58 protein-coding genes (2 of these 58 only partly in view) are annotated in these 55,902 nt (G+C 69.1%); 37 read left to right on the top strand and 21 right to left on the bottom strand.

Annotation, left to right across the window (positions count from 1 at the left end):
* Positions 1-1,134: the 5' portion of an ADP-forming succinate--CoA ligase subunit beta gene (sucC, locus tag V8201_RS11415; RefSeq protein WP_037535228.1), read on the bottom strand. 66 nt of this gene lie to the left of the window's left edge; only the first 1,134 of its 1,200 coding nucleotides appear in the window; the start codon lies at positions 1,132-1,134; its stop codon lies off the left edge, out of view.
* Between the two features lie 214 nt (positions 1,135-1,348).
* Between sucC and V8201_RS11410 the strand changes: the two genes are divergently transcribed.
* On the top strand, positions 1,349-1,684 hold the full coding sequence (locus V8201_RS11410; protein WP_037535229.1) for a PilZ domain-containing protein: 336 nt from the start codon (positions 1,349-1,351) through the stop codon (positions 1,682-1,684).
* 16 nt (positions 1,685-1,700) lie between these two features.
* Here the strand turns inward: V8201_RS11410 and V8201_RS11405 are convergent, their stop codons facing one another.
* A complete protein-coding gene (locus V8201_RS11405) occupies positions 1,701-1,844 on the bottom strand; it encodes a hypothetical protein (RefSeq protein WP_336545357.1) in 144 nt (47 codons plus the stop codon).
* Positions 1,845-1,859: 15 nt separating this feature from the next.
* Complete coding sequence (locus V8201_RS11400; protein WP_336545356.1) at positions 1,860-2,795, bottom strand: ribose-phosphate pyrophosphokinase; 936 nt, start codon at positions 2,793-2,795, stop codon at positions 1,860-1,862.
* 122 nt (positions 2,796-2,917) lie between these two features.
* Between V8201_RS11400 and gltX the strand changes: the two genes are divergently transcribed.
* The 7 genes from gltX to ribH all read left to right on the top strand — a co-directional run bounded on the left by gltX (position 2,918) and on the right by ribH (position 8,629).
* Positions 2,918-4,252, top strand: coding sequence for a glutamate--tRNA ligase (gene gltX, locus V8201_RS11395; protein ID WP_336545355.1), 1,335 nt, complete (start codon positions 2,918-2,920; stop codon positions 4,250-4,252).
* A 119-nt stretch (positions 4,253-4,371) separates the two neighbouring features.
* Entirely contained in the window at positions 4,372-5,043 is a 672-nt protein-coding gene (locus tag V8201_RS11390) for an energy transducer TonB (RefSeq protein ID WP_037535232.1), read from the top strand.
* Positions 5,044-5,098: 55 nt separating this feature from the next.
* Complete coding sequence (locus V8201_RS11385) at positions 5,099-5,446, top strand: hypothetical protein (RefSeq protein WP_037535233.1); 348 nt, start codon at positions 5,099-5,101, stop codon at positions 5,444-5,446.
* Between the two features lie 26 nt (positions 5,447-5,472).
* On the top strand, positions 5,473-6,489 hold the full coding sequence (ribD, locus tag V8201_RS11380) for a bifunctional diaminohydroxyphosphoribosylaminopyrimidine deaminase/5-amino-6-(5-phosphoribosylamino)uracil reductase RibD (protein WP_373276478.1): 1,017 nt from the start codon (positions 5,473-5,475) through the stop codon (positions 6,487-6,489).
* Complete coding sequence (locus V8201_RS11375; RefSeq protein WP_037535235.1) at positions 6,474-7,079, top strand: riboflavin synthase; 606 nt, start codon at positions 6,474-6,476, stop codon at positions 7,077-7,079. The genes ribD and V8201_RS11375 overlap by 16 nt, the downstream gene beginning before the upstream one ends.
* A complete protein-coding gene (ribB, locus tag V8201_RS11370; protein ID WP_336545354.1) occupies positions 7,069-8,208 on the top strand; it encodes a 3,4-dihydroxy-2-butanone-4-phosphate synthase in 1,140 nt (379 codons plus the stop codon). The genes V8201_RS11375 and ribB overlap by 11 nt, the downstream gene beginning before the upstream one ends.
* A gap of 1 nt (position 8,209) precedes the next feature.
* Positions 8,210-8,629 carry a 6,7-dimethyl-8-ribityllumazine synthase gene (gene ribH, locus V8201_RS11365; RefSeq protein WP_037535237.1) on the top strand — a complete coding sequence of 140 codons (420 nt, stop codon included), beginning with the start codon at positions 8,210-8,212 and terminating at the stop codon, positions 8,627-8,629.
* A 381-nt stretch (positions 8,630-9,010) separates the two neighbouring features.
* Here ribH and V8201_RS11360 read toward each other — a convergent pair whose 3' ends face one another.
* The 3 genes from V8201_RS11360 to V8201_RS11350 all read right to left on the bottom strand — a co-directional run bounded on the left by V8201_RS11360 (position 9,011) and on the right by V8201_RS11350 (position 11,068).
* Positions 9,011-10,378 carry an ammonium transporter gene (locus tag V8201_RS11360; protein ID WP_037535334.1) on the bottom strand — a complete coding sequence of 456 codons (1,368 nt, stop codon included), beginning with the start codon at positions 10,376-10,378 and terminating at the stop codon, positions 9,011-9,013.
* Between the two features lie 11 nt (positions 10,379-10,389).
* Positions 10,390-10,728: a P-II family nitrogen regulator gene (locus V8201_RS11355; RefSeq protein ID WP_037535238.1), complete on the bottom strand. Its 339-nt coding sequence runs from the start codon at positions 10,726-10,728 to the stop codon at positions 10,390-10,392.
* Positions 10,729-10,861: 133 nt separating this feature from the next.
* Positions 10,862-11,068, bottom strand: coding sequence for a putative signal transducing protein (locus tag V8201_RS11350; RefSeq protein ID WP_037535239.1), 207 nt, complete (start codon positions 11,066-11,068; stop codon positions 10,862-10,864).
* A 75-nt stretch (positions 11,069-11,143) separates the two neighbouring features.
* Between V8201_RS11350 and V8201_RS11345 the strand changes: the two genes are divergently transcribed.
* Entirely contained in the window at positions 11,144-11,380 is a 237-nt protein-coding gene (locus V8201_RS11345; RefSeq protein WP_336545353.1) for a type II toxin-antitoxin system CcdA family antitoxin, read from the top strand.
* 50 nt (positions 11,381-11,430) lie between these two features.
* Positions 11,431-11,676: a CcdB family protein gene (locus V8201_RS11340; protein ID WP_081793113.1), complete on the top strand. Its 246-nt coding sequence runs from the start codon at positions 11,431-11,433 to the stop codon at positions 11,674-11,676.
* On the opposite strand, the gene tldD is transcribed toward V8201_RS11340, so the two are convergent.
* Positions 11,673-13,100 (bottom strand): metalloprotease TldD, encoded by a 1,428-nt coding sequence (tldD, locus tag V8201_RS11335; RefSeq protein ID WP_037535240.1) that lies wholly within the window; start codon positions 13,098-13,100, stop codon positions 11,673-11,675. The two genes, V8201_RS11340 and tldD, sit on opposite strands and share 4 nt — an antisense overlap.
* A gap of 18 nt (positions 13,101-13,118) precedes the next feature.
* A complete protein-coding gene (locus tag V8201_RS11330; RefSeq protein ID WP_037535241.1) occupies positions 13,119-13,352 on the bottom strand; it encodes a zinc-finger domain-containing protein in 234 nt (77 codons plus the stop codon).
* Between the two features lie 98 nt (positions 13,353-13,450).
* Between V8201_RS11330 and V8201_RS11325 the strand changes: the two genes are divergently transcribed.
* Positions 13,451-14,374: an ABC transporter ATP-binding protein gene (locus V8201_RS11325; RefSeq protein ID WP_037535242.1), complete on the top strand. Its 924-nt coding sequence runs from the start codon at positions 13,451-13,453 to the stop codon at positions 14,372-14,374.
* Positions 14,371-15,963, top strand: coding sequence for an L-aspartate oxidase (gene nadB / locus V8201_RS11320; protein ID WP_336545352.1), 1,593 nt, complete (start codon positions 14,371-14,373; stop codon positions 15,961-15,963). The genes V8201_RS11325 and nadB overlap by 4 nt, the downstream gene beginning before the upstream one ends.
* A 174-nt stretch (positions 15,964-16,137) precedes the next feature.
* Here nadB and V8201_RS11315 read toward each other — a convergent pair whose 3' ends face one another.
* Positions 16,138-17,922, bottom strand: a complete 1,785-nt coding sequence (locus tag V8201_RS11315; RefSeq protein ID WP_336545351.1) for a thiamine pyrophosphate-requiring protein — start codon at positions 17,920-17,922, stop codon at positions 16,138-16,140.
* A gap of 211 nt (positions 17,923-18,133) precedes the next feature.
* Between V8201_RS11315 and V8201_RS11310 the strand changes: the two genes are divergently transcribed.
* The 3 genes from V8201_RS11310 (at position 18,134) to V8201_RS11300 (ending at position 23,931) form a co-directional block, all read left to right on the top strand.
* Positions 18,134-19,207, top strand: coding sequence for a serine hydrolase (locus V8201_RS11310; RefSeq protein WP_037535245.1), 1,074 nt, complete (start codon positions 18,134-18,136; stop codon positions 19,205-19,207).
* A gap of 319 nt (positions 19,208-19,526) precedes the next feature.
* Positions 19,527-22,283, top strand: coding sequence for a DNA polymerase I (gene polA / locus V8201_RS11305; protein WP_336545350.1), 2,757 nt, complete (start codon positions 19,527-19,529; stop codon positions 22,281-22,283).
* A 106-nt stretch (positions 22,284-22,389) separates the two neighbouring features.
* Positions 22,390-23,931: a lipopolysaccharide biosynthesis protein gene (locus tag V8201_RS11300; protein WP_200870438.1), complete on the top strand. Its 1,542-nt coding sequence runs from the start codon at positions 22,390-22,392 to the stop codon at positions 23,929-23,931.
* Positions 23,932-24,392: 461 nt separating this feature from the next.
* Here V8201_RS11300 and purH read toward each other — a convergent pair whose 3' ends face one another.
* The 4 genes from purH to V8201_RS11280 form a co-directional block, all read right to left on the bottom strand.
* Positions 24,393-25,955 carry a bifunctional phosphoribosylaminoimidazolecarboxamide formyltransferase/IMP cyclohydrolase gene (gene purH, locus V8201_RS11295; protein WP_336545349.1) on the bottom strand — a complete coding sequence of 521 codons (1,563 nt, stop codon included), beginning with the start codon at positions 25,953-25,955 and terminating at the stop codon, positions 24,393-24,395.
* A 480-nt stretch (positions 25,956-26,435) separates the two neighbouring features.
* The gene (locus tag V8201_RS11290; RefSeq protein WP_037535250.1) at positions 26,436-28,172 is read right to left on the bottom strand and encodes a heparinase II/III family protein; all 1,737 of its coding nucleotides are present in this window, start codon (positions 28,170-28,172) and stop codon (positions 26,436-26,438) included.
* Entirely contained in the window at positions 28,169-28,840 is a 672-nt protein-coding gene (gene rpe, locus V8201_RS11285) for a ribulose-phosphate 3-epimerase (RefSeq protein WP_037535251.1), read from the bottom strand. Before rpe ends, V8201_RS11290 begins: the two co-directional genes overlap by 4 nt.
* 74 nt (positions 28,841-28,914) lie before the next feature.
* A complete protein-coding gene (locus V8201_RS11280; RefSeq protein WP_336545348.1) occupies positions 28,915-30,219 on the bottom strand; it encodes an RsmB/NOP family class I SAM-dependent RNA methyltransferase in 1,305 nt (434 codons plus the stop codon).
* A gap of 60 nt (positions 30,220-30,279) precedes the next feature.
* On the opposite strand from V8201_RS11280, the gene V8201_RS11275 reads away from it, so the two are divergent.
* From V8201_RS11275 to V8201_RS11265, 3 genes are all read left to right on the top strand, one after another.
* Positions 30,280-30,441, top strand: a complete 162-nt coding sequence (locus V8201_RS11275) for a DUF1674 domain-containing protein (RefSeq protein WP_081793114.1) — start codon at positions 30,280-30,282, stop codon at positions 30,439-30,441.
* Positions 30,442-30,557: 116 nt separating this feature from the next.
* Positions 30,558-32,402, top strand: a complete 1,845-nt coding sequence (locus tag V8201_RS11270; RefSeq protein WP_336545347.1) for an AsmA family protein — start codon at positions 30,558-30,560, stop codon at positions 32,400-32,402.
* A gap of 129 nt (positions 32,403-32,531) precedes the next feature.
* A complete protein-coding gene (locus V8201_RS11265) occupies positions 32,532-33,209 on the top strand; it encodes a helix-hairpin-helix domain-containing protein (RefSeq protein ID WP_336545346.1) in 678 nt (225 codons plus the stop codon).
* Between the two features lie 6 nt (positions 33,210-33,215).
* Here the strand turns inward: V8201_RS11265 and V8201_RS11260 are convergent, their stop codons facing one another.
* Genes V8201_RS11260 through V8201_RS11250 form a run of 3 tightly spaced genes read right to left on the bottom strand, consistent with a single transcriptional unit; the run spans position 33,216 to position 36,243 of the window.
* A complete protein-coding gene (locus V8201_RS11260) occupies positions 33,216-33,611 on the bottom strand; it encodes an acyl-CoA thioesterase (protein WP_271299702.1) in 396 nt (131 codons plus the stop codon).
* On the bottom strand, positions 33,608-34,177 hold the full coding sequence (locus V8201_RS11255) for a DedA family protein (protein WP_336545394.1): 570 nt from the start codon (positions 34,175-34,177) through the stop codon (positions 33,608-33,610). The genes V8201_RS11260 and V8201_RS11255 overlap by 4 nt, the downstream gene beginning before the upstream one ends.
* A complete protein-coding gene (locus V8201_RS11250; protein ID WP_336545345.1) occupies positions 34,174-36,243 on the bottom strand; it encodes a S9 family peptidase in 2,070 nt (689 codons plus the stop codon). Before V8201_RS11250 ends, V8201_RS11255 begins: the two co-directional genes overlap by 4 nt.
* Positions 36,244-36,323: 80 nt before the next feature.
* On the opposite strand from V8201_RS11250, the gene V8201_RS11245 reads away from it, so the two are divergent.
* Positions 36,324-36,944: a DUF2238 domain-containing protein gene (locus V8201_RS11245; protein ID WP_336545344.1), complete on the top strand. Its 621-nt coding sequence runs from the start codon at positions 36,324-36,326 to the stop codon at positions 36,942-36,944.
* Positions 36,945-36,991: 47 nt separating this feature from the next.
* On the top strand, positions 36,992-37,924 hold the full coding sequence (locus tag V8201_RS11240) for a DUF808 domain-containing protein (protein ID WP_336545343.1): 933 nt from the start codon (positions 36,992-36,994) through the stop codon (positions 37,922-37,924).
* Between the two features lie 136 nt (positions 37,925-38,060).
* Here the strand turns inward: V8201_RS11240 and V8201_RS11235 are convergent, their stop codons facing one another.
* On the bottom strand, positions 38,061-39,527 hold the full coding sequence (locus V8201_RS11235; RefSeq protein WP_271299706.1) for an ATP-binding protein: 1,467 nt from the start codon (positions 39,525-39,527) through the stop codon (positions 38,061-38,063).
* A 141-nt stretch (positions 39,528-39,668) separates the two neighbouring features.
* Here V8201_RS11235 and V8201_RS11230 point away from each other — a divergent pair, with 141 nt between their 5' ends.
* The 11 genes from V8201_RS11230 (at position 39,669) to V8201_RS11180 (ending at position 46,238) form a co-directional block, all read left to right on the top strand.
* Positions 39,669-40,208, top strand: coding sequence for a DUF1003 domain-containing protein (locus tag V8201_RS11230; protein ID WP_037535337.1), 540 nt, complete (start codon positions 39,669-39,671; stop codon positions 40,206-40,208).
* A 30-nt stretch (positions 40,209-40,238) separates the two neighbouring features.
* Positions 40,239-40,982 (top strand): YebC/PmpR family DNA-binding transcriptional regulator, encoded by a 744-nt coding sequence (locus V8201_RS11225; RefSeq protein WP_037535258.1) that lies wholly within the window; start codon positions 40,239-40,241, stop codon positions 40,980-40,982.
* Positions 40,983-41,370: 388 nt separating this feature from the next.
* Positions 41,371-41,877 (top strand): crossover junction endodeoxyribonuclease RuvC, encoded by a 507-nt coding sequence (gene ruvC / locus V8201_RS11220; protein WP_037535259.1) that lies wholly within the window; start codon positions 41,371-41,373, stop codon positions 41,875-41,877.
* Entirely contained in the window at positions 41,874-42,485 is a 612-nt protein-coding gene (gene ruvA, locus V8201_RS11215) for a Holliday junction branch migration protein RuvA (RefSeq protein WP_037535260.1), read from the top strand. The genes ruvC and ruvA overlap by 4 nt, the downstream gene beginning before the upstream one ends.
* A gap of 37 nt (positions 42,486-42,522) precedes the next feature.
* Entirely contained in the window at positions 42,523-42,765 is a 243-nt protein-coding gene (locus V8201_RS11210; protein WP_037535261.1) for a type II toxin-antitoxin system ParD family antitoxin, read from the top strand.
* Complete coding sequence (locus tag V8201_RS11205) at positions 42,762-43,064, top strand: type II toxin-antitoxin system RelE/ParE family toxin (protein WP_336545342.1); 303 nt, start codon at positions 42,762-42,764, stop codon at positions 43,062-43,064. The genes V8201_RS11210 and V8201_RS11205 overlap by 4 nt, the downstream gene beginning before the upstream one ends.
* The gene (gene ruvB, locus V8201_RS11200) at positions 43,061-44,086 is read left to right on the top strand and encodes a Holliday junction branch migration DNA helicase RuvB (protein ID WP_037535263.1); all 1,026 of its coding nucleotides are present in this window, start codon (positions 43,061-43,063) and stop codon (positions 44,084-44,086) included. Before V8201_RS11205 ends, ruvB begins: the two co-directional genes overlap by 4 nt.
* A 42-nt stretch (positions 44,087-44,128) precedes the next feature.
* Complete coding sequence (locus V8201_RS11195; RefSeq protein ID WP_037535264.1) at positions 44,129-44,440, top strand: YggT family protein; 312 nt, start codon at positions 44,129-44,131, stop codon at positions 44,438-44,440.
* Between the two features lie 15 nt (positions 44,441-44,455).
* On the top strand, positions 44,456-44,758 hold the full coding sequence (locus tag V8201_RS11190; protein ID WP_336545341.1) for a DUF167 domain-containing protein: 303 nt from the start codon (positions 44,456-44,458) through the stop codon (positions 44,756-44,758).
* Positions 44,755-45,621 (top strand): bifunctional methylenetetrahydrofolate dehydrogenase/methenyltetrahydrofolate cyclohydrolase FolD, encoded by an 867-nt coding sequence (gene folD, locus V8201_RS11185; RefSeq protein ID WP_336545340.1) that lies wholly within the window; start codon positions 44,755-44,757, stop codon positions 45,619-45,621. The genes V8201_RS11190 and folD overlap by 4 nt, the downstream gene beginning before the upstream one ends.
* Entirely contained in the window at positions 45,618-46,238 is a 621-nt protein-coding gene (locus tag V8201_RS11180) for a MarC family protein (protein ID WP_037535267.1), read from the top strand. The genes folD and V8201_RS11180 overlap by 4 nt, the downstream gene beginning before the upstream one ends.
* Before the next feature lie 146 nt (positions 46,239-46,384).
* Here the strand turns inward: V8201_RS11180 and V8201_RS11175 are convergent, their stop codons facing one another.
* Entirely contained in the window at positions 46,385-48,187 is a 1,803-nt protein-coding gene (locus tag V8201_RS11175; RefSeq protein ID WP_336545339.1) for an AcrB/AcrD/AcrF family protein, read from the bottom strand.
* Between the two features lie 59 nt (positions 48,188-48,246).
* Here V8201_RS11175 and V8201_RS11170 point away from each other — a divergent pair, with 59 nt between their 5' ends.
* Both V8201_RS11170 and V8201_RS11165 read left to right on the top strand, forming a co-directional pair.
* Complete coding sequence (locus V8201_RS11170) at positions 48,247-48,678, top strand: GtrA family protein (RefSeq protein ID WP_081793117.1); 432 nt, start codon at positions 48,247-48,249, stop codon at positions 48,676-48,678.
* 18 nt (positions 48,679-48,696) lie between these two features.
* A complete protein-coding gene (locus tag V8201_RS11165; protein WP_336545338.1) occupies positions 48,697-49,428 on the top strand; it encodes a class I SAM-dependent methyltransferase in 732 nt (243 codons plus the stop codon).
* A 7-nt stretch (positions 49,429-49,435) separates the two neighbouring features.
* On the opposite strand, the gene V8201_RS11160 is transcribed toward V8201_RS11165, so the two are convergent.
* Positions 49,436-50,455 (bottom strand): glycosyltransferase family 2 protein, encoded by a 1,020-nt coding sequence (locus tag V8201_RS11160; protein ID WP_037535270.1) that lies wholly within the window; start codon positions 50,453-50,455, stop codon positions 49,436-49,438.
* Between the two features lie 62 nt (positions 50,456-50,517).
* Positions 50,518-51,972 carry a pyruvate kinase gene (gene pyk, locus V8201_RS11155; RefSeq protein ID WP_037535271.1) on the bottom strand — a complete coding sequence of 485 codons (1,455 nt, stop codon included), beginning with the start codon at positions 51,970-51,972 and terminating at the stop codon, positions 50,518-50,520.
* 74 nt (positions 51,973-52,046) lie between these two features.
* Between pyk and V8201_RS11150 the strand changes: the two genes are divergently transcribed.
* On the top strand, positions 52,047-52,367 hold the full coding sequence (locus V8201_RS11150; protein ID WP_336545337.1) for a DUF1244 domain-containing protein: 321 nt from the start codon (positions 52,047-52,049) through the stop codon (positions 52,365-52,367).
* A gap of 106 nt (positions 52,368-52,473) precedes the next feature.
* Positions 52,474-52,740 (top strand): DUF2312 domain-containing protein, encoded by a 267-nt coding sequence (locus V8201_RS11145; protein ID WP_051583514.1) that lies wholly within the window; start codon positions 52,474-52,476, stop codon positions 52,738-52,740.
* Between the two features lie 404 nt (positions 52,741-53,144).
* On the opposite strand, the gene V8201_RS11140 is transcribed toward V8201_RS11145, so the two are convergent.
* Positions 53,145-53,816 carry a queuosine precursor transporter gene (locus V8201_RS11140; protein ID WP_336545336.1) on the bottom strand — a complete coding sequence of 224 codons (672 nt, stop codon included), beginning with the start codon at positions 53,814-53,816 and terminating at the stop codon, positions 53,145-53,147.
* A gap of 97 nt (positions 53,817-53,913) precedes the next feature.
* On the opposite strand from V8201_RS11140, the gene V8201_RS11135 reads away from it, so the two are divergent.
* The gene (locus V8201_RS11135) at positions 53,914-55,629 is read left to right on the top strand and encodes a PHA/PHB synthase family protein (protein ID WP_336545335.1); all 1,716 of its coding nucleotides are present in this window, start codon (positions 53,914-53,916) and stop codon (positions 55,627-55,629) included.
* 90 nt (positions 55,630-55,719) lie between these two features.
* Positions 55,720-55,902, top strand: partial view of a phasin family protein gene (locus V8201_RS11130; protein ID WP_235199782.1) — the start only. Its footprint extends 468 nt past the window's final position; the window shows 183 of its 651 coding nt (coding positions 1-183); the start codon lies at positions 55,720-55,722; its stop codon lies off the right edge, out of view.

Here is a 55,902-nt window from a genome sequence, read left to right as displayed (position 1 = left end):
GATCGCCAGGCCCGAATTGGCGAGGATGTCCTTGCCGGCCTGCACGTTGGTGCCTTCGAGGCGGACGACGAGCGGCACCTGCAGGTTCACTTCCTTGGCAGCGGCGACGATGCCCTCGGCGATGATGTCGCACTTCATGATGCCGCCGAAGATGTTGACCAGGATGCCCTTCACCGCCGGATCGGCGAGGATGATCTTGAACGCCGCGGTCACCTTCTCCTTGTTGGCGCCGCCGCCGACGTCGAGGAAGTTGGCCGGGAACATGCCGTTGAGCTTGATGATGTCCATCGTCGCCATGGCGAGGCCGGCGCCGTTGACCATGCAGCCGATGTCGCCGTCAAGCTTGATGTAGGCGAGGTCGTACTTCGACGCCTCGAGCTCCATCGCGTCTTCCTCGGTGGTGTCGCGCAGCTCCATCAGGTCCTTGTGACGGAACATCGCATTGCCGTCGAAGCCGACCTTGGCGTCGAGCACCATCAGCTTGCCGTCCTCGGTGACGGCGAGCGGGTTGATCTCGATCTGCTCGGCATCGGTGCCGAGGAAGGCGTCGTACAGCTTCGCCGCGACGTTCGCCGCCTGCTTGGCGAGGTCGCCGGTCAGTTCGAGCGCGGCGGCGACGGCGCGGCCGTGATGCGGCATGAAGCCGGTCGCGGCGTCGATGTCGATCGAATGGATCTTCTCGGGCGTGTCGTGCGCGACGGTCTCGATGTCCATGCCGCCCTCGGTCGAGGCGACCATCGAGACGCGGCCGGTGGCGCGATTGACGAGCAGCGCGAGGTAGAATTCCTTGGCGATGTCGACGCCGTCGGTCACGTACAGGCGGTTGACCTGCTTACCGGCCTCACCGGTCTGCACCGTCACCAGCGTGTTGCCGAGCATCTCGCTCGCCGCGGCGCGGACTTCGTCGGCGGTCTTGGCGAGGCGGACGCCGCCCTTGGCGTCGGGACCGAGTTCCTTGAACTTGCCCTTGCCACGGCCACCAGCGTGGATCTGCGCCTTGACGACATAGAGCGGCCCGGGAAGCTTGCCCGCCGCTTCAACGGCTTCGTCGACGCTGAGCGCGGCGAAACCGGCGGGAACGGGGACGCCGAACTTGGCGAGCAGTTCCTTGGCTTGATATTCGTGGATGTTCATGGCCTGCCTCGCGTTATGCTATGAAGAGGAGATTGCTGCGGCCTTTTGCACAGCCGGCGCGATGAATCCACCCCGGATCGACATCGGAGCGGGACGGTTATTGCAAACGCATCGCAATATCTTCATGGCGATGGGGTGGTGTGCGGGGGGGGGGCGTGCCCGGCCCGTCGCAGCGTTGGCAGAAAAGTAACCAATCCCTGCGAGGGTCGTCGGCATGGAACAGCCGTCTTTCACGCCGCCCTATGATGCGGTCGAACCGACCGAGGAAGCGCGGCAGGCGCTGCGCAAGTCGGTCAAGATGCGCGCGCACCTGCGCGACCGCGGCCAGACCCGGTTCGAGATCGAGGTGACCGACCTGTCGCTGTCCGGCTTCCGCGCCGAAACCAGCTTCACGCTCTGGCCGGGTACCGTCGTGTGGCTGACGCTGCCGGGACTCGCCGGGCTCGAGGCGGTGGTCGCGTGGCGCGACAAGTTCAAATACGGCTGCGCCTTCGCCAAGCCGCTGCATCCCGCCGTCTTCGATCATATCGTCGCGCTGTCGCAGCGTTAGGCGCGCGCCCTCCGGCTCAATCGGCGCGGTCGGGATCGTCCGCCTCGGCGACCGGAACGCCCGGCTCCGCATCGCCCAGCAACGCGCGCCGGATCTCTTCCAGAATCGCCGCCGTCTCCTGCTCATCGGGGATCCCGTCGGGATCGTCGATCGCACGCATGTCCATGGCTCAACCTCAATCGAACAAAGATGACACGCTGGTTTCGTCGGCGATCCGCTTGATCGCCTCGCCGAGCAGCGGCGCGATCGGCAGATGGCGAATCCGGTCGGCCTTGCCGATCGATTCGTGATTGCCGATCGAGTCGGTGATCACCAGCTCGCGCAACGCCGATCCCTCGACCCGTGCGACCGCGCCGCCCGACAGCACGCCGTGCGTGACATAGGCGACGACATCCTTCGCCCCCGCCTCGCGCAGCGCCGCCGCGGCGTTGCACAGCGTCCCCGCCGAATCGACGATGTCGTCGATCAGGATGCAGAAGCGGCCCTCGACATCGCCGATGATGTTCATCACCTCCGATTCGCCGGCGCGCTCGCGACGCTTGTCGACGATCGCCAGCGGTGCATTGTCGAGTCGCTTGGCGAGTTGCCGGGCGCGCACCACGCCGCCGACGTCGGGCGAGACGACCATCAGGTTCTTGCCCTTGAAGCGCGCGTTGATATCGGCGCTCATCACCGGCGCGGCATAGAGATTGTCGGTCGGGATATCGAAAAAGCCCTGGATCTGACCGGCATGCAGGTCGACCGACAGCACGCGGTCGGCGCCGGCGACGGTAATCAGATTGGCGACCAGCTTGGCCGAGATCGGCGTGCGCGGACCCGGTTTCCGGTCCTGCCGCGCATAGCCCATATAGGGGATCACCGCGGTGATCCGCCGCGCCGACGCGCGCTTGAGCGCGTCGATCATAATGAGCAATTCCATCAGGTTGTCGTTGGCCGGAAAGCCGGTCGACTGGAGCACGAAGACGTCCTCGCCGCGCACGTTCTCCTGGATCTCGACGAAGATCTCCTCGTCGGCGAAGCGGCGGACCAGCGCATCGGTCAACGGGATCTCGAGATAGGCCGCGACCGCGCGGGCAAGCGGCAGGTTCGAATTGCCGGTCATCAATTTCATTGCTCTGCTCCCGCGGCCGTTGCGTGACGCGCCTTAGAGCCGCCGTCACAAAACCGAAAGCCGGGAAGACGCACGGCGGGGGACGCTTGTCGCACCGCGGGCGACTGACTAGGCCTGCCGCGATGACCGTCACCACCCGTTTCGCCCCCTCGCCCACCGGCCTGCTGCACGTCGGCAACATCCGGGCGGCGCTGCACAATTGGCTGTTCGCGCGGCAGCAGTCGGGGCGGTTCGTGCTGCGCATCGACGATACCGACGCGGAGCGTTCGGAGGAACGGTACGTCGCGGCGATCCGCGCCGATCTCGCCTGGCTCGGGCTGACGCCCGATGCCGAGGTACGTCAGTCCGAGCGATTCGCGCTCTACCAGCAACGGTTCGACGCGCTCGTCGCCGCGGGGCGGATCTACCCCGCCTACGAGACGGCGCAGGAGCTCGACCTCAAGCGCAAGATCCTGCTCGGCCGCGGCCTGCCGCCGGTCTACGACCGCGCCGCGCTGACGATGGGCGACGCCGCGCGCGCCGCGCTGGAGGCGGAGGGCGTGCGGCCGCACTGGCGCTTCAAGCTCGATCATGACGCGCCGATCGCCTGGGACGATCTGATCCGCGGGCCGCAGAGCTTCGATCCGCGCACGATGAGCGATCCCGTCGTCCGCCGCGCCGACGGCTCGTGGCTCTATATGCTGCCCTCGGCGATCGACGATGCCGACCTCGGCATCAGCCATGTCGTCCGCGGCGAGGATCACGTCTCCAACACCGCGCTGCAATTGCAGATGTTCGCGGCGATGGACGCGGCGCCGCCGCGCTTCGCGCATGCCGCGCTGCTCACCGGCGCGGAAGGCAAATTGTCGAAGCGCCTCGGCTCGCTCGGCGTCGATCATTTCCGCGCCGAAGGGATCGAGCCGCAGGCGGTGGTCGCCCTGCTCGCGCGGATCGGCACCAGCGATCCGGTCGAGCCCGTCGCCGACCCGGCGCCGCTGATCGCCGCCTTCGACTTCGCCCGCTTCGGCCGCGCGCCGGCGCGGTTCGACGAGGGCGAGCTGGCGCAGCTCAACGCGCGGATCGTCCATCACCTGCCCTATGCGGCGGTCGCCGATCGACTGCCGACGGGCGTGGGCGAGGCGGAATGGCAGGCGGTGCGGCCCAATCTGACCCGCGTCGCCGAAGCCGCGGACTGGTGGCAGGTGATCGAGGGGCCGATCGACGCGCCCGCGCAGGACGAGGCGACGCAAGCCTATCTCGCCGAGGCGGCCGCGGTCGCCGCGACGATCGACTGGTCGGGCGACGCCTGGCACGCGCTGACCAACGCGCTGAAGACGAGCAGCGGGCGCAAGGGCAAGGCCTTGTTCCTGCCGCTGCGCCAGGCGCTGACCGGGCGCGATCATGGCCCCGACATGGCGGCGCTGCTGCCGCTGATCGGCCGCGAGGCGGCGCTGGCGCGGCTGACCGCCGGACGCTGATCCCGTCGATGATCGAGCGTCCCGGCGATTCCGTCCCAGCCGCTTGACGTAGTGACGATACAACGTACCATCATCATACCTGCAGGAGAATGTTCGAGTCGCACCAGAGGAGACGGATCATGTACGCTGATCGCTACGCCCGCCCGACCCGCTTCAATCCCGGCGGCCTTACCGCCGCCGTCGCGATCAACGTGGCGCTCGTCGCCGCGCTGATGTTCGCCGGACCCAAGATCCTGCCCAATGGGCCTGAACATGTCCTGATCACCGACAATATCCCGATCGATCCGCCGCCGCCCGAACCACCGCTGCCGCAGCCGCCCGCGCCGGCCGCCCGGGCGCCGGTGGAACGGATCGTTGCGCCGATCCCGCCGATCACCGTGCCAACCGAAGCCACCTTCACCACCAGCACCACCGAATCGCCGCCGGTCGCCGGCCCGCTCATCGGCACCGACCCCGGCCCCGCCACGCCCGCCGCCGATCCCGCGCCGCCGCTGCCGCCGCTGGTCGGTCCGCAGATCGATCCGCGCTATGCCGCGCAGTTCCAGCCGGTCTATCCCGCCGCCGAACGCCGCGCCAATCACGACGGCCGGGTGACGGTGCGCGTGCTGGTCGGCACCGACGGCCGGGTCAAGCAGATCGAGCGAGTCAACGCGACCAGCGACGCCTTCTGGCAGGCGACGATGGAGCGGGCGACGCGGGCGTGGCGCTTCACCCCGGCGACGCGCGGCGGCGTGCCGGTCGAGGCGTGGCGATCGCTGACGCTGACCTTCCGCATGGAGGATGCCGACTGAGGCACGACGGCGGGAAGGGCTGGCTTCGCGGCGACGCGTTTCCTATCTTCCCGCCATGCAGTTCTTTCGCCGCTTCTCGCCGCTCCACGCCTTTCGCGACCTGCGCTTCTTCCTGTCGCAGCGCGAACCGCGCGACCTGGGGTTCCTGGTGGCGGCGATGGCGATCACCGGCTTCTTCGTCTACGCCTTCATGCGCAACGATATCCCGCCCGAGCCCTATCAGCCCAACATCATCTACTTCAAGAATTACGCCGCCAACCGCACCGACGCGCAGATCAAGGCGCAGCAGGCGCTCGACAAGGTCGATCAGGACAAGAGAATCGCCGCGCAAAAGGCGCGCGAGGAAAAATTGCGCAGCCAGTTCAAGTCGGTCGACGACGCGATGACCAAGTGGGGGCTGTAACCGCCACATCGGACGACCGGCGCTGGATGGCGGCGGCGCTCGCGCTGGCCGAGCGGACGCGCGGGCGCACCGCGCCCAACCCCAATGTCGGCTGCGTCCTCGTCGCGGCCGGGCGCGTCGTCGGGCGCGGCTGGACGCAGCCCGGCGGCCGACCGCATGCCGAGGCGATGGCGCTCGCCGCGGCGGGGCCGGCGGCGCGCGGCGGTTGCGCCTATGTCACGCTCGAACCCTGCGCGCATGTCTCGCCGCGCGGTCCCGCCTGTGCCGACCTGCTGATCGCCGCCGGGGTGGCGCGCGTCGTGATTGCCCTGCGCGACCCCGATCCGCGGACCGACGGCAGCGGCATCGCCCGGCTGCGCGCCGCCGGCATCACCGTCGTCACCGATGTCGCCGGCGACGCGGCACGGCGGAGCATGGCCGGCTTTCTCACCCGCCGCGAACGGTCGCGCCCGTCGGTGACGCTCAAGCTCGCCACCTCCCTCGACGGACAAATCGCCCTGCCCGACGGCAGCAGCCGCTGGATCACCGGCGCGGCGGCGCGCGCGCACGTCCACCTCGAACGCAGCCGCCACGATGCGATCCTCGTCGGCCGCGGAACGTGGGAGGCGGACGCGCCGCGCCTCGACGTGCGGCTGCCGGGGCTGTCCGATCGCAGCCCGATGCGGGTGGTCCTGTCGACCCGCCCTCCCCCTTCCGCGTCTGCGGCGCTCCCGTCCTCTCTCATTGGGAGAGGGAATGACCCACAGGGGGCGCGCGACCCGCTGTGGATCGACTCGCCCGCGGGTATCGCCACCCTCCCCGCCGACCATGTCTTCGTCGAGGGCGGTGCGGCGACCGCCGCCGCCTTCCTGCGCGCCGACCTCGTCGACCGGCTGCTGCTCTATCGCGCGCCGATCCTGATCGGCGCGGGCAAGGCGGCGATCGGCGACTTCGGCCTCGGGGATCTCGCCGCGGCGCACGGGCGCTGGCGGCTGCTCGATGCGCGCGACCTTGGCACCGACCGTCTCGAGGTCTACGAGCGCACCCCATGTTCACCGGCATAGTCTCCGACATCGGCACCATCGAAGCGGTCGAGGCGCGCGGCGATACGCGCATCCGCATCGCCACCGCCTATGACACCGCCGGGATCGATCTCGGCGCGTCGATCGCCTGTTCGGGCGTGTGCCTGACCGTGATCGACACAGGCCCCGGCTGGTTCGCGGTCCAGGTGTCGGGCGAGACGATCGCCCGCACCGCCCGCGACCAGTGGACGCAGGGCCGCCGCCTCAACCTCGAACGCGCGATGAAGCTCGGCGACGAACTCGGCGGGCATATCGTCACCGGCCATGTCGACGGCATCGCCGATACGATCGCGATCACGCCCGAGGGCGATTCGCACCGCGTCGTCTTCGCTCTGCCCGCGGCGCTCGCCCCCTTCGTCGCCACCAAGGGTTCGATCACGATCGACGGCGTCTCGCTCACCGTCAACGGCGTCGAGGATGACGGCGCGACGACGCGATTCTGGGTCAATATCATTCCGCATACGCAGGCGGTCACCACGCTCGGCGGCCTTGCCGAGGGGCAGGCGGTCAATATCGAGATCGACGTGCTCGCCCGCTATCTGCAACGCATGGAGCATTATCGTGGCCGCTAAAGCCGAACTCGGACGCCTTCGCCACGCGTTCCTGTCGTCGCCCGAGGAGATCATCGACGAGGCGCGCAACGGCCGCATGTTCATCCTCGTCGACGACGAGGATCGCGAGAACGAGGGCGACCTCGTCGTGCCGGCACAGATGGCGACGCCCGAGAAGATCAACTTCATGGCCAAGCACGGCCGCGGCCTGATCTGCCTCGCGCTGACCAAGCAGCGCGTCGACGAACTCGGCCTGACGCTGATGAGCCGCAATAACGGCACGCGCTACGAGACCGCCTTCACCACCTCGATCGAGGCGCGCGACGGCGTGACGACCGGCATCTCCGCCGCCGACCGCGCCCGCACCATCGCCGTGGCGATCGATTCGTCGAAGAGCCGCGACGAGATCGTCACCCCCGGCCACGTCTTCCCACTGGTCGCGCGCGACGGCGGCGTGCTGGTGCGCACCGGCCATACCGAGGCGGCGGTCGACGTGTCGCGGCTCGCCGGCCTCAACCCCTCGGGCGTGATCTGCGAGATCATGAACGAAGACGGGACGATGGCGCGGTTGGACGACCTCGTCACCTTCGCGCAATTCCACAACCTCAAGATCGGCACGATCCGCGACCTGATCGCCTATCGCCGCCGCTACGACCATCTCGTCGAGAAGCGCGCCGAGGCGCGGTTCACCAGCGAATGGGGCGGCGAATGGACCGCGCTCACCTTCTGGAACAAGGCGACGGGCACCGAACAGATCGCGCTGGTCAAGGGCAAGGTCGATCCCGCCAAGCCGACCCTCGTGCGGATGCACGCGCTCTCCCCCTTTGCCGACATCTTCGGCGAGGGCGGCGGCCGCGCCGGGCTGCTGCGCCGGTCGATGGAGATCATTGCGGAGGAAGGCGCCGGCGTGATCGTCGTCATCAACCGCCCGCGCGCCGACCAGTTCACCGTCGCGCTCCAGGCGCGCGCCGGCACGCTGCCGGCTGCGGACATGGAGGAATTGCGCGACTATGGCGTCGGCGCGATGATCCTGACCGAGCTCGGCGTCGAAGAGATGGTGCTGCTCACCAACACCCACCACACGCTCATCGGGCTCGACGGCTACGGCCTGTCGATCGTCGGCGAACGTGCCATCGAATCGGACGACTGACATGGCGCATATCCTCATCGTCGAAGCGCGCTTCTACGATCATCTCAACGACATGCTGCTCGCCGGCGCGCGTGCGGCGATCGAGGCGGCAGGGCATAGCCACGAGACGGTGACGGTCCCCGGCGCGCTCGAAGTGCCGGGCGCGATCGCGCTCGCCTCCGACACCGACCGGTTCGACGCCTTCGTCGCGCTCGGCGTCGTGATCCGCGGCGAGACCTATCATTTCGAGATCGTCTCCAACGAAAGCGCGCGCGGCATCATGGCGCTGACGCTCGACGGACTGGCGATCGGCAACGGCATCCTCACCACCGAGACCGAGGCGCAGGCGATCGTCCGCGCCGACCCCGCCCAGCTCGACAAGGGCGCAGGCGCGGCGCAGGCGGCGCTGACGATGCTGGCGCTGCGCGACCGGCTGGGGTGATCGCTTAGGGTCGGGCAAAGGCGCGGGGGGGGTGCGCCTGCCGTGCGGGTTTCTTTCGCGGGCGGGCGAGATGCGGATGCCCGCCCTCCGACAAGCTCAGGACTAACGAAAGGGAGAGCGGGAGGCGAACCCCTTCCGCTTGCGGCTCACTGGCGAGCGATCTCCCCCGCCCCATCCGTTCGTGCTGAGCCTGTCGAAGCACATCTCTCCCCACGTCGCCGGCCGGCTCAAGCCTCGCCATAGCCCGAACCCCTCCGCGTCCTTCGCGCCTCCGCGCGAGCGCCACAAAAAAGACCCGGTACGTCGCCGCACCGGGTCAGGGTCGTCCGCAGGAGGAACGTCGTGGGGAGCGGAGGTCTGCGGCCCCCGCGCCCGATAGGATCAATTATAGGCGCGTTCGCCATGCTCGCCGAGGTCGAGGCCTTCCTGCTCGACTTCGGGAGCGACGCGCAGCCCGGTCACCGCCTTGGCGATCAGGATCGCGATCACCGTGCCGATCGACGCCCAGATCACGGTGGTCACCACCGCCTCGATCTGGACGAGCAGCTTGGCGCCCATCGCATAATCCGCCGCGCCGGGTCCGCCGAGCGACGGCGCATAGACGATGCCGGTGCCGATCGCGCCGATCATGCCGCCGACGCCATGGACGCCGAAGGCATCGAGCGCATCGTCATAGCCGAGCCGCGGCTTGAGCACCGACACCGCGAAGAAGCAGACCACCGAGGCGACCGCGCCGAGCACGATCGCGCCGAACGGCCCCGAATTGCCCGCCGCCGGCGTCACCGCGACGAGGCCGGCGATGATGCCCGAGCAAAAGCCCAGCGCCGAACCCTTGTGGCCGCGGGCGCGCTCGACCAGCATCCAGAACAGGCCGCCCGATGCGGTGGCGACGAAGGTGTTGAGCATCGCCAGCGCCGCCGAGCCATTGGCTTCCAGCGCCGAGCCGGCGTTGAAGCCGAACCAGCCGACCCACAGCAGGCCGGTGCCGACGCCGGTCAGGGTCAGCGAATGCGGCGGCATCGGCGTGGTCGGATAGCCCATCCGCTTGCCGAGCATGATCGACGCGACCAGCGCCGAGACGCCGGCGTTGATGTGCACCACCGTTCCGCCGGCGAAATCGAGCGCGCCCAGCTTGAAGAACACGCCCGACGACGCCCAGACCATGTGTGCGATCGGAAAATAGACGATCGTCAGCCACACCGCGCCGAACACCATCACCGCGGAAAACTTCATCCGCTCGACCACCGATCCCAGCACCAGCGCGACGGTGATCGCGGCGAAGGTCATCTGGAAGCAGATGAAGACATATTCGGGGATCTCGACCCCGGCGGTGAACGTCGCCGCCTGCGACGCCGAGGTGACGCCGCTCAGGAACGCCTTGTCGAAGCTGCCGATGAAGTTGGTGAGAAAGCCGCCGCCCGCCAGATCCGGACCGAAGGCGAGGGTGTAGCCGTACATCACCCACAACAGCATCGCGAGGCAGGCGACCGCGCCGATCTGCGTCATCGTCGACAGCATGTTCTTGGCGCGGGTGAGGCCGCCGTAGAACAGCGCGAGGCCGGGCAGGATCATCATCATGACGAGGACCGTCGAGGTCATCATCCAGGCGGTATCGCCCTTGTTGACGGTCGCCGCGGTCTTGGCGGCGGCGGGGGCCTGCAGCGCGGCATCCTGCGCCCAGGCGGGCAGTGCGGCGAACGCAAGGGCGGTCAGCCCCGCGGCGCCGGCGATCTTCACAGCGTGTTTCATCTCCATCCCCCTCACAGCGCCGAATCGTCGGTTTCGCCGGTGCGGATGCGCACCGCCTGACCGACGTCGAGCACGAAGATCTTGCCGTCGCCGATCGCGCCGGTGTTCGCCGAAGCCTGCACCGCCTCGACCACCCGGTCGGCGAGGTCGGCCGCGCAGACCACCTCGATCTTGATCTTGGGCACCATGTTGGTGCTGTATTCGGCACCGCGGTAGATTTCGGTCTGGCCCTTCTGCCGGCCGAACCCCTTGACCTCGGTCACCGTCATCCCCGCGACCCCCAACGAGGTGAGCGCTTCCCTCACCTCGTCGAGCTTGAACGGTTTGATGATCGCAATGATCAGCTTCATCCCTGCCCCCTCGATTGTCCGAAGCAGGCATCGCAACGATCATGCCATTTCCATGATCGTTGCTTTCCAAACGATTTATGTTTGTCGGAGCAGCCTATCGCGACAGATTATTGTGCAGCTGCGAACATCTGCCTCAAATTTGGGCAGCATCGACGATCGTCTGCGCGGCCGTCAGATCGTCCCCATCCACCATCACCCGCACGGGAATGAGGAGATAGCTGCCATCGGCGATGCTCGCCCCGCCGTCAAAGGCGATCGCGTCGATCCCTTCGGCATCGAGTCGCCCGACGATGATGTTGGCAAGGTTACGATCGTAACGACCCAGTTCGACGAGGCTCATCGACTTCTCCTTCTCGTTGGCCGACTTGGCAGCGGCGCGTTGACCCGGGGGCGGGGGCGACCTTATCGTTCCATTATGGCCCAGACGCTCGAATTGCCTGCAAAGAGCACGCGCGACATGAGCGCCAGAGAAATCCGCGCAGAGGCTGCGCGCTTCGGTATTTCGCCGAATGACGATATCGAGGTCTTGCGTGCGGCCTTGAAGACTGAGCTCGAACGACGGTGGCAAGAGGAAAATCGGGATACGATCGCAGCCTGGAACCTGTGGATTGAAATAAACGGCCTGCCGCTTGAAAGATATCGCTGCTGGTAAGCGATGCAATACGACGTCTACACCCTCCCTGACGGGCGACGGTCGTCAGCCTGCAATCCGATCTACTGTTCGGTTATCCGATAACGTTAGTCGCCCCACTCCTTCGGGAAGATCGAATGCCAGTCGACCGCTCACGGATGCACCCGGCATTTCAATTTCGCAATGAAGTGCTCATGCTTGCGCCACAGTTGACGACCGCGGTGCCGTCCCGTTTGCTGCAGAAGGCCATAACATCGCTCAGCAACCGTGATATCGCGATCAAAGACGCGAGCGACATGGTCATCAGCGGCGTCTAGGTCGCCGTCCCGCCCACCGTCAGCCCGTCGATCAGCAGCGTCGGCTGCCCGACGCCCGCCGGCACGCTCTGCCCGCCCTTGCCGCAGACGCCGATGCCCTCGTCGAGCGCGAAGTCGTTGCCGATGCCGGCGACCTTGGTCAGCACGGTCGGGCCGTCGCCGATCAGCGTCGCGCCCTTGATTGGCGCGCCGATCCGGCCGTTCTCGATTCGATAGGCCTCGGTGCACGAGAAGACGAACTTGCCCGAGACGATGTCGACCTGCCCGCCGCCGAAGCTCTTGGCAAAGATGCCGCTCTTCACCCGCGACAGCAGTTCGGCGGGATCGTCGGTGCCGCCCTTCATGAAGGTGTTGGTCATCCGCGGCATCGGCGCGTGCGCGAAGCTTTCGCGGCGGCCGTTGCCGGTCGGCGCGACGCCCATCAGCCGCGCGTTGAGCCGGTCCTGCATATAGCCTTTGAGGATGCCGTCCTCGATCAGCACGGTCTCCGACGTCGGCGTGCCCTCGTCGTCAATCGACAGCGACCCGCGCCGGTCGGCGATCGAGCCGTCGTCGACCACCGTCACGCCGGGGGCGGCGACGCGCTCGCCGATCCGGCCGGAGAAGGCACTCGTACCCTTGCGGTTGAAGTCGCCCTCCAGACCGTGGCCGATCGCTTCGTGCAGCACGATGCCCGGCCAGCCCGGCCCGAGCAGCACGGTCATCTCGCCCGCCGGCGCCGCGACCGAATCGAGGTTGACGAGGGCGTGCGCCAGCGCCTCGTCGATGCCGCGGTTCCACACCGCCGGGTCAAACAGCCGATCGTAGAGGTAGCGGCCGCCGGTGCCATAGGTGCCGGTCTCGCGACGCCCGTTCTGCTCGACGACGATCTGGATGTTGAGCCGCACCAGCGGCCGCACGTCGGTGGCGACGAAGCCGTCGGGGCGGACGATCTCGACCACGCTCCACGTCCCCGACAGGCCGACCGAGACCTGCGCGACCCGCGGATCGCGCGCCCGCGCGGCGGCGTCGATCGTCTGGCACAGGTTCACCTTGTCGGCGAAGGGCACCAGGTCGAGCGGGTCGGCATCGGTATAGAGATGACGGTTGTTGCCCTGCGGCGGCGGCGCCTTGGCGCTGGTCGTCGGGTCGATCAGCGCCATCGTCTCGCCGGCGCGGCGGATCGCCGCCTCGGACAGCTCGTTGGCATGGGCGAAGGCGGTCATCTCACCCGACACCGCGCGCAGGCCGAAGCCGGCGTTGGTGTCGTAGCTCGCCGTCTTCAGCCGGCCGTCGTCGAAGCCGAACGCCTCGGCCTTGCGATATTGCAGGAACAGCTCGCCGTCATCGGCGCGACCGAGCGCGTCCGCGGTGAGGCGAAGCGCGGCGTCGGGCGAGAGCTGGTCGCGATAGAGGAACGAGCGGGGATCGGCGGCTACTGTCATGCCCCCGATATAGGGCGCCTAAACGCTGGCGCCATCCGGATGATCGGGCAATTTCGACTGGTCGGCGCCATCCGCCGGGCCGCCGATCAGCACGAAGCGCCGGTCGCAATAGCCGCAGTCGACATAGCCTTCCTCGTCGATCTGCAGGAAGACGCGCGGATGCCCCAGCGCGGCACCGCCGGGAATGTCGGTAGCGCCGTCGCAGGCGACACGGCGTTGCGAGACGCGGATGGTTTCGGGCGGCGGGATCATGGTCGCGCCGGATAGCAAGACGGAGGGCGCCCTTCAATCCTTCCCGCGCGCGGAGGATTGTGTTGCGTGTTTCTGCGGGCGGCCTATGCCCCTCGCGCATGACCGAGGCCGCGATCCGCATCCAGAACCTCTGCAAGACCTATCAGGGCGGCAAGCGCGCGCTCGACGGGGTCAGCTTCGACGTCCCGCGGGGCACGATCTTCGGCCTGCTCGGGCCCAATGGCGCGGGCAAGTCGACGCTGATCAACATCCTCGCCGGCCTCGTCAACAAGACGGACGGCAGCGCCGAGATCTGGGGATTCGACATCGACGCGCATCCGCGCAACGCCAAGGCGTCGATCGGCATCGTCAATCAGGAGATCCTGTTCGACCCCTTCTTCACGCCGATCGAGACGCTGGAGATCCAGGCCGGGCTGTACGGCGTTCCCAAGGCGGCGCGGCGCAGCCTCGACCTGTTGCGCGCGGTGCATCTGGAAGACAAGGCCAATGCCTATGCGCGCACGCTGTCGGGCGGCATGAAGCGGCGGCTGATGGTCGCCAAGGCGATGGTCCATTCGCCGCCGGTGCTGGTGCTCGACGAGCCGACCGCGGGCGTCGACATCGAATTGCGCCAGCAGCTCTGGGCCTATGTCCGCCAGCTCAACGACGCCGGCGTGACGGTGGTGCTGACGACGCATTATCTCGAAGAGGCCGAGGAATTGTGCGACCGGATCGCGATCATCAACCACGGCCGGCTGATCGCCAACGAACCGACGCGTGAGCTGGTCGGCAAGGCACAGGAAAAGGTGGTGGCGGTGACGGTCGACCGCGATGTCGCGGCGCTCCCCGACAACGGCTGCTTCGGCAAGATCGTCCTCAAGGGCACGCGCACGCTCGAGATCACCTATGCCAAGGACCGGGTCAACGCCGGCGAGGTGCTCGCCGCGGTACAGCGCGACGGCTATGGCATCGTCGACGTCTCGACCAAGGAGCCCGATCTCGAGGACGTGTTCCTCAGCCTGACCCGCGCGACCAACGCGTGAGCGACGCCGCGCGACAGTCCGACGTCCTCATCGTCGGTTCGGGCGCGGCGGGGCTGACCGCGGCGCTCAATCTCGCCGAGCGGTTCCGCGTCACCGTCCTCGCCAAGGGCGCACTCAACGAGGGGTCGACCGCCTGGGCGCAGGGCGGGATCGCCGCGGTGCTCGAACCCGGCGACACGTTCGAGCATCATGTCGAGGATACGATGGTCGCCGGCGCCGGCCTCAACGACCGCGACATCGTCGAATGCGTGGTCGAAGGCGCGCCCGCCGCGATCGAGCGGCTGACCCGGCTCGGCGTGCCGTTCGCGACCGAAGGGAATGCGCTCCACCTCACCCGCGAGGGCGGGCACAGCCATCGCCGCATCGTCCATGTCGCCGACGCGACCGGCTGGGCGGTGCAGGAGGCGTTGCAGCGCGCCGCCGAGGCGCATCCCAACATCACGCTCGTCCCCGATCAGGTCGCGATCGACCTCGCCACCAGCCGGCACGAGCAGCGCTATTCGGGCGCGGGCAACGTCTGGGGCGTCTATGCGGTCGATCGCGGCACCGGCCGGGTCAACCTCTACACCGCGAAGGCGACGATCCTCGCCACCGGCGGCGCGGGGCGCACCTATCTCTTCTCGACCGCGCCGCGCGGCGCGACCGGCGACGGCATCGCGATGGCGTGGCGGGCGGGCGCGCGCGTCTCCAACATGGAGATGATGCAGTTCCACCCGACCTGCCTCTACCACCTCGAGGTCAAGAACTTCCTGATCACCGAGGCGGTGCGCGGCGAGGGCGGGCGGCTGATCAACCCGACCACCGGCAAGCGCTTCATGTCCTATTACGATGCCGAGCGGATGGAGCTGGCGCCGCGCGACGTCGTGGCGCGGGCGATCGACGCCGAGATCAAGCGCTACGGCCTCGACTATGTCCACCTCGACATCAGCCATCAGCCCGCCGACTTCATCCGCGGCCATTTTCCCAACATCTACGACAAGCTGCTCGGCCTCGGCATCGACATGACGACGCAGCCGATTCCGGTGGTGCCGGCGCAGCATTATACCTGCGGCGGCATCATCATCGACCGCGACGGGCGCACCGACCTGCCGGGCCTCTATGCGGCGGGCGAGTGCACCGAAAGCGGGCTGCACGGCGCCAACCGCCTCGCCTCGAACAGCCTGCTCGAATGTTTCGTCTTCGGCGAGGCCTGCGCCGACCATATCGCCTCCCATTGGGACGCGCTGCCACCGGTGCCGGTGATCCGGCCGTGGGACGAGAGCCGCGTCACCGACTCCGACGAGGAGGTGGTGATCAAGCAGAACTGGACCGAGATCCGCCGCTTCATGTGGAATTACGTCGGCATCGTCCGCACCACCAAGCGGCTCGAGCGCGCGCAGCACCGTATCCAGATGCTGACCGAGGAAGTGGCCGATTATTACGGCCATTTCCGCGTCACCCCCGACCTGATCGAGTTGCGCAATTTGTTGCAGACCGCCGAGCTGATCGTCCGTTCGGCGCTGCACCGGCACGAGAGCCGCGGGCTGCATTATACGCTGGATTATCCCGAGACGCTGGCCGAGGCGGTGGATACGGTGCTGGTGCCGTGAAAACGGTTTGGCCGCCGCGTTGATCTCTGATGTCATCCCGCGCAGGCGGGGACCCATCTACGCGTCGACTCTTGTCTGAACTTGCGCGTCTGGATCCCCGCCTGCGCGGGGATCACAGTAGGTGGCGAGGATGACGAATGATTGCGGGATGCCGAGCGCTATGGCGAGCCTCCCCTACCCCGTCACCTCCTTGAACAACTGCCGCGCGGTTTCGGCGATCACCCGGCCCGCGCCGCGGTCGCCCTTCGCCATCGCGCCCATGAACGCCTTGGCCTCGGCAAGCGTCAGATGCGGCGGCAGCGGCGCGACTTCGGGATCGGTCTTCACCTCGAGGATCACCGGCCGGTCGGAAGCGAGCGCCGCCGCCCAAGCGGGCGCGAGATCCTCCGGCCGGTCGACGTAAATGCCTTTCAGCCCGATCAGCTCGGCGAACCGCGCATAGGGCACGTCGGGCAGGTCCTGCGTCGTCGGGAAGCGCGGATTGCCCTCCATCACGCGCTGCTCCCACGTCACCTCGTTGAGATCCTGGTTGTTGAACACGCAGACGACGAAGCGCGGATCGGCCCAGCGCTGCCAGTATTTCTGCACGGTGATCATCTCGGCGAGATTGTTCATCTGCATCGCGCCGTCGCCGACCAGCGCCACCACCGGCCGCTCCGGATGCGCGAACTTCGCCGCGATCGCATAGGGCACCGCCGCCCCCATCGAGGCGAGCCCGCCGGACAGCGACGCGCGCTGCCCCTGTTTGAGCTTGAAGTCGCGCGCATACCAGTTGCAGCACGATCCACTGTCCGAGGTGACGATCGCGTCGGCGGGAAGCTGCGGCGACATTTCCCAGACGACACGCTGCGAGTTGACCGGTTTGGCCTCGGCCATCGCGCGCGCCTCCAGCGTCTGCCACCAGTCGGCGACGCCGGCCTCGATCTGCTCGCGCCAGCCGCGGTCCGCCTTGCGCTGGAGCAGCGGGATCAGCGCCTCCAGCGTCTCGCGCGCGCCGCCGTGCAGATTGACCTCGGTCGGGTAGCGCAGCCCGAGCATGCCGGCGTCGATGTCGATCTGCACCGCGCGCACCTTGCCGTCGGGCGGCAGGAACTCGGCCCAGGGGAAGCCGGTGCCGATCATCAGCAGCGTATCGGCGCCCTGCATCATGTCCCATGACGGCTTGGTGCCGAGCAGCCCGATCGCGCCGGTGACGAAGGGCAGTTCGTCGGACAGCACGTCCTTGCCGAGCAGCGCCTTGGCGACGCCCGCCCCGAGCAGGTCGGCGACGCGCACCACCGCCTCGGCGCCGTCGCGCGCGCCCGCGCCGATCAGGATCGCGACCTTCTCGCCCGCGTTGAGCAGCTCGGCGGCACGGGCGAGATCGCGCGGCTGCGGCACGACCAGCGGCCGGCTGTAGCCGACGCCCGAGCGGGTGAAGCCGTGCGCGACCTTGGGCGCCTGATAGGGCTCGTCCTGCACGTCCTTGGGCAGCACGATCACGCCGACGCCGTTGTTCGCCACCGCGATGCGGATCGACCGGTCGGTGACGTGGCGCACCTGCGCCGGCGCGGTCGCCTCCTGCACGTAATCAGCGACGTCGGCGAAGATGCGGTCGAGGTTGAGCTCCTGCTGATAGCTGCCGCCGCGCACCGTCGTCTCCGCCTGGCCGGCGATCGCCAGCACCGGCGCATGGTCGAGCTTGGCGTCGTAGAGACCGGTGAGCAGATGCGTCGCGCCCGGCCCGCCGGTCGCCAGGCAGACGCCGAGCTCGCCGGTGAACTTGGCATGCGCGCTTGCCATGAATGCCGCCATCTCCTCATGGCGGACCTGGATGAACTCGATGCCTTCCCCGGCCTGATCCGCCCGCTGCAGCGCGCCGAGCACGCCGTTGATGCCGTCGCCCGAATAGCCGTAGATGCGCGTCACCCCCCACGCCTTCAGCCTTTCCACGAAAAAGTCGCTGGTCATCGTCGCCATGAACATCGTCCTGTTGGGGGTGTCGTCGGCGTCAACGGGTGGACGGGCGCAATGGTGCCTCGCATTTCGCCGTACCGGTGCCGCGGTTCGTCGCAGCCGGCATCGATCGTTGTTTCGTCGCTCCGGTGCTGGGATAAGGATAGCGATCCAGCCAGTTGAGGCCCAAATCTCCAGTATGACAGCGTATGGCCGTCCGGCCCGATCGATCCTGATGATCGCCAGTTGCGCGGCGCTCGCCGGCTGCGGCTCGACCTCGCGCCCGATCGGCAGCGGCCCCGCGCCGAGCGAGACGCCGGCGCTCGCGGTGTCGATCCCGATCCCCTCCGCCGCGCCCGCGCCGCGCCGCGTCGCCCCTGCGCAGCTGACCAGCGCGATCGACGCGCTTGCGCGCGATTTCGACGGCAAGTTCGGCATCGCGATCCGCGCGGTCGACGGCGGCTGGACGGTGACCTCGCCGGGCGCGCGCACCCGCCTGCCGCAGCAGTCGGTGAGCAAATTGTGGGTCGCGATGACGCTGATGGACCTGCGCGACCAGGGCAAGGCGCGGCTCGACGATCCCGTCGTCGTCCGGCCCGAGGATCTGACCTTGTTCCACCAGCCGATCGCGATGCTGGTCAAGGGCGACGGCTATCACACCACGGTCGGCGAGCTGCTCACCCGCGCGCTGACGCATAGCGACAACACCGCCAACGACCGGCTGCTCACCTATGTCGGCGGCCCCGCCGCGGTGCGCGCGATGATCGAGCGCAAGCGGCTCGGCGACATCCGCTTCGGTCCCGGCGAGCGGCTGCTCCAGTCGCGGACCGCGGGCCTGACCTGGAACCAGGCGATGGCGGTCGGCGGCGGCTTTGAGGCGGCGCGCTCGCGCCTGTCACCCGAGGCGCGCGCCGCCGCGCTCGACGCCTATGTCAACGATCCGCCCGACGGCGCCGCACCGCTCGCCATCGCCGACGCGCTGTCGCGGCTCGCGCGCGGCGAGCTGTTCAGCGAGACCTCGACGCGCATCCTGCTCGATACGATGGCGGCCTCGGTCACCGGCCGTGCCCGGCTGCGCGCGGCGCTGCCCGCCGGCTGGCAGATCGCGCACAAGACCGGCACCGGGCAGGATCTCGGCGGCCGCAACGCCGGCTTCAACGACGTCGGCCTGCTCACCGCGCCCGACGGCCGTCGCTATGCGATCGCGGTGATGATCGGCGATTCCCGCCGCCCGATCCAGGAACGCCAGCGGCTGATCCAGTCGGTCGCCGCGGCGGTGGCGATGTATGGGGGTGGCCCGACGGGGTGAAGCGGGCATAGGGCACGGCGTCCCGCCCGACCCTCCTTCTCGTCACGCTTCCGTCGGTCGCCACCTCCGCCACCGCCAACCTCGCCCCCGCCACCTCGTCATCCCGGCCTGCGCAAGGATGACGAATGGGAGGGGAGCGTCCCGCTCCCCGACTGTCTCGTATCGAGCGCCGTCATCCACAGGTATTCTGTGAGGCGACGGCCGCGGTTCGCCAAACCGCCGCTCGCCATAGTCACCTGAAAGCCACACTCCGCCAAAGCCTGCCGCCGCCCCACGCAGAGGTTGGTGCCGCCCGGCCGATCGGCTAAGTGCTGCAAGGATGCCCCATCTCTATCTCGTCGACGGCTCGGGCTATATCTTCCGCGCCTATCATCGCCTGCCGCCGCTCACCAACAAGCATGGCGAACCGGTCGGTGCCGTCTATGGCTATACCGCGATGCTGTGGAAGCTCGCCGACGAGCTGCATGCGGCGGAAGGGCCGACGCATATGGCGGTGATCCTCGACAAATCGTCGAAGACCTTCCGCAACGACCTGTACGATCAGTACAAGGCGCACCGGCCGCCGCCGCCCGAAGATCTCGTGCCGCAATTCCCGATGATCCGCGACGCGACCCGCGCCTTCTCGCTGCCGTGCATCGAGACCGAGGGTCTGGAGGCGGACGACATCATCGCCTGCTATGCCAAGGCGGCGCTGGCGCAGGGCTGGTCGGTGACCATCGTCAGTTCCGACAAGGACCTGATGCAGCTGATCGAGCCGGGGCTCGACCTGTACGACACGATGAACAACCGGCGGCTGGGCGCGGAGCATGTCGCCGAGAAGTTCTTCGGCATCGCGCCGACGCAATTGGGCGACGTGCTCGCGCTGATGGGCGACAGCGTCGACAACGTCCCCGGCGTGCCCGGCGTCGGCCCGAAGACCGCAGCCAAGCTGATCCTCGAACATGGCGATCTCGAATCCGTCCTCGCCGCCGCGGAGGGGATGAAGAAGGGCAAGCTGCGCGACAATCTGATCGAACATGCCGGCATGGCGCGGCTCAGCCGCGAACTCGTGTCGCTGCGCTGCGACGTCGCCCTGCCCGAACCGCTCGAGGATCTCGAGCTCAAGGGCATCCCTGACGCGCCGCTGCGCGCCTTCCTGGAACATCACGGCTTCCGCACCTTGCTCGCCAAACTGGGCCAGGTCGCCGACGCACCCGTCGCCGCGCCCGTCGCGGTCCCCTATGAGGCCGACCCGCCGTGCGAGCACGACGCCTATGAGACGGTGGTCGACGTCGAGACGCTCGACCGCTGGATCGCGCAGGCGCAGCATCAGGGCTGGGTGGCGATCGACACCGAGACGACCGGCACCGATGCGACCCGCGTCGATCTGGTCGGCGTCAGCCTCGCGCTCGGCGCCAACAAGGCCTGCTACATCCCGCTCGGCCATGGCGGCAGCGACCTGTTCGGCGAGACGCCGCCGCAGATCGATCAGGGCGAGGCGCTCGCCCGGCTCAAGATCCTCTGCGAGGACGCCGCGGTGCTCAAGATCGGGCACAATCTCAAGTTCGACATGATCGTGCTCGGCCTGCACGGCATCGCCGTCGCGCCGCATGACGATACGATCGTGATGAGCTTCGACCTCGACGCCGGGCTGCACGGCCACGGCATGGACGAACTCGCCGCGACGCATCTGTCGCACAGCTGCATCGCCTTCAAGGACGTGGTCGGCACCGGCAAGACGCAGCGCGGCTTCCACGAGGTCGATCTCAAGGCCGCCACCCGCTACGCCGCCGAGGATGCCGACGTCACCTATCGGCTGTGGAAGCGCTTCAAGGCGCGGCTGCCCGCCGAAGAGGCGACGCGCGTCTATGAGATGGTCGACCGGCCGCTGGTGCCGGTGGTCGCGCGGATGGAAATGCGCGGGATCAAGGTCGATCGCGAGCGCCTGTCCGCCCTGTCCGCCGGGTTCAGCGAGCAGATCGCCGGGCTCGAAACGGTGATCCACGGCCTCGCCGGCGCGCCGTTCACGATCGGCAGCCCCAAGCAATTGGGCGACGTCCTGTTCGAGAAGATGGGCATCAAGGGCGGCCGCAAGGGCAAGTCCGGCGTCTATTCGACCGACGTCACCGAACTCGAACGGATCGCCGCCGACAAGGATTCGCCCGGTGCCGAGATTGCCGCGCGGGTGCTCGACTGGCGACAGCTCACCAAGCTCAAGAACACCTATACCGATGCGTTGCAGGCGCAGATCAATCCGCGCACCGGCCGCGTCCACACCAGTTACTCGCTGACCGGCGCGCAGACCGGCCGCCTGTCGTCGACCGAGCCCAACCTGCAGAATATCCCGATCCGCACCGAGGTCGGGCGGCAGATCCGCGACGCCTTCGTCGCCGAGCCGGGCAACGTCATCCTCGCCGCCGACTATTCGCAGATCGAGCTCCGGCTGGCGGCGCATATGGCCGACGTGCCGGCGCTGCGCGACGCCTTCGCCAACGGCGACGACATCCACAGCCTGACCGCGATGGAGCTGTTCGGCGAGATCAACCGCGATACGCGCGGGCGGGCCAAGACGATCAACTTCGCGATCCTCTACGGCATCAGCCGCTGGGGCCTCGCCGGGCGGCTCGACGTCTCCGCCGAAGAGGCGCAGGCGATGATCGACCGCTATTTCGAGCGCTTCCCAGGCATCAACACCTATATCGCCGAGACGACGCAGAGCGTGCGCGAGCGCGGCTTCACCACCACCCTGTTCGGGCGCAAGACGCATTTCCCGCGCATCCGCAGCAAGGTGCAGCACGAACGACAGGGCGCCGAGCGCGCGGCGATCAACGCGCCGATCCAGGGGACCAGCGCCGACATCATCAAGCGCGCGATGGTCCGCATGGAACCAGCGCTGCTCGCCGCGGGGCTGCCCGACGTGCAGATGCTGTTGCAGGTGCACGACGAACTCGTCTTCGAACTGCCCGAGGGCGACGTCGCGGCGGCGAAGCCGGTGATCGAACGGGTGATGGCGGAAGCCGCCGCACCGGCGGTGACGCTGTCGGTGCCGCTCGGGATCGAGATCGGCACGGGTGCGAGCTGGGGGGCGGCGCATTGATCGCCGGCGTTTCCCTCCTGCCCTCCCCCTTCCGGCGCTGTGCGCCTCCGTCCCTGTCCCGATGCGAGCGGGAGACGACACCGCAGGCGGCGCAGGGTGAGGGTGGATGCGGCGCGCCCGTGATCGCCCGCCCGTGACGCAATCCAAGGACATCGACGCCCTCGCCAAGGGGGGGCGCACCAATATCGCCGGCTTCGTGCTGCGGCTGGCCGCGCGCATCCCGTTCCTGTTCATCGCCGGGCGGCTGTACGGGCCGGACCTCGTCGGCCGCTTCGCGCTCGCCGTGGTGGTGGTCGAGCTCGCCGCGCTGGTTGCGACGCTCGGGCTCAAGCGCGGGCTGGCGCAGGCGCTGTCCTCTTCGGATCAGCCGCACGTCTGCGTCGTCTGGGATGCGCTGGCGCTCGCCTTCATCCTGTCGATCGCGGCGAGCGCGGTGCTGATCGCCTTTCCGGAGGTGATGTACGCCAATACGCAGGTGACCGGGCTCGACCGGTTCCTGCCGTGCATCATCGTCGCGGTGGCCTGGTCCGACGTCAGTTTGTCGGCGCTCGCCTATCGCCATGACGTCAAGGCGGCGGTGACCGCGCGCGCGGTGGTCGAGCCGTGGACGATCTCGATCGCCGCCTGGGTCTTCTCCTTCTTCACGATCAAGGACGGGCTGGTGCTCTCCTATGTCGCGTCGATGACCGCGGCGCTGATCGCCAGCTTCGTGCCCTTCCTGCGCAGCTACGGCCTGCCGCGCGGCTGGTCGCCGCATCCGGGGCAATTGTTCGCGCTCGCCCGCGCCAATGCGCCGCTCGCCGGCGCCGATGCGCTCGAATGGGGCAGCCGCAACGTCGATCGCTTCATCCTCGGCGTGATGTTCGAACCGAAGATCGTCGGCATCTATTACATGGCGCAGCAGGTCGCGAGCCTGCCGCAGAAGCTCAAAACCAGCTTCGACCCGATCCTCGGCCCGGTCATCACGCGCAGCCTCGCGATCGACGACCGCGCCGCGATCGCGCAGCAGGTGCGGCAGGTGGCGTTCTGGATCATGGCGGCGCAGGCGGGCCTCGCGCTGATGGGTTCGATCCCGGCGGGCGCGGTGATGGGCGTGGTCGGGCCGCAGTTCGTCGCGGGCAGTGCGGCGCTCGGCTTCCTGCTCGCCGCCGAGGTGCTCGCCTCGACCGGGGCGGTGTGCGAATCGGCGCTGGTCTACACGGCGCGGCACCGCAACCTGATGATCTCGATCGTCATGCTCGCGGTGCAGATCACGCTCAGCTTCGCGCTGATCGTCGGCATGCGACGGCTCGGCTGGCCGACGATGTGGCAGGCGGCGGGGCCGGCGGTGGCGCTGATGATCAGCGTCGCGCTGACCTCGGTGGTCAAGGCGGGGCTGCTCGGACGGATCCTCGCCGCACCGGTCTCGCCGTGGCGCTGGCCGCTGCTCGCCGCGATCCTCGCCGCCGCAGCGGTCGGCGGCCTGTTCACCGCGCTGCCGCCGCGCTTCGAATGGCTCGAACTGATCGGCGGCGAGCCGGCGATCGCCGCGACCTATCTGTTCGTGCTGTGGCGCTGGGCGTTCGGCCCCGCCGACCGCGCGCTGTTCGGCAAGATGCCGAAAGCGGAGGAGGCCACGCTGCCCAATGTCGGATCGCCGGTCCGCTGAGCGGCTGCCGGGCGTTTCCCGCGAAGCGGCGAAGCCGCAAAGCCGCGAAGAGGGCGTGGATGCGGGGCCCTGCTCTCTCTGAATTTGAGGGTAGAGACGGCATCCCCCGAACACCTTCTCCGCGCCTCCGCGCCTCCGCGTGAACTCTGGTCTTCGCGCCTTCGCGTCTTCGCGTGACCCTTCGTCCTTCCGCGAATGAAGCCGACGACGTTGGTTCACGCGGAGGCGCGGAGGCGCGGAGAGTTGCTTGCGGAAGCGGCGTGGCTCATGCGGGCGCACGGCCAAGACCAGTCCTCGGCCGGTAAGATGTCTGCAGAGCCATATTCGTGCTCCCGCACAGGCGGGAGCCCAGTGTTCTTCGTGCCGCAGACCGTCGCTCTGCTTGGCCACTGGATCCCCGCCTGCGCGGGGATACGGCTTTGGCTTGGACTATCGCGCCACCGCCGGCGGCGCGCCCGCGATCAGTGGCGGAAGTGGCGCATGCCGGTGAAGACCATCGCCAGCCCCGCGGCGTCGGCGGCGGCGATCACCTCCTCGTCGCGGATCGAGCCGCCCGGCTGGATCACCGCCGTCGCCCCTGCCTCGACCGCGGCGAGCAGTCCGTCGGCGAAGGGGAAGAAGGCATCCGACGCCACCGCCGAACCGATCGTGCGGGGGCTCGCCCAGCCGGCCTTGTCGGCGGCGTCCTTCGCTTTCCACGCGGCGATGCGCGCCGATTCGAGCCGGTTCATCTGGCCCGCGCCGACGCCGGCGGTCGCGCCGTCCTTCGCATAGACGATCGCGTTCGACTTGACGTGCTTGGCCACCGTCCAGGCGAAGCGGCAGTCGGCGAGCTCCTGCGCGCTCGGCTGGCGCTTGGTCACGACCTGGAGATCGCCCGGCACGCCCGCGTCGCGATCCTGCACCAGCCAGCCGCCGGCGATCGCCTTGGCGAACAGGCCGGCGCGGTGGGGATCGGGCAGCTCGCCGGTGAGCAGCAGGCGCAGGTTCTTCTTGGCGGCGAAGGCGGCGAGCGCCTCCTCATCGGCATCGGGCGCGACCACCACTTCGGTGAAGATGCCGGCGATCGCCCGCGCGGTCGCGCCGTCGAGCGGGCGGTTGACCGCGATGATGCCGCCGAATGCCGACACCGTGTCGCAGGCGAAGGCCTCGGCATAGGCCTGTTCGAGGCTGTCGGCGGTGGCGACGCCGCAGGGATTGGCATGTTTGACGATGACGCAGGTCGGCGCGGCGTCGTGGAATTCGGCGACCAGCTCGAGCGCGGCGTCGGCGTCGTTGAGGTTGTTGTAGCTCAGCTCCTTACCCTGCACCTGCCGCGCCTGGCCGATGCCGCGCACGCCGTCACTGGCGGTATAGAAGGCGGCGGACTGATGCGGATTCTCGCCATAGCGGAGGGACGCGGCGCGCTTCAGCGTCAGCGGCAATACCGGCGGGAAGGTCTCGCCCTGATCAACCGTGCCGAACCAGCGCGCGATCGCGCCGTCATAGGCGGCGGTGGCGGCGAACGCCTTGGCGGCGAAGCCACGACGCTGGTCGAGCGTCGTCTCGCCGCTGGCGAGGCTCGCGTAATCGGCGGGATCGGTGACGATCGCGACATAGGCGTGGTTCTTGGCGGCGGAGCGGACCATCGACGGGCCGCCGATGTCGATATTCTCGATCACCGTGTCGCGATCGGCACCGCGCGCGACGGTCGCCTCGAACGGGTAGAGATTGACGACGACGAGGTCGATCGCGCCGATGCCGTGTTCCTGCATCGCCTTGGCATGGTCGGCATCGTCGCGCACCGCGAGCAGGCCGCCGTGCACCATCGGGTGAAGCGTCTTGACGCGGCCGTCCATCATCTCGGGGAAGCCGGTGAGGTCCGACACGTCGCGCACCGTCAGCCCGGCATCGCGCAGCGCCTTGGCGGTGCCACCGGTCGACACCAGCTCGACGCCCTTGTCCGCGAGCGTGCGCGCGAGATCGACGATGCCGGTCTTGTCGGAGACGGAGAGCAGGGCGCGGCGGATGGCGATCGTCGACATGGGGACTCCTTGGCTGTCGCGCGTCCCCCTAGCCGGGGATGCCGGCCGGGAACAGGGCGATCAGACACTTGGCGACGCGGATCGGCGTCCCGGTGCGAGGCAGGCGGTGACGCAAGGCACGCCGGTGCCGGTGGGGAGGGAGCGCGTCTGCGCCGCGCCGCGGGTCCGCCCGGACGCTGAATCACAAAGCCGCACGGGAGCCCTGACAGGCCCACACGGTTTCCAACAGCACCAGTATTCCCGCGCAGGCGGGAATCCAGTGGCCAAGCAGAGCACCGGCTTGCGAGAAACAGCACTCCCCGCTCTCGCAAGATCTCTGCAACCGTTCTGGCCTCTCCCAAAACGAGCCGTCACCCCGGACGTGTTCCGGGGTCCACGGCGCCGCGAGATCAACGACTTACGCTCCTGCGGAACGGTGGATGCCGGACCAAGTCCGGCATGACGAAGGAGGCTTCGCAGGGGGCCGACGCAGCCCCCCCCTCAAATTGCCCGCTTCAGCGCCCAGCTCACATTGGCGCCGCCCGCCGGCGCCTCGCCGCTCACCACCAGCTGTTGGGTGGCGATCGGCCGGCCCTCGCCGTCGATCCACAGCGAATCCTCGATGGTCAGCGAGCCGCCGCGGCAGCGGAACTGCCACAGGGCGCCGCCGGGCAGGCGCAGCAGGGCGGCGAGCCCGTCGGCGGTGGGCGAGGCCTCGACCTCCGCGCCGAGGTGGAAGCGCACCGCGAAGGGGACCACGCCGAGCTTGCGGCGGCGCCCCTGCGGCAGCAGCGCATCCTCGCCGCGCAGCTCCTTGCCGTCGCCGGTCAGCATCAGCTGGCGGCGGTGGATGAAGCCCCAGCGGCGGACATAGCCGTCGTGGCTCGCCTCGATCCGGCTGGCGACATCCGATTCCTGGCGCGACAGCTCGACCTCGGCGACGCCGCGGCCGAGCGTGCCGTCGGCGAGGATCGCGGTCGAATTCGAATCGCCGACGGTCAGCGTCGAATGCGCCGCGGTGGTGCGCAGCGCCTCGGCATAAGCGGCGGGCAGCTGCGGCACCGCGGCGCGCGCGCCGCCGCAATTGACGATCAGCCGCGTCGCGCCGTCGGAGAATTCGAACGCCAGCGTCGAGGCGCAGCCGCCCTCGACCAGCCGCGCGACCGGCGGCGGCGCGGCATCGACGATCAGCACCGCGCCACCGGCGGCAAGTCGCTGATAGCCCCAGTCGCGCGCCTGGCGCAGCGGCCGCGTCCGCACACCGCTCGCGGCGATCACCGCGGCGAGCGCATCGGGGGTCGCCGGGCCACCGCCCTGCCAGCTCGCCACCATGCCGTCGCCATGCATCACGCCGAGCAGCGCCGGCACCGCGCGGGTCAGCGCCGCGGTGACGCCCGCCGGCATCTCCTCGCGCCGCGCCGCATAGGTTTCGCGCAGCATCGCCAGCAGCATGATCGTGTCGAGCAGCATCGCCGGGCTGCGCGACACCGACCCGCCATCCTCGCTGAGGCCGCTCGCCAGCGCGCGCGCCAGCCCCGCCTCGCCGAAGCTGCGGCGCGGATCGCCGCCGGGAATGAGCAGCCCCGCCGCGACGACGCCGCACCAGGCGGCGATGCGCGGCGCGCCGGCGGGCGCCTTGTCGGCACCGCGGTCGAGATGCCGCGCGCCGCGCGCCAGCGTGTTGAGCACGCTCGACCGGTAGACGAGATCGGTCGACGACAGGATCAGCGGCGCATGCGCGGTCCAGAACAGCATGCGCCGGCCCCACAGATCGGGCCGCCACGCCAGCGCATCGACGCGCTCGGCATAATCGCCCAGCCAGCGCGCCATCAGCGCCTCGGCGATCGGCGCACCCTGCGCCCGCGTCGCGACCGTCGACAGGTCGCGCAGCCAGGCGAAGCTGTGGACGTAATCGGCGAACGGCCGGCCCCATTCGCCGCGCTTGAAGGCGAGCGTGTCGATCGGATGCGTCTCGCCGCGGAAGCTCAGCTCGCCGCCGAGCAGCGCGCGGCCGCGTCCGACGTCACCGATCACCGGATCGTCGGGCACCGCGATCAGCTTGAGCGGATAGCGGCCCTTCAGCCGCATGCCGTGGATCGGCGTGCGCCAGGTCAGCCGGTGCAGCCGTTCGGCGAGGCGCTCGGCGAGGCTGAGCCCGCGGTCGCCGCCGACGCGCATCAGCCGCTTGCCCTCCTCCACCCCGTCCTGGGGCGGTTCGATCGGCGCGATCTCGTTCATCCCGCCGCCGGCACGCCGCGCAGCGCGGCGATATTGGCGGCATAATGGTCCGGCCCGCCGCGGAAGACGGCGGTGCCGGCGACGAGCGCGTCGGCGCCCGCGGCGATGCAGCGCGCGGCGTGCGCGGGATCGACGCCGCCGTCGACCTCCAGGTCGATCGCACGGCCGGTCTGGTCGATCATCTTGCGGATCGCGGCGATCTTCTTGAGCTGGCTATCGATGAACGTCTGCCCGCCGAAGCCCGGATTGACGCTCATCACCAGCACCAGATCAACCATGTCGATGAGATAGTCGAGCATCTTGGCCGGCGTGCCGGGATTGAGCACGACCCCGGCGCGCTTGCCCAGCCCCTTGATGTGCTGGATCGTGCGGTGGATGTGCGGCCCCGCCTCGGGATGAACGGTCATCCCGTCCGCCCCCGCCTCGGCGAAGGCGTCGAGATAGGCGTCGACCGGCGAGATCATCAGATGGACGTCGAACGGCTTGGTGGTGTGCGGGCGCAGCGCCTTCACCACCGCCGGGCCGATCGTGATATTGGGGACGAAATGGCCGTCCATCACGTCGATGTGGATCCAGTCCGCGCCCGCCGCGTCGATCGCCCGAACCTCCTCGCCCAGTCTGGCGAAGTCGGCGGAAAGGATCGAGGGGGCGATGCGGACCGGTTGCATGGCCTTTCTCTCTAACCGCCTGCCACTCTATTACAATGCGCTTAAGGATCGGCGCCGGAGCGCATTTTCTCTGCTCAGCCCTGCCGCCGCAGCCGCACCATGAAGAAGCCGTCGCAGCCGCCCGCCGCGGCGAGCATCCCCGGCAGCGTGCGGACATAGCCTTCGGCATGGACCGGTATCCCCTCGGGCAGCAGCGCCGCGGCGGGTGCGTCGATCGTATAATCGGGCCGGTCGGCGAGGAAGCGGGCGAGCTGCGCCTCGCCCTCGGCGGGTTCGAGGCTGCACGTCGCGAAGACGAGCGCACCGCCGGGGCGCACCCAGTCGGCGGCACGCGCCCACAGCCGCGCCTGCAGCGCCGCCATCTCCTCGACGATTGGCGGGTGGACGCGGTGGAGCACGTCGGGGTGGCGGCGGAAGATGCCGGTGGCGCTGCACGGCGCGTCGATCAGCAGCGCGTCGGCGGGTGCCTCGGGTTGCCAGCGCAACACGTCGCCGGCGATCACCTCGGCCTTGAGCCGGGTGCGGAACAGGTTCTCGCGCAGCCGCTTGATCCGCGCGTTCGACACGTCGACCGCGGCAACGGTGAAGCCGGCGGCGGCGAGCTGGAGCGTCTTGCCGCCCGGCGCGGCGCACAGATCGATCGCGCGCGCCGGCGCCTCGCCCTGCTGGCGCACCGCATCGGCGAGCAGCCGCGCCGGCAGCGAGGCGGCGATGTCCTGCACCCACCAGCGCCCCTCGGCAAAGCCGGGCAGTTCGGTCACCGATCCCGCATCGGCGACGCGGACGTGGCCGGGCAGCAGGCTGGTGCCGCCGAGCGCGACGCGCCACTGTTCGGTCTCCGCCGGATCGGCGAGCGTGATGTCGAGCGGCGGCGGCGCGGCGATCGCCTGCGCCGCGCCGTCGGTCATCGCCGGCCCCCAGGCCGCCTCCCAGCGCGCCTCGACCAGCGGCGGCAGCGCCGGCAGCTCGGGAAGCAGCACGCCCGACCGGACGATCGCGCCGAACACGCCATGGACGAGCTTGCGCGGGCCGCCGTCGACCAGCGGCAGCACGGTGGCGATCGCGGCATGATGCGGCGTGCCGAGCACCAGCGCCTGGACGAGCGCGATACGCAGCGCCATCCGCGCCTTGGCATCGTCGGGCAGCGGCCGTTCGGTGACCGAATCGATCAGCGCGTCGAGGTCCGGCAGCCGCCGCAACACCTCCGCGGCGATCGCATGGGCGAGACCGCGGTCGGGGCCGTAGACATGGCGCGTCGCCGCGACCAGCGCCTGTTCGAGCGGCTCGCCCCGCCGCAGCACCGCATCGAGCAGGCGCAGCGCGGCGCGGCGCGATGGGGTGCCGAGGGCATCGGAATCGCTATTCGGAGATCGGGGCAAACTTGTCTTACCTGCGGCTGATGACGATATGAATTCCTCCCCTTAGACCGGAGAGCCGCGATGGGCCAACGTCCTGCGCATGTGAAGCCGCCCGCCTACCTCAGCCGCAACCCGCCGGTCCCGACACCGGAGGCCAAGCCGTCGACCCAGCCCGATCCGCTCGGGCTCAACCCGACGCGCTACGGCGACTGGGAGCTGAAGGGCATCGCGGTCGATTTCTGACCGTCGGGCGGACGCGCGGGGGGGGCGCCGTTTCGGACCGTCCCCGGATCGGAACAATCGTTCGCGCATATGCGTCCATGATCGATGTTAATCCTTGGCAGCGCCCGGAGCGTGTCTTGACGATCGGACGCGGCGCGCGGCGCGGCCTTGCCGCGGGTGGTATCGGCCTGATCGTGCTGCTGCTCGCCGTCGCCGCCTTTCCGTTCGGGCTGCTCAAGCCGATCGTCGCCGACCGGCTCGGCAAACGGTTCGGGCGGGCGGTGAGCATCGACTCGATGACGCGGGTCGACACGATCGGCTTCACCCCGACGATCGCGGTGCGCGGCGTCCGCATCGCGCAGGCGGACTGGGCGGGATCGGGAGATTTCCTGCGCCTGCGCGAAGCGCGCGTCCGCTTCCCGCTCTGGCCGCTGCTCACCGGCACCTTCCGCCCTCGCGATATCGTCGTCGAGGGGCTGCAGCTCGCGCTGGTCCGCGCCGCCGATGGCCGCACCAACTGGTCGCGCCCGGGCGAGCCCCAGCGCGGCGGTGCGTCGACCGATCTGCGCGGCCTCACCGTGCGCGACAGCCGCATCTCCTATCGCGACGCCAAGCGGCAGCGGACCGCCGATGTCGCCTTCACCTCGGATGCCAACGGACTGCACGCCGCCGGCAGCGGCACGGTACGCGGCACCGCGGTGCGGATCGCGGTCGACGGCGCCTCGGTCGCGCAGCCGGTGGCGGGGCCTTGGCCGTTCACCGCGACGATCACCGGCACCGCGCTGTCGCTGCACGCGCGCGGCAGCACCGACCGGCCGCTTGATACCGATGCGATGATGCTCGACGTCACCGCGCGCGCCGCCGACCTGCGGCTGATCGATGCGGTGATCGAGGCGGGGCTGTTCGGCACGCAGCCGGTCGCGCTCACCGCGCATGTCCGCCACCAGGCTCCGCGCTGGATCGTCACCGACCTCAAAGGCACGATCGGACGCTCCGACCTGTCCGGCCATGTCACCGTCGACAAGCAGGACGGGCGCACCAGGCTGGACGGCGCGATCGCATCGCGCCGGTTCGACTTCGACGATCTGTCGTCGGACGAGGGCAAGGCGGCGGGCGCCGCGCTCGAACGTCGGATCGGCCCGCGGCTGGTGCCGGACACGCGCATCAACCTCGCCAACGTCGCACGCACCGACGGGCGGATCGCGGTGCGCGTCGCGCGCGTGTTCAGCCATGGCGGCAGCACGTCGGTGACGGGGATCGACGGCGTGCTGACGCTCGACCGGTCGCGGCTGCGCGTCGCGCCGCTGACCATCCGCCTCGCCGGCGGAACGGCGCGCGGCACGGTGACGGTCGACCAGCGGGGTGGCGCGAAGACGCCGCGGCTCGGTGTCGACCTGCGCCTCGTCGGCACGCGGATCGAGGCACTGGCCGGCGATGCGGGCGCGTTCACCGGGCGCGTCGCCGCTTTGGCGCGGCTGAGCGGGCGCGGCGATACGATCCGCAGCGCGATCGGCCGGTCCGACGGGCGGATCGGCCTCACCATCCGCGACGGCTCGCTGCCGGCGCGCTATGCCGCCGCGCTCGGTTTCGACGCGGGGCGGGCGCTGCTCGCGGGCGGGGCGGACAGCGCGCGGCTGCGCTGTCTGGTGCTCGCGCTGCCGGTGCACGGCGGGCGGGGCGAGGCCGCGCCGCTGGTCGTCGACACCAGCGCCAGCCAGCTCCACGGCAGCGGCACGATCCGCTTTCCCGACGAACGGATCGACCTGCGGCTGACCGGCGCACCCAAGGGGCACAGCCTGCTGCGGCTGCCCGGATCGGCCTATGTCACCGGCAGCCTCAGCGATCCGGTGCTGACCGTGCCGCCCGAGGTCAAATCGGTCGGCAACATCTTCAAGGCGATCGGCCGCGCGATCACCGGCCGGCAGGGGCCGAGCGCGACCGACGCCGATTGCGCCGGGCTGGTGGCGCGCGCGCTGCGGTGACGGTGACGGCCGCGCCAGCGCGCGGCTGCCCCGCCGTTCCGACGGCCGGCCGCGGCAAATCCGCCAAACACCGGATGACGAGGCGCTTTCTGCTCGCCGCGCGGCGGCTGCGCCGGTAGGATCGCCGTCATGAATGATACCGCCACCGCCGGCGGCGCCTCCGGTGCCAGCCTGATCCCCGACACCACCGGCGCTTTCACCATCGCGCATCTCGCGGTGATCGCGCTGTTTGCGATCGCGGTGATCGTCGCCGTCGTCTGGGGCGCGCGCCTCAAGCGCCAGCGCAAGGCCGCCGAACGCGAGATCGCCAGCCACAATGCCGAGGTCGCCGCACCGCCCGAGCCGACCCCCGCCCCTGCTCCTGCTCCTGCTCCTGCCCCTGCCCCGCGCGTCGTGCCTGTCGCACAGGCGGCGCCCGTTCAGCCCGTCGCGCCGCCCGCGCCCGCCGAAGAGCCCGCGCCCGATCCGATCGCGCCTGATCCGATCGCGAACGAGCCGATCGCCGCCGCCGCGCCGCTCGATGCCGCGCCCGCGATGGAGGCCGCCTCCGCGCCGGCCGATTCGCCCGCCGACGCCCCGGTCGGCACGCTCAAGGGCCTCGGGCCCAAGCTCGCCGCGCGCCTTGGCGAACTCGGTATCACCACGGTCGGCCAGATCGCCGCGCTCACCGACGACGAGGCGGCGCGGCTCGATGCGCAGCTCGGGCCGTTCTCCGGCCGGATCACGCGCGATCGCTGGATCGAACAGGCGCGATTCCTCGCCGCGGGCGATCGCGCCGGGTTCGAGGCGGTATTCGGCCGGCTGTAATGCCGGTCAACGCGCCAGAAAAGGCGCGGCGAGCTCGGGCCGCACCCGCAGCAGCCGCCCGGTGGCGCGATCGAGCAACGCCCAGGTCGTCACCGCTTCCACCTTGACCCGGCCGTCGGCGCCGGTGAAGCGGACGTGGCGGTCGAAGCGCGCGCCCTTGGGCGGCTCGGGCACCCAGGTCTCGCCGGTCACCGTCTCGCCCGCCGCGACGTTGCCGCGATAGTCGATCGCGTGGCGCGTCACGACCCAGACCAAGGCGGCCTGATCCGCTTCGCTTGCCACCGCCGCCCAATGCGCGACGGCGATGTCCTGGATCCAGCGTACCCACACCGCATTGTTGACATGGCCGAGCTCGTCGATGTCGTCCGCCGTGGCGGTGATCGACAAAGTGAAGCGGCTCATGCCTGCCGCCGCCGTCGCCACCAGCGGACCGCGGCGACCACGGTCCCCAGCATCAGCGCGGCGAGCGCCACCCACAGCCACTGCCGCCCGTGCGGGCGATAGCGACCGAGCAGTTCGGCGATGCCGGTGCCGAACACATAGCCGAGGCCGGTGAACAGCACGCCCCACACCGCCGCGGCGACCGCGTTGATCCACAGGAAGGTGCGCGCCGGCACCTGCGTCGTGCCGATCGCGATCGGGCTGACCGTGCGCAGCCCGTAAAGGAAGCGGAACACGAAGATGAAGCCGATCGGATGGCGTTCGAGCGTGTCGAGCGCCTTGGCGAAGGCGGGCTTGGCCTGCGCGCGCTGCACCCAGCGATGGTTGCGGAAGCGGCGCCCGGCGGCGAAGAACGCCTGGTCCGCGACGAACGAACCGGTCGCGGCGGCGATCATCGCACCGGGCAGCGACAGCATCCCCTCATGCGCGAACAGACCGCCGGCGAGCACCATCGTCTCGCCCTCGATCCCCGCGCCGAGGAAAACCGCGGCGAGCCCGTATTCGGCGATGAGCGCCTCGATACTCAGCGGTCGATCCCGAGCTGCCAGAGCACGAAGGCATGTTCCTCCGCCGCCTCGCGCAGCGATTCGAACCGGCCCGACTTGCCGCCGTGGCCCGCGCCCATATTGGTCTTGAGCAGCAGCACGTTATCGTCGGTCTTGGTGGCGCGCAGCCTGGCCGCCCATTTCGCCGGCTCCCAATAGGTGACGCGCGGATCGTTGAGCCCGCCCGAGATGAACAGCGGCGGATAGGCCTGCGCGACGACATTGTCGTAGGGGCTGTAGCTGCGGATCAGTTCGAACGCGGCCTTGTCCTCGATCGGATTGCCCCATTCGGGCCATTCGCCCGGCGTCAGCGGCAGATCGGCGTCCATCATCGTATTGAGCACGTCGACGAACGGCACGTCGGCGATCACCGCGCCCCACAGATCGGGATCGGAATTGACGATCGCCCCCATCAGCTCGCCGCCCGCCGACCGGCCGGCGGTGGCGATGCGTCCGGCGCTGGTCCACCCGCCCGCGATCAGGCCGCGCGCGACATCGACGAAGTCGTTGAACGTGTTGGTGCGCTTGTCGAGCTTGCCGTCGTGATACCATTGCTGGCCGAGATCGTCGCCGCCGCGGATATGTGCGATCGCATAAGCGAACCCCCGATCGAGCAGCGACAGCCGCCCGGTCGAGAAGCCCGGCGGGATCGCATAGCCGTAGGCGCCATAGGCGTAGAGGAACACGGGCTGCGACCCGTCGCGCCGGAAGCCGGCGGGGTAGACGATCGACACCGGAATCTCGGTGCCGTCACGCGCGGCGATCTTGAGCCGCTCGGTACGATAGCCGGCGGCGTCATAGCCGGCGGGGATCTCCTGCACCTTGCGCACGGTCAGCGCGCCGGTCGCGACGTCATAGTCGTAGACGGTGCCGGGCGTCACCATCGACTCATAGCCGAGGCGCAGCGTGTCGACCGCATATTCGGGATTGTCGCCGAGGCCCGCGGCATAGCTCGCTTCCGGAAAGGCGATCGGCTGCGGTTCGCGCGGCGCGTCGTAGCGGTGCACCGCGATCTGATCGAGCCCGTCGAGCCGGCCTTCGACGACGAAGAAGTCGCGATAGCATTCGACGCCGGTCATGTAGAAATGCGGGTCGGCGGGGATCAGCTCCTGCCACTCACCCGGCGCGTCGATACGCGCGGTGCACAGCCGCCACATCGGATCGGTGTCGTTGGTGTGGATGAACAGCGTGCCGTCATGCGCGTCGACGTCATATTCGCGCCCCGGCCGGCGCGGCGCGACGAGGATCGGTGTCGCCAGCGGGTCGTGCGCGGGGAGCAGCCGCACCTCGCTGGTGACGTGATCGCCGGTGCTGATCACCAGCCACTGCCGGTCGCTCGTCTCGCCGACCGCGACGCGATAGCCCTCGTCCGCCTCGTGGAACAGCTCGATATCCGTCTCGACCGGCGTGCCGAGCCGGTGGAAGCGGGCATTGTCGGTCCGCCATTGGTCGTTGGCGAGGCCGTAGAGGAAGCCGGCATCGTCGCTCGTCCAGACGATGTCGGAGAGCATGCCGGGAATGACCTCGGGCAGATGCTCGCCGGTATCGAGATTCTTGACGCGCACCTCGAACCGCTCGGCGCCGCTGTCGTCGATCGCATAGGCGAGGTGACGGCCGTCATTGCTCACCGCAAAGGCGCCGAGGCGGAAATATTCCTTGCCCTCGGCAAGCGCCGGCTCGTCGAGCAGCAGCTCATCGTCGCCGCCGCTGACGGGTTTGCGCCACCATTTTCTATACTGGCCGCCGGTCTCGTACGCGGTCCAGTAGAGCCAGTCGCCGTCCTTCTGCGGCACCGAGGATTCGTCTTCCTTGATGCGCGCCTTCATCTCTTCGTACAGCCGGTCGACCAGCGGCTGGTGCGGCGCCATCACCTGTTCGAAATAGGCGTTTTCCGCTTCCAGATAGGCGAGCACGTCGGGGTCGCCGACGTCGGGATAGTCCGGGTCCTTGAGCCAGGCATAGGGATCTTCGATGGTGATGCCGTGCGCGGTGAAGCTGTGCGGGCGCCGGGCGGCGACGGGCGGGGTAGGTACGTTCGGTTCGGTCATACGGCTCTCATAACGTACCGCCCTGCCAAGTCGACGCACGGCGCGATCGACTTTCCGCAGCGTTCCGGCAACATCGCGCCGTGACCGACGACCAGCTGTATATCCGCCGCCTGAGCCTGATCGCCTCCGTCTGGAGCATCGGCCTCGCCATGTCCCTTACAATCGCCGTGGATCGCAGCACCTGGATGATGGAGGTGGCGCCTGCGCCGATCGTTTTGGCCGGCTTGATCACGACGCGCCGGCGCTGGCGGGCGAGTGGACTGGCGCTGGCGCTGATCGGGATCCATGGCCTCGTCCTGATGGTCGGCGGCGCCTATACCTATGCCAAGGTGCCGGTGGGATACGTGCTGCAGGACTGGCTGCATCTGACGCGCAACCCGTTCGATCGTATTGGGCATTTTCTGCAAGGCTTCGTCCCGGCGATCGTCCTGCGCGAACTGGTCATCGGACGCGGCCTGATCCGGCGCGGCGAATTCTGCACTCTGGCAGTGCTCGCCTTCTGCCTGGCGATCAGCGCGGCGTATGAACTGATCGAGTTCGGCGCGGCGCAGGCGCTGGGACAGGGTGCAGACGCCTTTCTGGGGACGCAGGGCGATCCTTGGGACACGCAATGGGACATGCTGACGTGCCTGATCGGCGCCGCCTGTGCACTGGCGACGCTTTCGCGGATCGACGACCGACTGATCGCCGGTCGGTTGTAACTCTCCGCCCTGCCGGGCATGACGCCGCCATAACAAGGGGACAGACGATGGCCGGCGGACTGGTGGCGTTGCTCGACGATATCGCGGCGATGGCGAAGCTTGCGGCGGCGAGCCTCGACGACGTCGCCGGCGCGGCGGGCAGGGCGGGCGCCAAGGCGGCGGGCGTGGTGATCGACGATACGGCGGTGACGCCGACCTATGTCGTCGGCCTCAGCCCGGCACGTGAGCTGCCGATCATCGGCAAGATCGCGCTCGGGTCGCTGCGCAACAAATTGCTGTTCCTGCTTCCGGCCGCGCTGGTGCTGAGCGCGCTCGCGCCCTGGGCGATCACGCCGATCCTGATGCTCGGCGGCGCCTATCTGTGCTTCGAGGCGGCGGAGAAGATCGTCGGTGCGCTCACCGGCCACGGCCATGACGCCGCGGCGGCAATCGCGACCGATGCCAAGACGCTGGAGGACCGGCAGGTATCGGGCGCGGTGCGCACCGACCTGATCCTGTCCGGCGAGATCATGGCGATCGCGCTCGGCGAATTGGGCGACCAGACATTGCTCAACCAGGCGATCGCGCTGGCGGTGGTCGGGATCGCGATCACGATCGGCGTCTATGGCATCGTCGCGCTGATCGTGAAGATGGACGACATCGGCCTGCATCTTGCCCGGCGGCCCGGCGCCGGCGTGCAGGCGTTCGGGCGCGGGCTGGTCGCGGCGATGCCGGTGGTGCTCGACGCGCTGTCGCTGATCGGCACCGCGGCGATGGTCTGGGTCGGCGGCGGCATCATCGTTCATGGGCTGGAGGCGTTCGGCCTGACCGGCCTGCCCCATGCGCTCCACGCCGCGGCCGAAGGTGCCGCGGCGGCGGTCGGCGTGCTGCCGGGCGTGGTGTCGTGGCTGGTGACCGCGGTAGGATCGGGGATCGTCGGGCTGATCGTCGGCGGCGCGATCGTCGGCGCGCTGCACCTGCTGCCGCGCAAGACGCATTGAGGCGCGCCGACATAAAGGTGGCGATCAAGGACGGGCGGGCTTCGACAGGTTCAGCCCGAACGGTGGGAAAGCGGGGGGTGCGCTCATCTCCCACACCGTTAGCCCTGAGCCCGTCGACGGGCGGGCCTCGATGCCCCTACCCCGCCTCGCTCGCCGCCGTCGTCCAGCCGAGCCGCGGGATGGTGATCGAGCGCTTGCCCGACAGGTCCACCCGCGCGACGAACAATTCGCGGCTCTCGATATAGCCGATCAGCCGCCGCACGCGGCCGAGCGAGCTGGTGCCATAGGTCTCCGCCAGCGCCGTGTCCGACGGGCAGGGCTCGCCGTTCTTTGCGGCGCGCGCGACGAGCAGGAAGGCGCCGATCATGTCGTCGGGCAGCGAATAGGCGAGCTCCATCGCCTCCGCCCATTGCGGGTCGGTGACGTCGAAGATGCCGGCCCGTGCCGCCGACAGCCGACGGGTGAAGCCGGGCAGGTCGAGCGGCGGCTTGGCGAGGCCGGCCATCCGGCAGCGCACCTGGAAATCCTGGAACAGCACCGACGGCGGGCGCAGCGCCGAATCGCGATCGGCGACGATCGCCTCCAGCACCGCGGCATAGATCGCCTCGACCTCCTCGTCGGTCTTGTCGGGCAGCGGCGCGAGCGTCGTCGGCTGCGTCGCCGGCCGCTCGATCGTGTCGAGCAGCTCGTCCGCGGGGACGCGGCGCGGGCGCGATTCGAACGCCATCGGCAGCTGCGGCGCCTCCTCGGGCGGCGGCGCGAAGATGAGTTGCTGGAGATTTTCCGCCGGGGCGCTCGGCAGCGGCGTCAATTTGGGGCTGCCGCTGCGCGCCGAGGTGGCGACCTGGCCGATCTTCACGGTCAGCGGCCGTCGCGACACCGCCGGCCCCAATGCGAGGAAGGTGCCGCGCGCCAGATCGCGGATCACGTCCGCCTGGCGCCGCTCCATGCCGAGCAGATCGGCGGCGCGCGCCATGTCGATGTCGAGGAAGGTGCGTCCCATCAGGAAGTTGCTCGCCTCCGCCGCGACGTTCTTGGCGAGCTTCGCCAGCCGCTGCGTCGCGATCACCCCGGCGAGCCCGCGCTTGCGCCCGCGGCACATCAGATTGGTCATCGCCGACAGCGAGGCGCGGCGCACCTCCTCGGCGACCTCGCCGCCGGTGACGGGAGCGAACAATTGCGCCTCGTCGACGACGACCAGCGCCGGATACCAATGTTCGCGCGGCGCGTCGAACAGCGCCGACAGGAAGGCGGCGGCGCAGCGCATCTGCCCCTCCGCCTCGAGCCCTTCGAGGCTGAGCACCACCGACGCGCGATGTTCGCGCAGGCGGGTGGCGATGCGTGCGATCTCGGGCACCGAATAATCCGCCGCCTCGATCACGACGTGGCCATATGGTCCGGCGAGCGTGACGAAATCGCCCTCCGGATCGATCACCACCTGTTGCACCTGCCCCGCCGATCCTTCGAGCAGGCGGCGCAGCAGATGCGACTTGCCCGACCCGGAATTGCCCTGGACGAGCAGACGGGTGGCGAGCAGTTCTTCGAGGTCCATGGTCACGGGCGCGCCGCGTTCGTCGCTGCCCATGTCTACGCTGACGGTCATTGCGGGCAGCGTGTGGCGTATCCGGGGGCCTCGGGGCAAGCGCTTTGCGGCGGACGCCGGCCGGACGTGCCGCAGTGATTGCCGGACGGTCGAACGACAGGTATGACCAAAGTGGACTATACCACGAAGGACGACCATTTGATGCACCAAACCCCGCTCGCCGACCTCGCCCAGCGCCTGCTCCGCAAATCGCCGCATGCGCTCGATCCCGAGGAACGGCGTGTGCTCAGCAGTATCGACGCCGGCACGATCGTCAGCCGCGACGCCGCCGACGAGGCCGACGCCCACGCCAGCATCGGCGACCAGCTCGCCGACCGGGTGGCGGCGGTGGGCGGATCATGGGGCTTCATCATCGCCTTCACCGTCGTGCTGCTCGGCTGGATGCTGCTCAACACCGACGTGCTGGCGCATGTCGGCATGGCGTTCGATCCCTATCCCTACATCTTCCTCAACCTGATGCTGTCGACGCTCGCCGCGATCCAGGCGCCGGTGATCATGATGAGCCAGAACCGGCAGGCGTCGAAGGACCGGCTCGCCGCCAGCCTCGACTACGAGACCAATTTGCGCGCCGAGCTCGACATCCTGCGGCTGCACCAGAAGCTCGACGGACTGGTGCTCGACCGGCTCGCCGCGATCGAGGCGAAGATCGACGGACTGGCGAAAACCATGCCTTCGGCTTAAGGGCCAGGGATTATCGGTTAGAGGCAGTCCATGGCAGGCCATTCCAAGTTCAAGAACATCATGCATCGCAAGGGCGCGCAGGATAAGAAGCGCTCGGGCATGTTCTCCAAGCTCAGCCGCGAAATCACCGTCGCGGCGAAGATGGGTCTGCCCGACCCCGACATGAACCCGCGGCTGCGCGCCGCGGTCAACGCCGCCAAGGCGCAGTCGATGCCCAAGGACAATATCCAGCGCTCGATCGACAAGGCGAGCCGCAGCGATACCGAAAGCTACGAGGAGATCCGCTACGAGGGCTTCGGCCCCGGCGGCGTGTCGCTTATCATCGAGGCGCTGACCGACAATCGCAACCGCACCGCGACCAACGTGCGCACCGCGGTCAGCAAGAACGGCGGCAACCTCGGCGCGAGCGGATCGGTCAGCCATGCGTTCGACCGGATGGGCCTGATCAGCTATCCCGCCAGCGCCGGCGACGCCGAGACGGTGTTCGAGGCGGCGCTGGAAGCGGGCGCGGAGGATGTCTCCTCGTCCGAGGACGGGCATGAGATCTGGACCGCGGTCGGCGACCTGCACGAAGTCGCCAAGGCGCTCGAGCCGGTGCTCGGCGAACCCGAAGGCGCCAAGCTCGCCTGGCGGCCGCAGACGATGGTGTCGGTCGACGAAGCCGATGCGGCGACGCTGTTCAAGCTGATCGACACGCTCGACGACGACGACGACGTGCAGACCGTCTGGGGCAATTACGAGGTCTCCGACGAGGTGATGGAGAAGCTCGGCTGATCCTGTCGGGTTCACGCGGAGGCGCGGAGGCGCGGAGGGTCGCGCCCGCGGCCGCGGTGTCCCGCGCCAGCGGGCCGCACTCTCCGTCTGCCGGATCACGGATTGCGCGTACCGGGCGAAGCCGTCTCGCGTCTTCGCGTCTTCGCGCGAATCCCCCCTGCCCGCCGCAGACTGCCGGGGAGAAGATCCATGCAGAGCCGCGAAGACGCGAAGAGGTGTCGCGCGCAGAGGCGCAGAGAGCGCAGAGGATCGCCCGGTCCGGGCAAGCGTCTCGCCCGCATCGCGATCGTGATGCTGCCGCGCGCCATAGGCACGCTCCGCGTCCTCTGCGCCTCTGCGCGCCCAACCCTTTCTTCTCCGCGCCTCCGCGCCTCCGCGTGACCATGATATGATCATCCTCGGCCTCGATCCCGGACTCGGTACCACCGGCTGGGGCGTCATCCACGCGGACGGCAACCGGTTGCGGCATATCGCCAACGGCCAGATCAAGACCGATCCGTCGATGGTGCTGCCGCGCCGGCTGTCCAACCTGCACGCCGCGCTGATCGACGTGATCCTCACCGAACGACCCGACAGCGCCGCGGTCGAAGAGGTGCTCGGCAACACCAATGCGCAGTCGACGCTGAAGCTCGGCCAGGCGCGCGGCGTGGTGCTGCTCGCCGCGGCGGGCAGCGGACTGCATATCGGCGAATATCATCCCTCGACCGTCAAGAAGGCGGTGGTCGGCACCGGCGGCGCGGAGAAGCGGCAGATCCAGGCGATGATGGCGGTGCTGCTGCCCGGCGCCAAGCTCGCCGGCCCCGATGCGGCGGATGCGCTGGCGGTGGCGATCACGCATGCGCATCATCTCGCCTCGGCGCAGGGCATGGCACGACGGGCAAGGGTGACGGCATGATCGCGCATCTCAAGGGACGACTCGAATCGACCGGGATCGATCACGCGGTGATCGACGTCGGCGGCGTCGGTTATTTCGTCGGCGCCTCGGCGCGCACGCTCGCGGCGATCGGCCCGGTCGGCGAGGCGGCGATGCTGCATACCGAGATGCTGGTCGCCGAGGATTCGATCCGCCTCGTCGGCTTCGCCCGCGCCGAGGAGCGCGACTGGTTCCGGCTGCTCACCGGCGTGCAGGGGGTGGGATCGCGCGTCGCGCTCGCCATCCTCTCGGCGCTCGACACGGCGGAGATCGCGCGCGCGGTGTCGGCGCAGGACAAGGCGATGGTGGCGCGGGCGAACGGCGTCGGGCCGAAGCTCGCCGAGCGGATCGTCCGCGAACTCAAGGACAAGGTCGGCGCGCTCGCCTTTGGCGGGGGCGCGCTCGGTCCGGCGGCGGCGGCGCAGGTGATCCCGGTCGGCGCGGGCGCGGATGCGGTGTCGGCGCTGCTCAACCTCGGCTTCCGCCCCGCCGAGGCGGCGAGCGCGGTGGGGGCCGCGGAGGAGGATCTCGGCCCCGGCGCGACGCTCGACGCGCTGGTGCGGCTGGCGCTGCGCAAGGCGGCGAAGTAGCGTTGGCGATCTGGCCGGCACGCGCTATCTTGGCGGCATGACTCAACTCACCATCTCGATGCCGGACGCATTGCAGGAATGGGTGAACACGCGTGTCGCTCAAGGCCGCTACGTCGATGCGGCCGATTATTTGCGCGACCTCGTCCGACTCGACCAGCAATCGGACGACCGACTATGGCTGAAGGCGATGATTGACGAAGGGCTGGCATCCGGTGTGCTCGATCAGGATCCGCGTGACGTTATCGCTGAGATTATTGCCGAAGATCCAGACTTTGCGTGACTAGATTACGCACCGCGCCCGCAGCGCGACAGGACATTCGTGATATCCGGGGCTATGGCAAGGCCCGCTTTGGCGTTGCGGTGGGGCGGCAGTATCTCGAAGGTCTGATCACATCCTTCGATCGTTTGGCAGAACGGCCGCAGGTCGGTGTCGCCGAAGCCGGTTTGGGCAACGGTATACGTAGTTTCCCCTATCGCTCGCATCGAATCTACTATCGTCTGGAAGGTGAAGATCTGCTCGTGGTTCGCATTCTCCATCATTCCCAGCATGTGCCGAGCGCATTCGGCCTTCACCATTGACCGACGACCGCCTCCTGTCCGCCAGCCGCCGTCCCGAGGATGTCGATGCCGCCCTGCGCCCGCGCAGTCTCGACGAGTTCGTCGGGCAAGCGGCGGCGCGCGAGAATCTGCGTGTGTTCATCGAGGCGGCGCGGGGACGCGGCGATGCGCTCGACCATGTGCTGTTCTTCGGGCCGCCGGGGCTCGGCAAGACGACGCTCGCGCAGATCATTGCGCGCGAGATGGGCGTCGGCTTTCGCGCCACCTCCGGCCCGGTGATCGCCAAATCGGGCGATCTCGCCGCGCTGCTCACCAATCTCGAGGACGGCGACGTGCTGTTCATCGACGAGATCCACCGGCTGCAACCCGCGGTCGAGGAGGTGCTCTATCCGGCGATGGAGGATCGTGCGCTCGATCTGATGATCGGCGAAGGGCCGTCGGCGCGCAGCGTGCGGATCGATCTGCCCAAGTTCACGCTGGTCGGCGCGACGACGCGGCAGGGGCTGCTCACCACGCCGCTGCGCGACCGGTTCGGCATCCCGGTGCGGCTGCAATTCTATACCGTCGAGGAGCTGACGCGCGTCGTCACCCGCGCGGCGGGGCTGCTCGATCTCGGCATCGCCCCCGACGGCGCGAGCGAGATCGCGCGGCGCGCGCGCGGTACGCCGCGGATCGCCGGACGTCTGCTGCGCAGGGTGCGCGACTTCGCCAATGTCGCCGGCACCGCGATCGTCGATCGCGCCGCCGCGGATCGCGCGCTCAACCGGCTGGAGGTCGATTCGCTCGGACTCGACGCGATGGACCGGCGGTATCTCCACATGATCGCCGACATCTACCGCGGCGGTCCGGTCGGGGTGGAGACGCTCGCCGCCGGACTGTCCGAACCGCGCGACACGATCGAGGAAGTGATCGAACCCTATCTCATCCAGCTCGGCCTCGTCGCGCGCACCGCGCGCGGGCGGGTGCTCAATGCCGGCGGCTGGAAGCATCTCGGCCTCAACCCGCCGGTCGGATCGCAGGACGGCCTGTTCGACGCGCCCTGAACCGGCTAGGTCGCAGGTCAGCTATTTTTCCCGGAGCCTCGCGTGATCGCCCTCACCCTCATCCAGATCATCCAGGTGCTGCTCGACGTCGTCTGGTGGATCATCATGGTCCAGTTCGTGCTGTCGCTGCTGATCGTCTTCAACGTCATCAACACCTCGAACGGCTTCGTCAGCTCGCTCCACTACGGGCTCGATCGGCTGACCGAGCCGATGTACCGGCCGCTGCGCCGGATCCTGCCCAATATCAGCGGCATCGATCTCGCGCCGCTCGCCGTGCTGGTGATCATCCGCATCCTCAGCAGCATCATCCTGCCCAATATCGCGGTCAGCCTGATGGCCAACGGCGCGGTCTGATCCGCCGGTAAAGCCGTGGCGGCCTGGACGATCCGCGACGATGGTCTGGTGATCGCGATCCGCGTCACGCCGCGCGGCGGGCGCGATGCGATCGCCGCGGGGACCGAGGCGCATCTCGCCGCCCGGCTCGCCGCCGCGCCGGTCGACGGCAAGGCCAATGCCGCGCTGATTGCGCTGGTCGCCCGGACGTTCGGCGTGGCGAAGCGCGACGTGACGCTGGTCGGCGGCGATACCGCGCTGCTCAAACGCCTGCATGTCGCGGGCGATGCCGCCGCGCTGGCGAAGATCGCCGCTTCGCTCTATGAGGCCGCGGCATGACCGCCACGATCATCGACGGCAAGGCGCACGCCCTCGCCCTGCGCACCCGTATCGCCAGCCATGTCGCCAATTTCCGCGCGGCCGCCGGTCGCGCCCCCGGCCTCGCCGTCGTGCTGGTCGGCGAGGACCCCGCCTCCGCCGTCTACGTCCGCAACAAGGGCAAGGCGACGCGCGACGCCGGCATGGAGAGTTTCGAACATCGCCTGCCCGCCGATACCGATGCGGCGACGCTGCTCGCCTTGGTCGCGCAGCTCAACGCCGATCCGGCGGTCGACGGCATCCTCGTCCAGCTGCCGCTGCCCGCACATATCGATGCCGGCGCGGTGCTGCTCGCGATCGATCCCGACAAGGATGTCGACGGCTTCCACCCGGTCAACGCCGGCCGGCTGGCGATCGGTGCCGACGGCTTCGTGCCGTGCACGCCGCTCGGCTGCCTGATGCTGCTCCAGGACCTCCACCCGTCGCTGTCGGGGATGGAGGCGGTGGTGGTCGGCCGCTCGAACATCGTCGGCAAGCCGATGGCGCAATTGCTGCTCCAGCAGAGCTGCACCGTCACCATCGTCCACAGCCGCACGCGCGACGTCGCCGCGCATCTGCGCCGCGCCGATATCGTCGTCGCCGCGGTCGGCATCCCCCACTTCATCCAGGGCGACTGGATCAAGCCGGGCGCGAGCGTGATCGACGTCGGCATCAACCGCACCGACACCGGGCTGGTCGGCGACGTCGACTTCGCCGCGGCGCGCGCGGTGGCGGGGGCGATCACGCCGGTACCGGGCGGCGTCGGGCCGATGACGATCGCCTGCCTGATCCGCAACACCTATGTCTCGGCCTGCCGCCGCGAGGGCATCGAGGCGGCGCTGTGATCGAGCTGTTCGTCTCGACGCTGATCACCTTCTTCGTCATCATCGATCCGCTCGGCTGCGCGCCGATCTACGCCGGCCTCTCCGCCGGTGCCTCGCCCGTGCAGCGGCGGGCGATGGCGTTTCGCGCGGTCGGCGTCGCGACCGTCATTCTGCTGGTCTTCGCGCTGGCGGGCGAGGCGCTGCTGCGCGGGCTCGGCATCAGCCTGGCGAGCTTCCGCATCGCCGGCGGCATCATGCTGTTCCTGATCGCGCTCGAAATGGTGTTCGAGAAGCGCACGCAGCGCCGCGAGGATCGCGCCGCCAAGGTCGCGCACGATCCCGAGGCGGACGACGTGTCGATCTTCCCGATGGCGATGCCGATGATCGCCGGGCCGGGCTCGATCGCCTCGGTGATGCTGCTCGTCGCGCGCACCAACGGCATCGAGGCGACGTTGGTGGTGCTCGCCGCGATGGGCGTGATCCTCGCGCTGACGCTGGTCGCGCTGCTCGCCGCGGGGCCGCTGATGCGGCTGCTCGGCGCGCGGATCGAGGCGGTGATCACGCGGCTGCTCGGCGTGCTGCTCGCGGCGCTGGCGGTGCAGTTCGTGATGGACGGGTTGCAGGTGAGCCTGCACTGATTCTGCCGGGAGCGGTGCCGCTTCCTTCGGTACCGTTCGGGCTGGGTCTGTCCGAGCCGTCCTTCCCCATACCGGACGCCGGCGTAGACCTGCCCTTCGACAAGCTCAGGGCGAACGGTGGGGCTATGCGCCTGCCTGAGCAACCCTCACCGCTGCTCCGCGATGCCCGCATCCACCCGGAACAGGCGCAACGGCGAATCCTTCGGCAGCGGCAGCGGCGTCAGCCACGCCGGCACCTCGCCATGCGCGAGCTGGTCGTAGAAGCCGCCCGGATCGCGCGCGCGATAATTGGTCGATTCCGAATGATTGGGGCAAAGCAGCAGCATCGTCGCACCATGGCGGCGGATGATCGCATGCGCCTGATCGGCGCTGCCGCCGAAGGCGTGCTGGACGTCGAGGATCGCCGCGCCGTTGCGATGATAAGGCCCCGCGATCGCGTCGTGATGCGTCACGGTGATCAGCCGCGGGCCGAGATCGACGAAGGTGAAGATCGTCTGCGCCGGATAGCGATCGAGCGCCTTCAGCACCGTGTAGCGCACGCAGCTGCCGGTCGAGCGGTTGACCCGCTTGGTATAGGCATTGGGCCGGTCGACCGGCAGATATTTGATGATCAGCCCGGCGAACAGGCCGGAGACGATCAGGAACGCCGCCACCGTGCCGCCGACGCGCACCGCAAGCAGGCGATGGTTGAGCAGCCACGGCAGCACGATCCAGCCGAGCAACGTCGCTCCCGGCACCGCGAGCAATTGCGCCGCCGGCCCGGCACGCACCTGCCACAGCAGCATCAGGCAGGCGAAGGTGACGAACAGCGCCACCGCGCTCCAGCCGATCAGTGCCGGCGAGCGCCGCGCCCGCCACGCGCCGAGGATCACCCCGAAGACGCCGACGATCGGCAGCGCCGCGATCGGAAAGCCGAGGCGGAACGGGTGTTTGTAGATCGGCTTGGCCTCGCGGACATTGTCCAGCCAGTTCTTCTGCAGCTCGGGCGAGACGCCCTCCGGCCGGCCGAGGCATTGCGGGAAGAAATGCACGAACCCCGCCGCGATCGCCGCCCCGGCCAGCACCGCCAGTCCGGCGCGGATCGCGCGGGCCTGCGGGTTGACCCAGGCGAGCAGGAACAGCAGCGCCCCCGCCGCGACCATCACCGCCAGCCACACCGGCGTCAGCGCATCGCAGCGCATCGCATAATTGGCATAGGAGGCGAAGGCCGCGAAGCCGATCGCGCTGCCGCCGCCAAGGCTGAGCGCATAGGCCTGCAACCGCGGCGCCTCGCTGCGGTCCCACACCCAGCGGAGCGCCAGGATCGCCCCCGCCATCGCGCAATAGGGCAGCATCTCCAGCCCGATCGCGAGGCTGACCGCGCTCGCCAGCCCGACCATCAGCCCGCCGCGCACGCCCTTGCCGTCGCACAGGCCGGCGACGGTGAGGCTGAGCATCGCGAGCTGCCAGCCGTGGTGATCGATCCGTTCGGGCAGGAACATCAGCATCGTCGCCGAGGTGCCGAGCAGGAAGACCAGCGCCAGCGGCCAGGCGCGCGGATCGATCAGCCGCCGCACCGTCGCGGCGACGCCGAGCATCGCGATCGACAGCGGCAGCAGCGGCGCGATCCCGCACGCCAGCCGCTCCGCCCAGGCGTTGCTGGTGAACAGGCGGAAGAACAGGATCAGCCCGGCGATCGGCAGATCGACGATCCGGCTCCAGTGAATGTCGAATCCCTGCGGCGGGTTGAGCCGGTAGTTGCGCAGATCGTACCAGCCTTGCCCGCCCAGCCACGCGCGCACCTGCATCAGCCGCATATTGTCGTCGGTATCGCCGAGCGACAGCCAGCGGACGAGGTTCCAGTCGCTCCACACGTACCAGATCGTCACGCCAAGCCAGACGGCGAGCGTCAGTGCGACCCAATGACGGACGATCGCGTCGTCGAGCCGACCGCGGGGAGCTTTGTTCACTGACGCGACTTTCGTTTTGGCCGTTTCGTTCCCGGCGCATTGCCTTTAGGGCGGAGCGGATGGCGATGGAAGCACCGGCACGGTTGGCAGCGATGCGCGACAGCGGCATGCTGGGGCAGATGATCCGCTTCGGCATCGCCGGCGGCATCTCGACGCTGATCTATTCGGCGGTCTACCTGCCGCTCACCGCCTTCGTCTTCCCGCGCGCGCAGGCGGTCTATGCCGTCCCCTTCGCCTTTGCGGTGGCGGTGACCGCGGGCTTCTTCCTGCACAGCCGGTGGAGCTTCAGGGGCCATGGCACGCGCCGCCGCGGCGGCTGGCAGCAGGCGCAGTTCGTCGCGGTGCAGGCGAGCGGCATGGCGCTCAACGCGCTCATCACCTGGATCGGCACCGCGCATTTCGGCCTGCCCGCCTGGGCGCCGTTGCTCCCCGCGGTGGCGCTGGCGACCATCCTCACCTTCATTCTCAATCGCTGGCTGGTGTTCGCCTGATATGGCCAAGGACTAAAGATGGATCGCATCGTCTACGACCGTATGGCCGCCCATGATTCCACCCATTGGTGGTATCGCGCGCGCCGCGACATCCTCAGCGACTATCTGACGCGCTACGCGGCCCTCCCCGCGGGCGCGCGCATCCTCGAGATCGGCTGCGGCACCGGCCACAACCTGCCGATGCTGGCGCAATTCGGTGCGGTCGATGCGATCGAGATCGATCCCGCCGCGCGGGCGATCGCCAGCGAGCGGCTCGGCCGCCCGGTCGGCGACGCGCCGCTGCCCGAGCTGCCCGGCGTCGCACGCGGCGCCTATGATCTGGTCGCGGTGCTCGACGTGGTCGAGCATATCGCCGACGACGTCGCCGCGCTGCGCGCGATGGCGAGTCTGCTCAAGCCCGGCGGCAAGATCCTGATCGCGGTGCCCGCGCACCAATGGCTGTGGAGCGCGCACGACGTCGTCAACCACCACCACCGCCGCTATTCGAAGGCGACGCTGGCCAAGGCGATCACCGCCGCCGGGCTCGCCCCGCGCAAGCTCACCTATTTCAACTCGCTGCTCTTCCCGCTCGCCGCGGCGGCACGGATCGCCGGGCGCCTGACCGGCCGCGACGACAGCGACGATTCGCCCCCCGCCAAGCCGCTCAATGCGCTGTTCGAAACGATCTTCCGGCTGGAGCGGCACGCGGTCGGCCGCGTACCGATGACGCCGGGCGTATCGATCGTGACGCTGGCGGTGCCGAAGCGCTGAGGGACGCTTATTCCGCCGCCTTGCGCTCCGCCGGCACTTCGAACTCGGGCGAGGGTTCGGCGGCGTTGAAGCCGAGGGTCGAATGGCCCTTCACCGGGCCGGCGATGTCGGCGACGAGGTAAAGCGGACGGCGTTTCGATTCGATGTAGAGCCGGCCGAGATATTCGCCGATCATGCCGAGCACGAACATCTGCGCCGCCGACAGCACCGTCACGACCAGCATCGTCGAGGTCCAGCCCTGCACCGGCGATCCTTCGAAGAATCCCCACAGGATGTAGAAGAGCAGCAGCAGCGACGCGCCGGCGAGGATCACCGAGGCATGGCTGGCGAAGCGCAGCGGCGCGGTCGAGAAGCCGGTGACCGCGTCGAAGGCGAGCCGCACCATCTTGCCGAGCGGATAATTGGTCTCGCCGGCATGGCGCTCGGCGCGGTCATAGGGAAACGGCACCTGGCGGAAGCCGACCCAGGCGACCATGCCGCGGATGAAGCGCGCCTGTTCGGGCAGCGACAGCAGCGCATCGAGCGCCCGCCGGCTCATCAGCCGGAAATCGCCGGTATCGAGCGGGATCGGCGTGTCGGTGACGCGATCGAGCACGCGATAGAAAGCGGCGGCGGTCGCCTTCTTGAAGATCGTCTCGCCCTCGCGCTTGCGGCGCACCGCATAGACGACGTCGGCCTGCTGCGCCGCCATCGTCGCGCGCATGTCGGCGAGCAGTTCGGGCGGGTCCTGCAGATCGGCGTCGATGATCAGGATCTGCTCGCCCGAACACAGATCGAGCCCGGCGGTCAGCGCCAGCTGATGGCCGTGGTTGCGCGACAGATTGATCGCCACCAGCCGCGGATCGGCGGCGCTGAGCCGCTGCATCACCGCCCAGCTGTCATCGCGACTGCCGTCGTTGATCAGCACGATCTCGTGATCGTCCCCCACCGCGGCCCGCGCCGCCGCCGCGACGCGGGCGTGCAACAGCTCGAGGCAGGCCGCCTCGTTGTAGCACGGGATGACGACGGAGAGCGCGGGGCGATACATGATGCGCCGGCTTTAGCGGCTCGCGCGTCCGTCATCCACACGTAACATCGTGCGCCGCGCCGTCAGCTATAGTCGTTCAGCTCGTCGCCGATGATCCGCACCACATGCAGCACGTTGGTCGACCCCGGCGTGCGGAACGGCACGCCCGCCATGACGATGACGCGGTCGCCGGCCTTGGCGATGCCGGTGCGCAGCGCCATCCGCTTGGCCTTGCCGACCATGTCTTCGAACGATTCGACGTCGCGGGTGTGCACCGCATGCGTGCCCCACAGCAAGCCGAGACGGCGCGCCGTATCCTTGTTGGGGGTGAGCACGAGGATCGGCACCGACGGCCGCTCGCGCGCGATGCGGCGCGCGGTCGAGCCCGAGGTGGTGAAGCAGATGATCGCCGTCGCCGAGGTGGTCTTGGCGATCTGCTTGGCCGCTTCCGACAGGGCGTCGGCGGTGGTCGGGTCGGGGCGCGTCACGGTGAAGTGGACGCGGTCGCCGTGCATCGGATCGCTCTCGACCGAGATGCCGATCGAATTCATCATCGCCACCGATTCGACCGGCCAGGCGCCCGCCGCGCTTTCCGCCGACAGCATGATCGCATCGGCGCCGTCGTAGATGGCGGTGGCGACGTCGGACACCTCGGCGCGGGTCGGCGACGGGCTCTGGATCATCGATTCGAGCATCTGCGTCGCCACCACCACCGGCCGGCCGAGCCGGCGCGAGGTCTCGACGATCCGCTTCTGCAACGGCGGCACGCTCTGCGGCGGCAGCTCGACGCCGAGATCGCCGCGCGCGACCATCACGCCGTCGCACATCTCGACGATTTCCTCGAGCCGGTCGATCGCCGCGGGCTTCTCGATCTTGGCGAGCAGCGCCGCCTTGCCCTGGATCAGCTTGCGCGCCTCGGCGAGATCCTCGGGCCGCTGCACGAAGGACAAGGCGATCCAGTCGACGCCCTGTTCGACCGCGAAGGCGAGGTCGCTGCGGTCCTTCTCGGTCAGCGCCGCCATCGGCAGCACGACGTCGGGAACGTTGAGCCCCTTGTTGTTCGACAGCGGGCCGCCGACCTCGACCAGAGTCTCGATCCGGTCGGGGCCGTGATCGGTGACGCGCAGCACCAGCTTGCCGTCGTCGAGCAGCAGGCGCGCGCCCGGCTCGATCGCGGCGAAGATCTCCTTGTGCGGCAGCTCGACGCGCGTCGCATCGCCCGGCGTCGGATCGCGGTCGAGCACGAAGGTGCTGCCATGGTCGAGCACCACCTTGCCGCCCTCGAACTTGCCGACGCGCAGCTTGGGGCCCTGCAGATCGGCGAGGATCGTCGTCGGCCGCCGAAACTTGGTTTCGAGCGCGCGAATCGCCTCGATCACCGCGACCTTGGATTGCTGGTCGCCGTGGCTCATGTTGACGCGGAAGGCGTCCGCGCCGGCCTGGAACAGCGTCGCGATCATCTCGGGTGAGTTGCTCGCCGGACCGAGGGTGGCGAGCACGCGCACTTTCCGCGAACGGGGCGCAATGGCAATGGTCATCGAAAGGCTCCTGGGGAATGGCCGCGCCCCCCTCTAGTCCCTATCTATGGCCGATCAACGTTTGAAAGACCCGCATGACCGACAAACTTGACGCGCTGCCCGATGCGGTCGCCGCCGCGGCCTTCCGCCGGCTGGTCCGCCACCTGCGCCATCGTACCGACGCGCAGAACGTCGATCTGATGGGCCTGTCTGGATTCTGCCGCAACTGCTTGTCCGACTGGATCGAGGAAGCGGGCGATCTGCCCAAGGCCGAGGCGCGCGAGACGGTCTACGGCATGCCGCAGGCAGAGTGGAAGGCGCGCTACCAGACCGAGGCGACGCCCGAACAGCTCGCGCGCATGGCGGACAGCGTGGCGCGCAACGCCCCCGCCGCCGAAGCCGCCGCACGGGGTTGAGCCCGGCGGACGAACCGCCTAGACGCCCGCCCCTACCGGCACGCGGCCGGTATCCTTTTTGGCGAATCATACAAGGACCGCAGGGCGCCTGCGGCGGGGTGGGACAATGGCGGAAGAACGGCAAGACGGCATGGGCGGCGGCCAGGTCGCGGCGGACGAGCTGCGCCTGCTGATCGAGCGCGCGGAACGGCTCGAGGAAGAGAAGAAGGGCATCTCGGACGACATCAAGGACGTGATGGCCGAGGCCAAGGGCCGTGGCTACGACCCCAAGGCGATCCGCAAGATCCTCTCCATCCGCAAGAAGAAGAAGGAAGAGTATCAGGAAGAGGAAGCCATCCTCGAAGTCTATATGCAGGCGCTCGGCATGATCTGATCGACCGGGGCGGCCTGTGGTCCATGCCGCCCCGCCGGTGACATCGCCGCGATCGGATCCGTCGACGTCGCCGTGGTGCGACGTCGCGGCATCTAGGCCGTGTCCACAGTCTCGGGGGAGTCACCGCGCTTGCCAAATCCCCAGTATTCCCGCGCAGGCGGGAATCCAGTGGCCAAGCAGACCGACGGCTTCCGAAGAAGAAACACTAGGCTCCCGCCTCCGCGGGAGCACTAAAAACATCACATCGTCATGCCGGACCGGTTCCGGCATCCACGGCTCCGCCGGAGCTTGCAGCCGTTGCTTTTGCGGCACTGTGACCCCGGAACACGTCAGGGGTAAGACTGCCCTCGACCAGGGCCGCTACCCGCCGGCGCGGCCGCAACGGGCCCTGGCCGCACCCGATCTCACCCCCGATCCAGCCGCCGCCCCAGTCCGACGAAGACGTAGATCAGCGGCGGCACCAGGATCGCCGAGAGCAGCACCTTGGCGATCATTTGGCCGAGCAGCAGCTCGCCGATCGGGAAGACGCCGGCGAAAGCGATCGTCACGAACAGCAAGGTATCGACGATCTGGCTGAGCACGCTGGCGATGCCCGCGCGCAGCCAGAGCAGCCCGCCGCCCTCGCGCCCCTTGAGCGCGGCGAAGATGGTGACGTTGAGCGTCTGCGAAATGCCATAGGCGACGATGCCGCCCAGCCAGATGCGCGGCGTGCCGCCCATCATCAGCGCAAAGGCGTCGCGCCGCGCCGGCTCCATGTCGGCGGCGGCGGGCACCGACAGCACGATCACCGACAGCAGGATCGAGACGATCAGCGGCACGAAGCCGATCTGCACCAGCCGCGTCGCGATGGTGCGGCCATGCAGCTCGGCGACCGCGCTCGACACGACGACGAGCAGCAGGAAGGCGAAGATCCCCGCCTCCACCGCGAGCGGCCCCAGCCCGACGAGCGGGCCGAGCGCCGACAGCGGCCCGAGCGCGACCTGTTTGTTGCCGAGCACGCCGGCGATGCAGACCATGCCGCCGTAGAAGATCGAAAAGGCGAAGAGCGAGCGGCTTACGCGAACCTGATTGTCCATCGCCGCGACGCTAGCGGCTTTCGTCGGCGCTGCAAACCAATCGCCATTCCCACGGACGCACGCGCCGGGTAGCATCGCGCGCAAAGCAGAGGATGCCATGGCCGAACCCCATAACGATCCCGCCGGCGCGCCCGATCTGGCGACGTTGCAGCATTGGACCTGGCTGCTCGGCCGCGCGCAGCAGATGATGATGGAACAGGGCATCGGCCTGCTCGGCGCGGGCGACGCGTCGCCGCCGCTCGTCCGCCAGACGCAGGATTATTGGCGCGATCACTTCGCCTTGTGGCAGCGCTTCGTCGATCCCGCCGCCGACCTGCCGCCGCCGCCGCAGTCGGAGGGCGATTCGCGCGACCGGCGCTTCAAGGCCGCGGCGTGGCGCGAGGACCCGTGGTTCGACTGGATCCGGCGCAGCTACAATCTGATCGCCGACCATCTGCTGCGCGGCGTCGACGCGCTCGACGGCGTGCCCGAGGCGCAGCGCGAACAGCTCCGCTTCGCCGCGCGCGGGCTGATCGAGGCGATGAGCCCGTCCAACTTCCCGCTCACCCATCCCGAGGTGGTCGAGAAGACGATCGCCACCAAGGGGCAGAATCTGCTCGACGGCCTGCAGCATATGCTCGCCGACATCGCCAAGGGGCAGGTGACGCATACCGCCGAGGGCGCGTTCGAGGTCGGCCGCAATATCGCGACGACGCCGGGCAAGGTGATCAAGCGCACCCCGCTCTACGAGCTGATCCATTATGCCCCGACCACCGAGCGCGTGCTGGCGACACCGCTGGTGATCTTCCCGCCATGGATCAACCGCTTCTACATCCTCGATCTGTCGCCGGAGAAAAGCTTCATCCGCTGGGCGGTCGACCAGGGCCTGTCGGTGTTCATGGTGTCGTGGAAATCCGCCGACGCCTCGATGAGCGACGTGGTGTGGGACGATTACGTCGGCGCGCAGATCGAGGCGATCGACACGGTGCGCGCCGTGCTCGACGTGCCGGCGGTGCATACGATCGGCTATTGCGTCGCGGGGACGACGCTCGCCGCGACGCTGGCGGTGCTCGCCGCACGCGGGCGCGACAACGCGGTGGCGAGCGCGACCTTCTTTACCGCGCAGGTCGACTTCACCGCCGCCGGCGAGTTGCGCCATTTCGTCACCGATGAGCAGCTCGCGCTGATCGGCAGCCTGTCGCCACAGGGCTTCCTCGACGGCCGCTACCTCGCCGCGACGTTCAACCTGTTGCGCGGGCGCGACCTGATCTGGAATTATGTCACCAACAACTATCTGCTCGGCGCCGATTACGCGCCGTTCGACCTGCTCCACTGGAACGGCGACACCACCAACCTGCCGGCGAAATGGCATTTGTCGTATCTCACCGATCTCTATCGCGACAACCGCCTCGTCCAGCCGGGCGCGATGACGGTGGCCGGCGAATCGATCGATCTCGGCCGGGTGACGACGCCCGCCTATGTCCAGGCGGGGCGCGAGGATCATATCGCCCCGGCGGAGAGCGTCTGGCGGATCACCCATCATTTCCGCGGGCCGCTGCGCTTCGTGCTCGCCGGATCGGGGCATATCGCCGGCGTCGTCAATCCGCCCGCCGCGGGCAAATACCAATATTGGACGAACGATGCGGCGGTGACGACGCTCGAGGATTTCGTCGCCGGCGCGTCCGAGACCAAGGGCAGCTGGTGGCCCGACTGGCGCGGCTGGATCGAGTCGCGCGGCAGCGACACCGTTGCCGCCATCGGTGCGCGGCGCCCCGGCGAAGGCGCGCTGCCGGCGCTCGCCGACGCTCCGGGAGACTATGTCCGCGCGAGATAGCTCCATTCTTGCTGCATTGCACAAACCGCGTTGATTTGGGCCTCGAAATTGGCTATTGTGCAGTGCAGCATGAAAGCTGGAGAAGGCCCGATGGACGATCGTTTGTCCAAGCCCGCCAAACGCGGGTCGAACCGCCCGCGCGTCGACTCGCCGCCGCGTCCCCAGCGCTCCCGTGCCAAGCCGACCGGCATCCAGCCGGCTCCGGTGCCTGCCGCCGATGCGGTGACGGCGCCGCTCCCCGTCGCGCCCGCCCCCGTTGTGGATGCGGCCGCA

The organism is Sphingomonas kyungheensis (assembly GCF_037120395.1).
In the GTDB taxonomy this organism is placed as follows: Bacteria; Pseudomonadota; Alphaproteobacteria; order Sphingomonadales; family Sphingomonadaceae; genus Sphingomonas; species Sphingomonas kyungheensis.
The sequence above is the reverse complement of the archived record's forward strand: the minus strand, read 5'-3'. Positions and strand labels throughout refer to the sequence as shown.

Bases quoted from the DNA above. Each gene is read 5' to 3' on its own strand.
- V8201_RS11385 (WP_037535233.1), top strand. From the start codon at position 5,099: ATGCAGTTCTTTCGCCGCTTCTCGCCGCTCCACGCCTTTCGCGACCTG.
- V8201_RS11235 (WP_271299706.1), bottom strand. From the start codon at position 39,527: ATGACCGTCAGCGTAGACATGGGCAGCGACGAACGCGGCGCGCCCGTG.
- V8201_RS11325 (WP_037535242.1), top strand. From the start codon at position 13,451: ATGACCGAGGCCGCGATCCGCATCCAGAACCTCTGCAAGACCTATCAG.
- V8201_RS11330 (WP_037535241.1), bottom strand. From the start codon at position 13,352: ATGATCCCGCCGCCCGAAACCATCCGCGTCTCGCAACGCCGTGTCGCC.
- V8201_RS11345 (WP_336545353.1), top strand. From the start codon at position 11,144: ATGGCCCAGACGCTCGAATTGCCTGCAAAGAGCACGCGCGACATGAGC.
- V8201_RS11300 (WP_200870438.1), top strand. From the start codon at position 22,390: ATGCGGCGCGCCCGTGATCGCCCGCCCGTGACGCAATCCAAGGACATC.
- V8201_RS11355 (WP_037535238.1), bottom strand. From the start codon at position 10,728: ATGAAGCTGATCATTGCGATCATCAAACCGTTCAAGCTCGACGAGGTG.
- V8201_RS11250 (WP_336545345.1), bottom strand. From the start codon at position 36,243: ATGACCGAACCGAACGTACCTACCCCGCCCGTCGCCGCCCGGCGCCCG.
- V8201_RS11160 (WP_037535270.1), bottom strand. From the start codon at position 50,455: ATGTATCGCCCCGCGCTCTCCGTCGTCATCCCGTGCTACAACGAGGCG.
- ribD (WP_373276478.1), top strand. From the start codon at position 5,473: ATGGCGGCGGCGCTCGCGCTGGCCGAGCGGACGCGCGGGCGCACCGCG.
- V8201_RS11260 (WP_271299702.1), bottom strand. From the start codon at position 33,611: ATGAGCCGCTTCACTTTGTCGATCACCGCCACGGCGGACGACATCGAC.
- gltX (WP_336545355.1), top strand. From the start codon at position 2,918: ATGACCGTCACCACCCGTTTCGCCCCCTCGCCCACCGGCCTGCTGCAC.
- ribH (WP_037535237.1), top strand. From the start codon at position 8,210: ATGGCGCATATCCTCATCGTCGAAGCGCGCTTCTACGATCATCTCAAC.
- V8201_RS11310 (WP_037535245.1), top strand. From the start codon at position 18,134: ATGATCGCCAGTTGCGCGGCGCTCGCCGGCTGCGGCTCGACCTCGCGC.
- V8201_RS11375 (WP_037535235.1), top strand. From the start codon at position 6,474: ATGTTCACCGGCATAGTCTCCGACATCGGCACCATCGAAGCGGTCGAG.
- pyk (WP_037535271.1), bottom strand. From the start codon at position 51,972: ATGACCATTGCCATTGCGCCCCGTTCGCGGAAAGTGCGCGTGCTCGCC.
- V8201_RS11170 (WP_081793117.1), top strand. From the start codon at position 48,247: ATGGCGATGGAAGCACCGGCACGGTTGGCAGCGATGCGCGACAGCGGC.
- V8201_RS11315 (WP_336545351.1), bottom strand. From the start codon at position 17,922: ATGGCGACGATGACCAGCGACTTTTTCGTGGAAAGGCTGAAGGCGTGG.
- V8201_RS11240 (WP_336545343.1), top strand. From the start codon at position 36,992: ATGGCCGGCGGACTGGTGGCGTTGCTCGACGATATCGCGGCGATGGCG.
- V8201_RS11360 (WP_037535334.1), bottom strand. From the start codon at position 10,378: ATGAAACACGCTGTGAAGATCGCCGGCGCCGCGGGGCTGACCGCCCTT.
- V8201_RS11225 (WP_037535258.1), top strand. From the start codon at position 40,239: ATGGCAGGCCATTCCAAGTTCAAGAACATCATGCATCGCAAGGGCGCG.
- V8201_RS11275 (WP_081793114.1), top strand. From the start codon at position 30,280: ATGGGCCAACGTCCTGCGCATGTGAAGCCGCCCGCCTACCTCAGCCGC.
- V8201_RS11265 (WP_336545346.1), top strand. From the start codon at position 32,532: ATGAATGATACCGCCACCGCCGGCGGCGCCTCCGGTGCCAGCCTGATC.
- rpe (WP_037535251.1), bottom strand. From the start codon at position 28,840: ATGCAACCGGTCCGCATCGCCCCCTCGATCCTTTCCGCCGACTTCGCC.
- V8201_RS11145 (WP_051583514.1), top strand. From the start codon at position 52,474: ATGGCGGAAGAACGGCAAGACGGCATGGGCGGCGGCCAGGTCGCGGCG.
- tldD (WP_037535240.1), bottom strand. From the start codon at position 13,100: ATGACAGTAGCCGCCGATCCCCGCTCGTTCCTCTATCGCGACCAGCTC.
- purH (WP_336545349.1), bottom strand. From the start codon at position 25,955: ATGTCGACGATCGCCATCCGCCGCGCCCTGCTCTCCGTCTCCGACAAG.
- V8201_RS11400 (WP_336545356.1), bottom strand. From the start codon at position 2,795: ATGAAATTGATGACCGGCAATTCGAACCTGCCGCTTGCCCGCGCGGTC.
- V8201_RS11150 (WP_336545337.1), top strand. From the start codon at position 52,047: ATGACCGACAAACTTGACGCGCTGCCCGATGCGGTCGCCGCCGCGGCC.
- V8201_RS11405 (WP_336545357.1), bottom strand. From the start codon at position 1,844: ATGCGTGCGATCGACGATCCCGACGGGATCCCCGATGAGCAGGAGACG.
- V8201_RS11165 (WP_336545338.1), top strand. From the start codon at position 48,697: ATGGATCGCATCGTCTACGACCGTATGGCCGCCCATGATTCCACCCAT.
- V8201_RS11290 (WP_037535250.1), bottom strand. From the start codon at position 28,172: ATGAACGAGATCGCGCCGATCGAACCGCCCCAGGACGGGGTGGAGGAG.
- folD (WP_336545340.1), top strand. From the start codon at position 44,755: ATGACCGCCACGATCATCGACGGCAAGGCGCACGCCCTCGCCCTGCGC.
- V8201_RS11140 (WP_336545336.1), bottom strand. From the start codon at position 53,816: ATGGACAATCAGGTTCGCGTAAGCCGCTCGCTCTTCGCCTTTTCGATC.
- V8201_RS11210 (WP_037535261.1), top strand. From the start codon at position 42,523: ATGACTCAACTCACCATCTCGATGCCGGACGCATTGCAGGAATGGGTG.
- V8201_RS11135 (WP_336545335.1), top strand. From the start codon at position 53,914: ATGGCCGAACCCCATAACGATCCCGCCGGCGCGCCCGATCTGGCGACG.
- V8201_RS11410 (WP_037535229.1), top strand. From the start codon at position 1,349: ATGGAACAGCCGTCTTTCACGCCGCCCTATGATGCGGTCGAACCGACC.
- V8201_RS11230 (WP_037535337.1), top strand. From the start codon at position 39,669: ATGCACCAAACCCCGCTCGCCGACCTCGCCCAGCGCCTGCTCCGCAAA.
- V8201_RS11390 (WP_037535232.1), top strand. From the start codon at position 4,372: ATGTACGCTGATCGCTACGCCCGCCCGACCCGCTTCAATCCCGGCGGC.
- ruvA (WP_037535260.1), top strand. From the start codon at position 41,874: ATGATCGCGCATCTCAAGGGACGACTCGAATCGACCGGGATCGATCAC.
- V8201_RS11350 (WP_037535239.1), bottom strand. From the start codon at position 11,068: ATGAGCCTCGTCGAACTGGGTCGTTACGATCGTAACCTTGCCAACATC.
- polA (WP_336545350.1), top strand. From the start codon at position 19,527: ATGCCCCATCTCTATCTCGTCGACGGCTCGGGCTATATCTTCCGCGCC.
- ruvC (WP_037535259.1), top strand. From the start codon at position 41,371: ATGATCATCCTCGGCCTCGATCCCGGACTCGGTACCACCGGCTGGGGC.